Annotated in this window: 31 protein-coding genes, 1 tRNA gene, 3 pseudogenes and 2 CRISPR repeat arrays; of the genes and pseudogenes, 8 read left to right on the top strand and 27 right to left on the bottom strand. The window is 68.1% G+C overall.

What is annotated here, in order from left to right; translation table 11 throughout:
• The 3 genes and pseudogenes from E1211_RS09760 to E1211_RS09750 form a co-directional block, all read right to left on the bottom strand.
• A pseudogene (locus tag E1211_RS09760) lies at window positions 1-1,287 on the bottom strand (hypothetical protein); the annotation flags it as partial.
• A gap of 1 nt (window position 1,288) precedes the next feature.
• Window positions 1,289-3,190 (bottom strand): Hsp70 family protein, encoded by a 1,902-nt coding sequence (locus E1211_RS09755; protein ID WP_132347618.1) that lies wholly within the window; start codon window positions 3,188-3,190, stop codon window positions 1,289-1,291.
• Window positions 3,191-3,270: 80 nt separating this feature from the next.
• Complete coding sequence (locus tag E1211_RS09750; RefSeq protein WP_132347616.1) at window positions 3,271-3,600, bottom strand: hypothetical protein; 330 nt, start codon at window positions 3,598-3,600, stop codon at window positions 3,271-3,273.
• Between the two features lie 463 nt (window positions 3,601-4,063).
• On the opposite strand from E1211_RS09750, the gene E1211_RS09745 reads away from it, so the two are divergent.
• Window positions 4,064-4,282, top strand: a complete 219-nt coding sequence (locus tag E1211_RS09745) for a hypothetical protein (RefSeq protein ID WP_132347614.1) — start codon at window positions 4,064-4,066, stop codon at window positions 4,280-4,282.
• Window positions 4,283-4,353: 71 nt separating this feature from the next.
• On the opposite strand, the gene E1211_RS09740 is transcribed toward E1211_RS09745, so the two are convergent.
• The 12 genes and pseudogenes from E1211_RS09740 to E1211_RS09685 all read right to left on the bottom strand — a co-directional run bounded on the left by E1211_RS09740 (window position 4,354) and on the right by E1211_RS09685 (window position 17,864).
• Window positions 4,354-5,367, bottom strand: coding sequence for a CU044_5270 family protein (locus E1211_RS09740; protein ID WP_207915316.1), 1,014 nt, complete (start codon window positions 5,365-5,367; stop codon window positions 4,354-4,356).
• On the bottom strand, window positions 5,364-5,915 hold the full coding sequence (locus E1211_RS09735; RefSeq protein ID WP_132347610.1) for an RNA polymerase sigma factor: 552 nt from the start codon (window positions 5,913-5,915) through the stop codon (window positions 5,364-5,366). The genes E1211_RS09740 and E1211_RS09735 overlap by 4 nt, the downstream gene beginning before the upstream one ends.
• Before the next feature lie 124 nt (window positions 5,916-6,039).
• Window positions 6,040-7,110, bottom strand: coding sequence for a hypothetical protein (locus E1211_RS09730; RefSeq protein ID WP_132347608.1), 1,071 nt, complete (start codon window positions 7,108-7,110; stop codon window positions 6,040-6,042).
• Window positions 7,077-7,925: a thiopeptide-type bacteriocin biosynthesis protein gene (locus E1211_RS09725; protein ID WP_132347606.1), complete on the bottom strand. Its 849-nt coding sequence runs from the start codon at window positions 7,923-7,925 to the stop codon at window positions 7,077-7,079. The genes E1211_RS09730 and E1211_RS09725 overlap by 34 nt, the downstream gene beginning before the upstream one ends.
• A gap of 16 nt (window positions 7,926-7,941) precedes the next feature.
• Window positions 7,942-9,156 carry a lanthionine synthetase C family protein gene (locus tag E1211_RS09720; protein ID WP_132347604.1) on the bottom strand — a complete coding sequence of 405 codons (1,215 nt, stop codon included), beginning with the start codon at window positions 9,154-9,156 and terminating at the stop codon, window positions 7,942-7,944.
• Window positions 9,153-12,158: a lantibiotic dehydratase gene (locus tag E1211_RS09715; RefSeq protein ID WP_165947217.1), complete on the bottom strand. Its 3,006-nt coding sequence runs from the start codon at window positions 12,156-12,158 to the stop codon at window positions 9,153-9,155. Before E1211_RS09715 ends, E1211_RS09720 begins: the two co-directional genes overlap by 4 nt.
• A 181-nt stretch (window positions 12,159-12,339) precedes the next feature.
• The gene (locus E1211_RS09710; RefSeq protein WP_132347600.1) at window positions 12,340-12,504 is read right to left on the bottom strand and encodes an FxLD family lanthipeptide; all 165 of its coding nucleotides are present in this window, start codon (window positions 12,502-12,504) and stop codon (window positions 12,340-12,342) included.
• 80 nt (window positions 12,505-12,584) lie between these two features.
• Window positions 12,585-13,793, bottom strand: a complete 1,209-nt coding sequence (fxlM, locus tag E1211_RS09705) for a methyltransferase, FxLD system (RefSeq protein ID WP_165947216.1) — start codon at window positions 13,791-13,793, stop codon at window positions 12,585-12,587.
• Between the two features lie 282 nt (window positions 13,794-14,075).
• Window positions 14,076-14,783: a GNAT family N-acetyltransferase gene (locus tag E1211_RS09700; protein ID WP_243709465.1), complete on the bottom strand. Its 708-nt coding sequence runs from the start codon at window positions 14,781-14,783 to the stop codon at window positions 14,076-14,078.
• Window positions 14,755-15,432, bottom strand: a complete 678-nt coding sequence (locus tag E1211_RS09695; RefSeq protein ID WP_132347596.1) for a GPP34 family phosphoprotein — start codon at window positions 15,430-15,432, stop codon at window positions 14,755-14,757. Before E1211_RS09695 ends, E1211_RS09700 begins: the two co-directional genes overlap by 29 nt.
• Window positions 15,429-16,457: an acetamidase/formamidase family protein gene (locus E1211_RS09690; protein ID WP_132347594.1), complete on the bottom strand. Its 1,029-nt coding sequence runs from the start codon at window positions 16,455-16,457 to the stop codon at window positions 15,429-15,431. The genes E1211_RS09695 and E1211_RS09690 overlap by 4 nt, the downstream gene beginning before the upstream one ends.
• A pseudogene (locus E1211_RS09685) lies at window positions 16,454-17,864 on the bottom strand (APC family permease). The gene E1211_RS09690 and the pseudogene E1211_RS09685 overlap by 4 nt, the downstream one beginning before the upstream one ends.
• Before the next feature lie 394 nt (window positions 17,865-18,258).
• On the opposite strand from E1211_RS09685, the gene E1211_RS09680 reads away from it, so the two are divergent.
• Together E1211_RS09680 and E1211_RS09675 are read left to right on the top strand one after the other, a co-directional pair.
• Window positions 18,259-19,743 (top strand): helix-turn-helix domain-containing protein, encoded by a 1,485-nt coding sequence (locus tag E1211_RS09680; protein ID WP_132347592.1) that lies wholly within the window; start codon window positions 18,259-18,261, stop codon window positions 19,741-19,743.
• A 15-nt stretch (window positions 19,744-19,758) separates the two neighbouring features.
• Window positions 19,759-20,391: a 2'-5' RNA ligase family protein gene (locus tag E1211_RS09675; protein ID WP_132347590.1), complete on the top strand. Its 633-nt coding sequence runs from the start codon at window positions 19,759-19,761 to the stop codon at window positions 20,389-20,391.
• 252 nt (window positions 20,392-20,643) lie between these two features.
• Window positions 20,644-21,794: a CRISPR direct-repeat array (repeat unit 37 nt; unit sequence GTTGCGATCCTCGCCCGGCGCTGGGGCCGGGCGCAGC).
• Window positions 21,795-21,920: 126 nt separating this feature from the next.
• Here the strand turns inward: E1211_RS09675 and cas2 are convergent.
• The 8 genes from cas2 to E1211_RS09635 all read right to left on the bottom strand — a co-directional run bounded on the left by cas2 (window position 21,921) and on the right by E1211_RS09635 (window position 33,206).
• Window positions 21,921-22,211, bottom strand: a complete 291-nt coding sequence (gene cas2 / locus E1211_RS09670) for a CRISPR-associated endonuclease Cas2 (protein ID WP_132347588.1) — start codon at window positions 22,209-22,211, stop codon at window positions 21,921-21,923.
• A 3-nt stretch (window positions 22,212-22,214) separates the two neighbouring features.
• Entirely contained in the window at window positions 22,215-23,243 is a 1,029-nt protein-coding gene (cas1c, locus tag E1211_RS09665; RefSeq protein WP_132347586.1) for a type I-C CRISPR-associated endonuclease Cas1c, read from the bottom strand.
• The gene (gene cas4 / locus E1211_RS09660; protein WP_132347584.1) at window positions 23,236-23,886 is read right to left on the bottom strand and encodes a CRISPR-associated protein Cas4; all 651 of its coding nucleotides are present in this window, start codon (window positions 23,884-23,886) and stop codon (window positions 23,236-23,238) included. The genes cas1c and cas4 overlap by 8 nt, the downstream gene beginning before the upstream one ends.
• Complete coding sequence (gene cas7c, locus E1211_RS09655) at window positions 23,883-24,746, bottom strand: type I-C CRISPR-associated protein Cas7/Csd2 (protein ID WP_132347582.1); 864 nt, start codon at window positions 24,744-24,746, stop codon at window positions 23,883-23,885. Before cas7c ends, cas4 begins: the two co-directional genes overlap by 4 nt.
• Window positions 24,743-26,569 (bottom strand): type I-C CRISPR-associated protein Cas8c/Csd1, encoded by a 1,827-nt coding sequence (gene cas8c / locus E1211_RS09650; protein ID WP_132347580.1) that lies wholly within the window; start codon window positions 26,567-26,569, stop codon window positions 24,743-24,745. The genes cas7c and cas8c overlap by 4 nt, the downstream gene beginning before the upstream one ends.
• On the bottom strand, window positions 26,569-27,258 hold the full coding sequence (gene cas5c, locus E1211_RS09645; RefSeq protein ID WP_132347622.1) for a type I-C CRISPR-associated protein Cas5c: 690 nt from the start codon (window positions 27,256-27,258) through the stop codon (window positions 26,569-26,571). The genes cas8c and cas5c overlap by 1 nt, the downstream gene beginning before the upstream one ends.
• Window positions 27,259-28,009: 751 nt before the next feature.
• Window positions 28,010-30,277, bottom strand: coding sequence for a CRISPR-associated helicase Cas3' (gene cas3 / locus E1211_RS09640; RefSeq protein WP_243709463.1), 2,268 nt, complete (start codon window positions 30,275-30,277; stop codon window positions 28,010-28,012).
• Between the two features lie 363 nt (window positions 30,278-30,640).
• Window positions 30,641-32,396: a CRISPR direct-repeat array (repeat unit 37 nt; unit sequence GTTGCGATCCTCGCCCAGCCCGTGGGCCGAGCGCAGC).
• Window positions 32,397-32,549: 153 nt separating this feature from the next.
• The gene (locus E1211_RS09635) at window positions 32,550-33,206 is read right to left on the bottom strand and encodes a hypothetical protein (protein WP_243709462.1); all 657 of its coding nucleotides are present in this window, start codon (window positions 33,204-33,206) and stop codon (window positions 32,550-32,552) included.
• Between the two features lie 54 nt (window positions 33,207-33,260).
• Between E1211_RS09635 and E1211_RS09630 the strand changes: the two are divergent.
• A pseudogene (locus E1211_RS09630) lies at window positions 33,261-34,226 on the top strand (XRE family transcriptional regulator); the annotation flags it as partial.
• On the opposite strand, the gene E1211_RS33350 reads toward E1211_RS09630, so the two are convergent.
• The 3 genes from E1211_RS33350 to E1211_RS09610 all read right to left on the bottom strand — a co-directional run bounded on the left by E1211_RS33350 (window position 34,206) and on the right by E1211_RS09610 (window position 38,232).
• A complete protein-coding gene (locus E1211_RS33350; protein WP_243709461.1) occupies window positions 34,206-36,035 on the bottom strand; it encodes a prolyl oligopeptidase family serine peptidase in 1,830 nt (609 codons plus the stop codon). The pseudogene E1211_RS09630 and the gene E1211_RS33350 overlap by 21 nt on opposite strands.
• Window positions 36,036-36,279: 244 nt before the next feature.
• Window positions 36,280-36,996, bottom strand: a complete 717-nt coding sequence (locus E1211_RS09615) for a creatininase family protein (protein ID WP_132347576.1) — start codon at window positions 36,994-36,996, stop codon at window positions 36,280-36,282.
• A gap of 3 nt (window positions 36,997-36,999) precedes the next feature.
• Window positions 37,000-38,232 (bottom strand): helix-turn-helix transcriptional regulator, encoded by a 1,233-nt coding sequence (locus tag E1211_RS09610; protein WP_132347574.1) that lies wholly within the window; start codon window positions 38,230-38,232, stop codon window positions 37,000-37,002.
• A 516-nt stretch (window positions 38,233-38,748) separates the two neighbouring features.
• On the opposite strand from E1211_RS09610, the gene E1211_RS09600 reads away from it, so the two are divergent.
• The 3 genes from E1211_RS09600 (at window position 38,749) to E1211_RS09590 (ending at window position 40,542) form a co-directional block, all read left to right on the top strand.
• Window positions 38,749-39,084, top strand: a complete 336-nt coding sequence (locus E1211_RS09600; protein ID WP_132347570.1) for a hypothetical protein — start codon at window positions 38,749-38,751, stop codon at window positions 39,082-39,084.
• A gap of 94 nt (window positions 39,085-39,178) precedes the next feature.
• Window positions 39,179-39,745, top strand: coding sequence for a hypothetical protein (locus E1211_RS09595; protein ID WP_243709460.1), 567 nt, complete (start codon window positions 39,179-39,181; stop codon window positions 39,743-39,745).
• A 14-nt stretch (window positions 39,746-39,759) separates the two neighbouring features.
• Window positions 39,760-40,542 (top strand): phosphotransferase, encoded by a 783-nt coding sequence (locus E1211_RS09590; RefSeq protein WP_132347568.1) that lies wholly within the window; start codon window positions 39,760-39,762, stop codon window positions 40,540-40,542.
• A gap of 326 nt (window positions 40,543-40,868) precedes the next feature.
• Here E1211_RS09590 and E1211_RS09585 read toward each other — a convergent pair.
• A tRNA-Leu gene (locus tag E1211_RS09585) sits at window positions 40,869-40,955 on the bottom strand.
• Window positions 40,956-41,175: 220 nt separating this feature from the next.
• On the opposite strand from E1211_RS09585, the gene E1211_RS09580 reads away from it, so the two are divergent.
• Window positions 41,176-41,639, top strand: a 464-nt coding sequence (locus tag E1211_RS09580; protein WP_132347566.1) for a tetratricopeptide repeat protein, incomplete at its 3' end; no start/stop codon positions are given.

Raw genomic sequence — 41,639 nt, 5'->3', positions numbered from 1 at the left:
GGCCTCGAGCGGTGGTGGGTCGGCGTGGGCGATCACGATGAGCAGGTCAGTAGCCGCCACCGGGTTCAGGACGCACATTCGTGGACCGGGCTGTTCGGGGCGCTGCGTGTCGTGCGTGTGGCCCTCCGGGTCGACCTGCCATGTCTGACCGTCCGGCCATCGGCCCAGCACGACCATGCTGCCGGCGTCGGCAGCGTTCGGGACCGTCATACCTTGCACATCGGCTGCTGTCGCAGCGCTCTCGACGATCAGGGTCGTGGTGGGGTGCGTGGGGTTGGTTGACCCATTGCTGTGCCGCTCGGTGTCGTCTCGTGCCCCGCCGGCGCGACCGGCGGTGCTGCGTTGGAGGTTCCGCGCTGCCTCGGCGGCGCTTTCGACGACCTCCAGGCCCGGCAGACGGCGGCCGAGGGTCTCGGCGGCAGCGCCGAGCAGCATGGTCAGCGCAGTCCGGGTGATGACCAGCGGCAGCGTCGGGTGATGCTGCCGGGCCAAGAGGGTGGTGACCAGTAGACCTCGCCCGGCGGGCAGGGCGCCCGGTCCGGTGAGCCCGATCCCTGCGACCGGAAGAGTGACACCTCCGGTCAACAGCCCGTCCGCGGGCTGCTCAGCAGGGGCAGGATCGGCGGCAGCCGGTGAGGGATGCTCGGCGAGGGCGGCTTGCACCGCAGCCGCGGTCGCGGGCAGCGGGGCCAGGTCCTCGTCCTTGCGGCCTGGTTGGGCGGGTGGGCGTGGCCGGTAGGCGCGGCGTCGGCGTAGCCAGACCAGGGCTGCCGCGGCGCTGACCTGCTCGGCGACGTCCCGGGGAAGCCAACCACCGGACACGACGATCCCGTCGTCGGGGAAAGCCATGCCGTCGTGACCCGGGACGATGGTGTCGCCGTTCGCGTCGAGGCTGCCCGCGGGCACCGGATGTGGTGGTTGCGGCGGTGATGCGGTCACCGCGTTGGCGCTGATTCCCAGAACAGCCGCTCCGGCCATCCCCGTGGCGGTGGCCTGTAGGGGTGTCGGCAGGGGCAGGTGCCTCAGCCAGGCCACGGTCGCGCGGAGGCGGGTCAGGACCCGGATGGTGACCGTGTAGGCGAGTGCGAGCCACACCAGCCAGGCCGTGATGGTCAACGCGATCGTGAGGGTCTGCTCGGTGAGGGGCTGCTCTACCCATACTCGCAGTTGCTCCGCGGTCGGCCAGCCGGGTGCGGGTGGGCCGACCAGTGACAGCAGCAGCAGCGGAGGGCCGGCCAGTAGCGCGAGGACGAACAGCAGCGACATCAGCCGTCGCGGCCGCCGCACCTCATCCACCCCCATCCGGGGGCATGACGCCGGTCGCGAGTACCCGTGCCTCACCCGGTGCGGGTTGGGCGGGGCGGATGACCCGGCTCCACAAGCGGGCCGCCCACCACACCGCGACGGCGAGGGCGTAGATGACGCCAAGGATTCCGGTGGAACGAGGGCCGACGATCGCTGCCGAGATCACGACGAGGGGAGCAGAGAGGACGAGCCGGAACATCAGCGGCTGCACCAGCGCCATGACCACCCCGACGCCGATCAGCAGCCCACCAAGCCGGCCGGCGACGTCGATCAACAGAGCCGTGTCCGGCCACCGATAAGCGGTCAGCGAGTACTGGACCAGCAACATGCCGAGCGCGGCGGTGACGATCGAGCCGGTCGGCGCGGCCAGCAACGCCGACCAGCCGCCGTGCGGGGCGCGCCACTGCCGAGCGGCGACGATCGCCATCGCTACGGCGAGCACAACGATCGGCATGATCGGCCACAGCGCCCAGCTCAGGAACCGGTCGAGGGGCTGGCTGAAAAACTGGCTGCTGACCACCGCGTAGAGACCGGCGATCGCGGCGCCGAGGGACACCGCCGCGAGGATCCCGGTGCTGACCCTGCCACCCTCGGTTCGGGTACCGGGTGTGGGGCTGCGGGCGGCGATCAGAGACCCCAGGACGGTTCCCGCAGCGAGACACGCCAGCAGCGCGAACACGGCCGCCATCGTGAACTCGCCCCAGTTCAGGTCTACCCAGTAATGCACCGTCAGCACATTGTTCCGCTCCGCGGTCATGAGGCACTGCCAGATCAGCGCCAACGACGCGAAGCCGGGCACAGCGATCGCGACGGCCCGCCGCACCGGCGGCACCGGCACCTCCACCGCCCCGAACGAGCCCGGGACGGCGGCGCCGGCGTCCGCGGCGCCCCGCACAGCAGCCAATCCGGGCTCGAAAGGAATCACAGGGGTGATGCCGGTCTGCTCGGCGATGGCCTTGTCCAAGTGCGGCAGGTAGGCGCTACCCCCGACGCAGTACAGGCCCGCGAGGTCGCCGACGGTCAGCTCGGCAGCGGCGACGGCCTCCTGGGTCAGCTGCGCCACCCGCTGCAAGACGAAGCGGGCCGCGTCCTCGAGCATGGCACTGTTCGCGATGACCGGCGGCCGATCGGGAAGAGGCACCGTGACGGCCGGATGGACGCCCAACGCTTCCTTCGCCGCGCGGACGCTCTCCATCATCAACCCGCTCCCCGCGTCACCGCCGGCCACGTTCACATCTCCCAGCAGGGCGCCGACGAGCCGCTGATCGACGGCGACGCCACCAGCGGCAGGTTCAGCGAGGGTCGCGAGGACCTCGAAGCCAGAAGGGCCGCGGCGCAGCACCGTCACCTCCGCGGCCCCGCCGATGTCACACACGACGATGAACGCCCCCACGGGCAGCTGCACACCGATGGCCAGGAGATGCTCCGCGACGGCGACCGGCGCCTCCACCAGACGCGGCTGTGGCAGACCGGCCCGGTGCGCGACCTGCCGCAACCAGGTCCGCCGCTTCGGCCCCCACCCGGCCGGCACGACCAGGCGGACATCCCGCACCGAGGCCCTGGCGACCCGCTCGGCCTCCGCCGCGGCCCTGCGTAGTGGTGCCGCCGCCATATCCAGCGCGTTCACCGCCGTCCCATCGACGGTGACATCGTCGTCGACCGGACGGCGGGGACTCGGGATAAGCCGGCTCGGCGCGGCGACACCAGCCTGCCGGGCCTGCTGTCCCGTCCACACCTCGCCATCGTTCGAGACGTAGACGGCGCTGGATAGGTAGGGCACGCCGTCGAAGGACAGCGGCGTCGAGGTGCCGTCAGGCCAAACCAGGAGCGCCTTGGTACTGCTCGTTCCGCAGTCGATCGCTAGCCGCGTCTCCCCCGCTTGCATAGACATAGTCAAACATGAGGATCACATTCACGTCATCTCCCGATCGCACACAGACAGCCGAACCCCGCGCCCATGTCTGATCAGCGAGACGCCGAGCCGAACCGCCACTGGACTTCCTCGAGGAAGTCCTCATGCTGAGCCGCTTCCCACGCCCGCATACTCGGGTACCGGTCACCGCAGTACCGCCGTTCCAAGCGCTCGACGAACCGCACGCGCTCACGGTCACCCGCCAAGAAGAGCCCCCGATCGTGGCTTCCCGCTCGAAGCAGACAGCTGCCGTCGGAATTGACTGTCATGGTGATCTCGCCGTGGCGCGGCTCGGGGACGCGCGCCGCGAGATAGGCGAAGTAGATGTACCGGTAGTCGAACTCGTCGTGATGCCGGTGAATCCAGTTCAACCACTCGTCCATCCGTTCCAGGCTCCACGGTTCCATCCGTCCCCCTCCCGCGACGTGCATCCGCAGGTCGATTGTTATCAATCCGATCCAGGGAGCCAAGGTTGCCGGTCACGGCGGTACGTAGGCGCTCCTGCGGCTCCACAGGCTCGGCTCGGCTGCCACTACTACAGATGCGCGGCAGCGGCCGCGTTATCCACGGCCGACGAGTTATCCACAGACATGCCTCACAAGTGGCGCGCTCGCCGCGGTTGTTGATGAGGTACCCGTGAGGCGTCACCGGGGCGTCCCACCCGCTCGGAGGTACGGGCATGCCCAAGCGTGGCGCGCGAGGGGCACGTCGAGCGGGGCGGCCGGCCCGTCTGGAACCGTCTGTTCGGGTGGCTGGCGTGATCAGCGCGGTCGCGAGCCTCATCACCGCGATCGCGGGGCTGATGACCGCGATCAGCGCCACGGTGGGAGGCCGATGATGCCCGCAGTGGAGGTCTGGTTCCTCGGGGGCCCGGTCGACGGCCGCCTCGCCCCGGTCGAGGTCGACGAAACAGCCAACCTGCCTCAGGTCGTGCGGCTTCTCCAGGCAGGCTTCTACCTCGGCACCGCCGACAATCCCAGTCAGCCGATCGAGCACCAATACGTCCACGACGAGGCGGAGACTAGCCCGGCGGTATACCGTTATGTCGGGCCTGCCCAGACATGAGGGCGACCTGAACTACTGGGGCGGAGGCGACGTCTTGACCCTGTGATTGACGAAGACGCTCCATGTCGGCATCACGATGTGTTGTCACGCCGGTCTTGGTCGAGGTAGAGGACGTAACCGAACACAGCAGGGATCTTCACCGGAAGCTGTTCGGGCCGTCGTAGGAACATCGACTCGTGCGCCAGGAGCAGGCCGGTGCGCCGGTCGATGACCAGCAGGTCGCGGGTGCCTTTGTCTGGGTCGTCCACGCTCACTCCGAGGCCCGGGCGGCCGAGCCGGTCGGTGACCGTGCCACGCAGAAAAACGCCGTCGGCGCGGGCGAGGAACCGCAGCGCAGCGACCCGGACATCTTGGTCGACCGTGTTGTTGCGGTACAGGTCCGCGACGGCGCGGACTGCTGACTGTGGTCCATTGCTACGTGGTTGGTGGGCGTACAGGGCGCGCTCGAGGGCGTCAACGTCAGTGGGGACAGGTTCGGCGACCACCGCTCCCATTTGTCCAGGCGCGTAGGCGTCAACCTCCGCCTCACCGCGGGCCGCAGCATCAACCAGGCCCTGGACGTCAGGCGCGTCGGCCACACCGGCGCGGTCCAGGGTGACCGTCGCGACTTTGCCTGATCCGTCGGCGGCCCGCCAGGTCGAGATGAGCTGCGGCACCATCCCAACCTCGGTACGGCCTCTGCCGGAGGAAAAGTCCAGCGACCACTGGCCGACCCGCACAAAGCTGAAACGGCCTGTTGGCCGCGCTCCGGCCGGTGTTGACTCGATGGCCGCCGCCAACCGAAGTAACTCGTCACGGGCCGGCGGGGCGGCGTCCGCGTACTGCAGTTGCAGCGGTGGCGGGGTTGCCGCGTACACCGGCGCCGACGGGCCGGTGACCTGCACGATGATCAGGCCACCGGCCACCGCAGCGGCGCTGGTCACCACCGCGCCGACCAACGCCCGACGCCTCCATCGTGACGATCTCGCTCCCGTTGCAGGGGCAGGTCCACTGGCTAGCGTTGCCCAATCCAGACGCGAAGCCGAGGGCCACTGCCGCACCTCCCGCGCCGGGTCCAGAGCCTTCAACAACTCGTCGACGCTCATCGCGCACCTCCTCCGCGCACCACTGCTGTCGCCGCCGACGACACCGACGTGACCGGAGAGTCGAGCAGACGGGCCAGACGTTGCCGCGCCCGGAACAACCGGACGGCCGCTGCCGGTCGCCGGCAGCCGAGGACCCGAGCCACTCCCGCCAAATCCAGGTTTTCCCACGTCACGAGACGCAGCACCTCACGGTCAGACTCCGACAACGAACGGAACGCGCGACGTAAGTCCTGCACCAGCCCGATCGCCTCGAACGCCCCGTCGACCTCGCCCACGTCGGGCATTTCTGCCAGCGGCACAGTGACAGGCCTCGCCCGCCCCGCCCGCCAATGATCAGCCAGGACCCGGCGGGCGATCCCGTACAGCCACGGCACCGTCTGACCTGGCGCGTCCTGACGGCGACGCCACGCAACGACGAAGGTCTCCTGAGTCAGCTCCCGGGCGCGCTCCATGTCCCCCGTCCGCCGGTAGCAGTAGCGCAGCACCAGGTGGTAGCTCGATTCGAACACCCGCTCAAACGCGGCATGCTCCTCTAGCTCTGCGCTCACCCGACCTCCTCCGGCCTCCCACCTCACTACTACTCATGGCGCCAACCGGGCCGGCGTTACAGCCGGGCCTGTGTCGAAGTCGGTCACAGCCACTCGTTGATGACGGCGAGGTGGATGGGGTCTGTCAAACGAACGGTGTTCGCGCTATGACCGATTCGGCGATGTCGAGCGTGCGGAGAAGGGCTTTCAGGTGCGCCGCCGGCAGGGTGCCTGCGTCCAAACCGCATGCTGATACGAGCGCCTCGAGCTGATCGACCTGTTCATGGCGGGCGGCGGCGAGGCAGGTGGGGTGAGTCAGCAGATCGCGTGCAACGTACCCGTCACCAGCGGCGTGTTGGATCAGTTCGACGGCGATCTGCTCGGCCGGTGGGTAATTTTTGCCGAGGGCGTCTAGCAGGGTGAAGCCGAGCCGGGTGTGGAAGACGGTGAGTCCGGGCTTGGCGGGTCCGAGGGCCCAGTACGCAGTCAACGCCCTGCCCGCCTGCTCCTCCATAAAATCGGGGCCTGCCGTCAGCAAGCGTAGGCAGGCGGTGACGCCGTTCTCCCATGGTTCGCCGGGTTGGGTGGCATCGAACATCGCGCGTGCCTGGCGGTGGCGGCCTGCTGTGGCGTGGGCGATGATGGTGATTTGCCTGCCGTCGAGCATGCGTGCGCCGATGCCGTTGTATTGGGTGAGGCGGTGGCTGGCTTCGTCCCATCGGCCGGCGATGGCGAGTGCGTGGGCGCCGGCGCCGAGCAGGACGGTCCATAGCCAGGTTCGTGTCTTGGTGTGGGCGCCGGGTGTATCGGTGAGGCGGGCGACGGGGATGGTGAGGCCGTCGATCATGATGTCGGTGCGGGTGTTGATGGCCTGGAAGAGGGTTTCCAGCAGGGACCAGGCGGTGGGGCCGTCGCCCGCGCGGATGTGGAGGCGGGCGAGGTTCACGATGGGTTCGAGTGCGTGCTGGGGGTCGCTGCCGTGGGCGATCGCGAGGGTGGCGAGTCGGTGGCACCAGGTGCGCGCGAGGTCGGGCATGCCGCAGTCGGATGCCAGGAGCGCGGCGAGGTTGAACACCGCGGTCGCGGCGGCCACGTCACCGCTGACCTCGGCGAGATCGGCGCGTTCCTGAAGGTCGACGATGCGCTTGGGCAGGGGTGTGCAGACGGGCCGGGTTCGGGCGATCAGCGGGAATCTGCGGGCAACGGCCGGGTCCATGAGTCACCGCCAGGGGTGAGCGGGTGGAACGCGGGGTCGGGGCCAAAGATGATGGTCTTCGCGGCGGTAGCGAGGGCCGCCTGGTGTAGACCGGGGATACCGCGCCGGTTCCACGTGAAGATTACGTGGTGTGCGAGGGTGGCTCGCAGGCCGCGATGCAACTGCCCAGCCTGGTTGAGCCGGCAGAGGATGTCACCGGCGGACATGTAAGCCTCGAACAAGGTGTTGTGGCAGCCGGCTAGCGGTGCTCCTTGTCGGGTGAGGCTGGCCGGGTCCACCGTGAGAAGCCTTCTCACGGCATTGCGCAGGGCATCGAAACGAGCGGGTTCGGGCGGGTCTCGGTGGTCGGTGACGCGTGCCCATACGTCGCCTTGTTCGTACCAGTCGAGGCCCGCCGCTCGCATCATCGCCGCCGAGAGCATGATCGACAGTTCGCGTTGGCGGGCAAATGTGTGGTTGGTGCTGTGGGTGAGTAGGTGGCGGCTGTCGTGGTGCCACAGATGGTGGGCGGTGTCCATGGCGTCGGGGCCGCCGAAGGCGTGGGTCTCGGGCTCGTAGATGCCGGGGACGGCGGCGCTGAGGCGCCGGTCGTGCTGCAGGCGGGCCATCTGGCTACTCAGGTATCGGTCGGCCTCGTCGGAGGCGGGGAGGTAGCGCAGCCGCCAGTTGCCTTTGCGTACGTAGAACCAGGTGGTGATGAGGTGGCGGGCCTCGGCTTCGGCCAGGATCGGCGCGAGATGTGTCCTGGCTGCTTGCTCTGCGGTGTGGGGATCAGGAAAGGCGATCGTGGTCTGCCGCCATTCGGCTGCCGTCATCAGCCCGTTTCCTCGTTCAGGTGAGGGCGAGGAAGGCGTCCCAGCCGGTGGCCGAGGTGCCGGAGGCGGCGGTGTGGAGGGCGAGCGCGGCTCCGGCCACGCCATCCATCAACTCTGCGTCGCTGTGGGTTTCGGCGGCGAGCTGCCTGGCGAGCTCTGCGGCAAGGCCAGGTAGCTCGGCGGTGAGCTGGGCCGAGCGGTGCGGATCGTTGCTGGTGGTGGCCACGCGGCAGGCGGACTGGAGGAGTCCAGCTTTGCCGTGACACAGTCCGATCTCGGGAAGTCGGCTGCGCTGGGTGGTGTCGCTTAGTACGGCGAGCATCGCATCCTCTGCCCGTTGCTGGCGGGCTTCGTCGTGCAGAGCGAGCCCGGCGAGTTGTTGGGCGCGGGCGGTGCCAGGGGTGCCGTAGCACCAGGAGGGCCGGTGCCGCCGTGGGGTGGTGTCGGGGGTGATGTAGCCGGGCCACCATGTTCCGGTCGGGTCGTCGTAGCGGTGGTGGTCGGTCCAGTCGCAGAGGGCGGCGAGGGCGTCGCGGGCTGCGGGGGTGTCGTGGCCGTGAAGGATGGCGTAGGCCAGGAGGGCGATGACGGCGCTGATGCCGTGAGCCATGCCGATGTTGCCGTGGCCGTGGGGGAAGTCGGGGTGTGGTGTGCCGGCGAGCCCGGAGGGCAGCCACCACGGCGGTTGAGCTGCTTTGTCGCCGAGGGGTTGGGTGATGCGGGCGAGATAGCCGACCAGGTCGTGGCTGACGGGGTGATCGGGATGGGAGTGCAGGTGGTAGAGCCCGAGCCCGGTCAGCCCGTGGACGAGGTCGAACTCGTACATCGTCAGCGGGTCGCGGCGGACGATGCGGGCATGGGCCGCGGCCAGCCGTTGACGTGTGAGTGTGATCGTGGCGTCGTTGAGCTTGGCGAAGGCGCGCTGATAGCCGCTCAAGGGACGGGCGGTGTGCAGCATGAACGCCAGCGCGGGGGCGCCGTGGAAGGGGTCGGCGTTGCGGCCGATGCTAACCGGCTCGCTGGCTGCGGCGCGTATCCAGTGGTGGGCGGGGGCTTCGTCGCCGTGTCCGGAGATGGCCCGCTCGATGTGCAGCAGGGCAATGCCCACTGCGCCCCCGGCCAGCGATTGCGGCCGGGTCCGCCCGTCCGGTGACGGGCCGACGATGGCGGGGCTGGCGCAGACCGCCGCGAGCAGGTCCAGATGGTTGGTGGTGAGGGTTGGGGTTGTCACGGGATGCTCCTTGTCGTCCAGCTCAGTGCGGCGGCGCGGGCGAGGTGCAGGCAGGCTCGTTCGCTGTCGAGGTCGAGTCCGGCGACGCGGACGTGGTGCAGGTGCAGCAGGTCGGGCAGCAGCTCGGCCGGCGGGATGGTGCTAATAGTGGGCAGGCTGTCGCGCCAGGCGGCCACGGTGCGACGGCGTTGGGCCCAGCGGTCCGTCAGGTTTTTGCCGTCGGGCAGGGACGCCACAGCGGTGGGGTGGTACGGGTTGGCGAGGCGGATGGCTTGGTCGTAGACGGTTCTTGGAGGTGCTGGCCGGTGCGGGCGGGTATGGGCTATCAGCCATCGCAGGGCGTCGTGTGGGTCGCCGATGACGGCCGTGACGAGGTTGACCATGCTCGCGGCGGTCAACGCATGCCAGCCCAGGGCGGACCGTCGCGTGGTGACGGCCAGCTGGGCGAGCGCGGCTGCTGAGTCCGCCGCGAACACGGCTGTTGTCGCCTGGTACCCGGCCGGACTGCCGAAGCGTCCGGGCTCGCCGAAGTCGGTGTCCCATTGGACTCGCCGGGTCAGGTCGGCGTCGGTCAGCTCTCGTGTCCAGCCGGTGACGGCTTCGATGGGCAGGCCGTTGATGCGCAGCCGCAGGTGCGGCTCGGGGTCGGCGTGGCGCAGGAACCACCACCTGCCCGCAGGCGGGAGTTGCCCGACAAGCCGAGGCAGGTGGGCGGTAAGGATGATGGTCTCTTCCTCGGGCCGGGCGTAGATCCTCAGGTAGTGGTGGTCGCCGCCGGGCAGGCTGCGGTGGGTACGGACGTCGACCAGGGGGCTGGTGAGGCGGGGCGCTGGTGGTCTCGCGGTGGTGGCGGTCAACGGGATGACGATCTCGTGCGGGTGCCCGCCGATCCAGTCGTCGCCTTTGGGGATGACGCGCAGCAGTGCGGTGGGGTTGCGGGTCAGGTGGTCGCGTAGCAGCGCGCGGTGAGCGGGTTCATTCAGGTCGAGGCCGAGGGTCTGGTCGCCGATACCGAGCGAGACGACGGCAGGGCAGCCGGTGGCCTCGAGCCAGACGGACAGGGCCTGGTTCCACTGCTGCCAGCCGGTTGTCCGGTCGGGCAGTTCGGCGGCGGTCAGGTGCCAGCGCGCGGGGCTCAGGAGGGTCCGGCCGTACCGCAGCGCGGGCAGGAACGGCAAGCCCTTGGCCGCGGGCCCCCACTCCACCGGTGTGCATGGGGTGGCGAGGCCGACGGGTGCTTCGGCCAGGAAGCGGGCGAGTGGGTGGGCGTGGCGGATCGGCTCGACCGCGTTGACCGCGATCGGTTGTAGCGCCCGCTGGCGGGAGATCGACACCAGGTACAGGCGGTGCGCGTCGGCGGTCACCGCGATGTCCTCCAAGCCGATCGCGGCCTGCGACGGGGCGTGGTACTCGCCGACGGGGATCAGATGCGGCAGCACCTGAGGGGCGCGGTTGACGTCCAGGCTGATGGTGTAGCGGGTGACCGCAGACAGCTGGGCCAGCAACGCTTCGCCGTTGGCTGCTGGGCTGTCGGTAGCCCGGGAGGCCATCCGATGTCGCTCGGTGTCGCCGAACAAGTCAAGAAAACGGCCTGCGGTGGAGAAGGCTCGCGGGGACGCCCGTACGACCGACAGCTGAAAGTCGCCGCACGCGACGGCCTGGATGGAGCCGGCGTGCACGCGCACGGTGAGCTCGGCGGTCGGAGCGATCTCGGTCGGCGCAGCGCCGGCCAGCCTTTCCAGCATCGGGTCGTCGAGGACGACCTCGTGTTCACGGCGCAGGGCGGCACGCTGCGCCAAGGCAAGCAGCCCCTGGTCTCTGTCGGTCAACACGGCCGAGGCATCGGTTGGCTCGCCGGTAAAGCCGTCCGGGTAGCCAAGGCCCACCTGGGGATCGATCGCATCCAGGAGCGGGACGAGGGCGCGCAGGCCGTACCGGTTCAAGAAACGTTCGTGCCAGTCCCGCCACGCCGCCGATGCCGGCCGGGCGAGGCGGGTCAGCGCGGCGGCGGCGCGGCACGCCTCTGTCGTCACTGTCGTCGGCACCACGAGGTCGCAGTCCAGTCGCAGATCGACCCCGACCACCTGCCCGGCGTGATGGATCGCGGCGGCGGCTTTGCCGAGGTCCCGACGGCAGGCGACACGTGTGGCTTCGTCCGGCGCGCGGTCATGTAGGGCTTTGAGATCGCGAACGCGACGCAGTGGATCAAGGAGCTCGCCCACGTCGCCGCCGTCGGCTGCAACGGTCTCCAATTGATTTACGAGGCGCGTCAGGGGGTCGGTCGCGGTCGACGGCGGGCGCAGGCTGGTCAACAGCAACCGCTGGGTCACCATCTGGCCGATCAGCCGCTCCGCGCCTTCCTGCGGCGCCTCACATTCGGCCGTCAGCTTGCCGGTGAGGTCGGTCCACCGGATCGGCTCGGCCGCCAGCGCCAGGGCTGCGCGGATCATGTCGTTGGCTTTGATGCGCAGATGCGTGGGCGCGCCGTAGGGGTCGGTCATGGCAGGCCGGTACTCCAGCACCACCTTTCCGCTGCGCTCGACCAGCAGGTTGTTGGCGCGCACCATCACATGCGGACGAAGCCGCGGGTCGGATTCCAGGCCATCCAGGACGGCGGCCAGCCAGGGTGCCTGGAGACGAGCGACAGGGCGATGAGCGGTGCCCCAGCGGATGCGTCCGGTGCGGCCCACGGTGGCGGCAGCGACGCCCGCGAACAACCCGTACGGTGTGGCACGGGTCGTGGCGCGCAGCGAGTAGCGCATGACCGCGAGCACCACCCGGCGGGCGTCGGCATCCGACAGGCCGCCGTTGATGGCAGCGGTGGCCCGCTCGGTGAGGTCCGGTGACGCGTGGGCCACCGCTGCCGCGAACCCCGGAATCGTCAACGCCTCGGTGAGCCACGGTCGCCAACTGGCCGCTGCGTCGCTGCTGGTCAGGTCAGGCCATACGCCGAGCTGACCGGGGCGAAGCAGGGCTGCCCGAAGCAGCAAGGCCTCATTCACGCAGCGATACATACCAGCCTCCCACGGGCGTGATCATCTGTTGCGGGTGAGGAGTGCCCGACCTTCGAGAGCAGGTCTCTCCGGACCGGGCGCTCCTGGACCGATGTCGATGGCTCGCCTTACGGTCTGCCCACGTGGACCGGGCTGGCTATCAGAGCGGGCCACCAGCGGATGCGGCTTGTCAGCAGCTGGTGCAGGCAGACGCGCAGGTGCCGCCGCAGTTGTCCTCGGTCATCTTGATGATGTGCTCGACGGTGCCACCGGCCTCGATGAACTCGATGTCGAGATCGAAGTCGTCGAGGGTGCCGCCCTCGACGTCGGGCTGGATCGTGGCGAGCTGTGCCATGACAACCTCCCTTGTTGGGGTGATAGGGGTTCCCCGACGCTCCCCCGGGTGTGGGTCGCTGAGGTGAGCGCCGAAGTCTTCTAGGACCAGGCGACGGCGAGGACGCCGTGTCGCTTGGTGGTGTGCCACCCGGTCAGGCCGCTCGTGTCGTCGGTGTTCGGGTGGTAGGTGATGCGGGCAGCGCCGCGCCGGTAGTAGCAGTCCGCCCAGGTGCGGATCATGCTGAGCAACTCGGCACCGACCTGCTCGGCTTCCGGCCCGTGGGCGATGACACCGGTCTCGTAACCGCTGACCGTTTGCGGACTTTCCCGCTTGATGCGATAGGCGAAGCTGCCGCCGCGCACGAGCGCCGGGGTGCCGTTGCGTACCGTGCGGTTAGCTACGCCCTGGTCGACCGCGGCCTGCGCGGCGTGCAGCATCGGCAGTTCCGGCCCGCTGGTCAGCAGGTACAGCTCGAGCTCGTCCGGCATGTCGAACGGCGTGCCCGACCAGCTCTCCACGGGCTTGGTGTTGAGCGCCTTGCGCAGCGCCGGCACGTCGAACGTGAGAGCGCTGTTCTGATCGAGGCGCAGCCCGACGTCGGGGGTGACCGGGATCAGCTGCTCGCTGGCGGCGCCGTCGCCCTGCATCGGCACGAACGAGCCGAGCCGGTAGTTGCTGGCCGTCAGCACCGACCTGCCGGGGGCGCGGTCGAAGGCGACCAGGCGGGTGATCCCGGCGAAGCGCAGCGGAACGCCGATCCGGCCGTCCGGAGTGAGCTGATCGAGCCAGGCGGGCGGGATGTCCCACGCCCCGACCGTAACGATGATCCGGTCATACGGCGCATGCTGCGCGACGCCGTGCTCGGCGTCTGCATGCACGATGTTGACCTGCTCGTACCCGGCCCGGCGCAGACCCGCTCGGGCACGGTTCACGACGTCGGCGTCGATGTCCACGGTCGTCACCGAACCGGTCGGCCCGACGATCTCCGCGATCAGGGCGGCGTTGTATCCGCCCGAGCCGATCTCCAGCACGTTCATGCCCGGCCACACCTCGGCCTGTTCGAGCTGGATGGCCTGAATGTGCGAGGCCGAGACCACACTGGTCTGACGCCCCTGAGCATCGATCTTCGGCACCAGGGTGGTGTCAGTCTGGTACACCTTCTCCAGCGGTTCGCCCGGGGCGAAGTCGTGCCGGGGCACCGCGTTCATCGCCGCAGCGACGCTGTCGCTGGTGATGAGACCTTCCTCTCGCAGCTTGGTCACCATGGTGTGGCGGAAGGTGGTGGCGCCGTCAACCTGCGATGTCATCGAAATCCTTCGGGTCGGGGCTGTCGGACTGACGTCCCGCATAGCCCTTTGGTCTGGCCGGTGGGGTTGTGGAGAACTGGTCCAGCGAGGCTGGCTGGGGAGAGAATTAGCCGCTCGTGGGCCAGGAGGTTGTCACCACGCCGTGGGTCTTGGTTCATGACCATGGCGTCGGCGGGAGTCTCGGAGCGGTCGCTGTCGGCGGAAGGCGAATGTCGGAGGAATGTCCCGGCCTTTCGGTGATCGATCGCGGGACCGGCGTGTCCGGTGATGAGAGCGCCAGGGCTAGACATGGAAACCCTGCCCGCGGTTGTCGACGGGGCGGGCCAGGTTGATCGGCATGGCGCTGCCGCTGTCACGGCGGGCGTTGCGGCGCATCGGGTGCAGGGTCGGGCCGCCGGGCAGGGCGATCGCTGGTCGGGGTGTGTAGCCGTAGCGGGCGAGCAGATCCTCCCCGCCTATGGGGACGGTGGCCCAGGCGGGCAGGTCGATGCGGTCGAGGCGGCTGCGGTGGTGTGTCAGCAGCGCGGTGCCACGGCCGGCGTTCTGGGCGTCAGGACAGACGGCGAGGAACGCGAGGTGATAGTGCGGCTCGGTTGGCTGTTTCTCGGCCAGGAGCGCGTCCAGCAGATCGAACCGGTCGGCATGTGGTCCGGCAGCCTCGGCCAATCGGGTGCGGTAGTTGGCTGGTGGAGGAATGGGCCGGTAGCGGTGGAAGCCGACAGTGGTGGCGGTGTAGTCGTCGGTGAGGTGGATGTCGCCGAAGAACAGCGAATGCTCCACCCAGATCCCCACGACGTCGGTCAGCACCTGGCGCCGCTGCGCAGGGTCGGGCACGAGCCAGGCGGCGAGCGGGCGAGGGTGTAGGGCGTCAGCGATCAGCGCGGCGACCGCATCCTTGTCCGTCCAGCGAGCAGGACGGATACGCACAGCAGGATTCATCAGACAGCTCTCCATGTCGCGCTCATCGGTAGGCGGCGGTGGCAAGGTCACCGACTGCGGCGTCAACGGTGATGGTGATGTCGCGCACCGACCGGTGGTGCTGCTCCGCGATCGTTTTCAGCCGTTCGGTGAGGGTGGTGGTGTCGTCGTGGAGGTAGAGGTGCTCGGTGAGGCCGAGGGTGGCGACGAAACCGGCGAGTGCGGCGGTGTGGTGGTCGGGTTGCTCACGGCCGTGTGCGAGGTACCGCAGGCGGGCGCGGGCGACGACCGACCATTTGCTGTCGGTGGCGAGGTAGGTGTCGGTGTGGGCGAGCCCACCGAAACGGCGCCGGGTGCTGTGGCGGAGGATGCCGGCGGCGACGAGTCCGGCGCGGGTGCGCTCGTACAGGTCCCCGGAAAACGTACGCAGGAATGCCTTCACGGGTGGGGCGGTGCGGCCGTGGCGGATGGCGGCGATCGCGGTGTCGCTGATCAGGTCGCCGACCGGGCGGTCGGTGTGCAGGCGTAGCCACCGCTCGCCGTTCGGGTGGCTGTCGGTCTGGGGGTCGAGGGTGATCCGTCCGGCGAGGAACAGGTCGATAAGGACCGCGCCGGCCAGACCGAGTGCCAGTGCCTGGCGGTGGATATGGGGGTGGCCGGTGTCGTCGTCGTGTCCGAGCAGGAACAGTTCGTCGCGCAGTGGCAGTCGAGGAACATTCATCGCGCCACTCCCCCACCCGGCTCGGCGCCGAGGTGCCGCAGCCGGCGGTGCACCTCGCCATAGGCCTGTGCGGGCGCGGGAAGCAGGGCTTTGTCGACCGCGGCGAGGACGGTGTAGTTGGGGTCGCAGACGTTGCCGATCGGCGCCCGCCCCGCCTGGGAGACGAGTTGGTAGGCGTCCAGGGTCTCCAGGCCGGTCAGGGACTCGACCCAGCCGACGAGGTCGTGGTGGGCGATGCGGTAGGCGTCCTCCAGCGGGCGGGCGCAGCCGATAGACATCATCGCCGTGTCGGTTTCCAGGCGCGGCCACACCGTCGGCACACCCTTGATCACCTCGATGGCGAGGGTCGTGGTGGTGGCGATCTCCACGCCGACACCGCAGGCTTCGCCTTCGCCTTGGCGAGCGTGTCCGTCGCCGAGTGCGAGCATCGCCCCATGCACCCGGACGCCGAGATACAGGGTGGCGCCAGCCCGGAGTTGCGGGGTGTCGAGGTTCCCGCCGTGGGTGTCCGGGACGATCGTGGAGCGGGCCTCCATCCCGCCGGGGGCGACCCCGATGGTGCCCATCATCGGCTCCAGCGGCAGGTCGACGGTGTGGTCGGTCTCGGTGGCCTCGAACCGCACGATCCCGGCATGGCGGTCGATGCCGTACACCCACACCCGCTCCTCAAGCGGCGGCTGCAAGCTCGCCGTGTGGGAGGTAGAGGTGAGGGCGCCGAAGTGCGGAAACGTGGACGACACACCCCAGTCCCGTGCCGGAACGATCGAGGCGACGTGGATGGCGAGGGTGTCGCCGGGCTCGGCGTCCTCGATAAAGAACGGGCCCGAAACGGGGTTGAGGTACGACATGCGACACACCTGCGACGGCAGATCCGCCGGCCCGCACACAAGCCCGCCGAAGCAATCCTCCGTGAACACCTCAAGCACGTCCCCCGACCGCAGGTGCCCGACCGGCATCCGTCCGCCGAAGGTGTAGGCCAGCTCGTCCCGCGCCGGGCGGTAAGTGATCTTCTCCATGCTGGTCACACCCTCTCCACGTCACGCCGCTGCTGCGGCTGCACAGGAGCCAGACCGGACAGCACCGGCCGGCGGCCCGACAGGTACAGGCCGGCGAGGACGATCACGCCAAGGGCGAGCCAGGCCAGGCCCAAACGCTGGGCGGCGATGTTGGCGTTGACCACCACATAGGCCAAGATCGCGAAGCCAACCGCGGGCATCACCAAATGCGCCCACCAGTTCCCGCTGCGACTGCGGATGAGGTGGTGCACAACCACGGAAACGTGCAGGACTAGAAAAGCGACCATCGCCCCGAAGTTGATCAGCGACGACAACAGGGTGATCCCCTCCGCCCGAGCGGCCATATACAGGCCGAGGGCGAGGGACACGGCGCCGGTGAGCAGGGTTGCGTTAATCGGCACGTTCCAGCGGATCGACACCTTCGCCAGAAAGGCGGGGAGCTGCCGGTCGCGGGCCATCGCATACAACAGGCGGCTGGTGGCGACTTGGGCGACCATCGAGTTCGGCAGGCCCCACGCGACCGCGGTGGCCACCGCACACAGGGTTGCCAGCCAGCTCCCGCCGGCGGCTTGGGCGGCGTCGTAGAAGGCGGTGCCATTCGGGTCACCGTCTACCAGCAGCCCGGACGGGTTGGGGACGAGCATCGCGGCCAGCCACGTCTGCCCGATGAACAACACCCCCGCAAGGAGCAGGACGGCGGCCATGGCACGGCCGATCTGCCGGGCGCCACCCTTGGCCTCCTCGGCCAGCATGCTGATCCCGTCGAAGCCCAGGAAGCTGAGCACGGCGACCGATACCGCCCCCGCCACCACCGACCACGTGAAGGTGCCAGGGGTTGTAGAACGGCTCCCAGCTGAACCGGCCTTTCCCGGAAGCGATCGCCCAGCCGGCGACGGCGAGAAAGACCGCCAGAACGATCAACTCGCCGACCAGCATCACCCGAGTGACCACCGCGGTCATCCGGATGCCGACCGAGTTGACGACCGAGTTGACCGCGACGAAGCGCAACAGCCACAGCCACACCGGCACCGCGGGCACGGTGGCGTGCATCGCCACCGACGCCACCAAGTACAGCAGCCCCGGCACGAGCACGTAGTCGAGCAGGATCACCCAGCCGGCGAGGAACCCGACCGGCGGGCTGATGCCACGGCCGGCGTAGTTGTAGACGCTGCCCGACATCGGAAAGGCTCGGACCATCTGCGCGTACGAAAGCGCCGTGAACACCAACGCCACGACACCGATGGCGTAGGCCAAGGCGACCATGCCGCCGGAGCCGGCGTACACGCTGCCGAAGATCGCCATCGGCGCGATCGGCACCATGTACACCAGGCCGTAGGCCAACAGATCCCGGAACCGCAGCTTCCGGGCCAGTTCCTGCCGGTAGCCGTACTGGGCCAAGTCATCAAAGGTCGTCACCAGGACTCCTCACGAGGGTGAGAGTTGTCGCCATGAACGCACCGCCGTGGCCGCCGAGAGCGTGGCGGCGGCCGTAGCCGCCTACCGCACGGTCAACGCGAAGGAGTTGACGGCAGCAGCCATCCGGCATCGCTTCCGCAGTCACAGATGCATCCATCGGGTGACTACTTCCGGACCGGGAGTGATCCGGCAGAGGAAGCATGACAAGCGCATCCACACCAATGGATTCCCAGCGGTGGCGAGATTTTCCCCCACTCACACACCCGCATTGACCTGCATATACGGTGATCTTTTGGCCGGCAACTACCCGCTGCGACGCCGGCCGTCTCGCCGCCATCCGTACCGGTTCCGACGACAGGGGCGTTACCGTGCGACGGAGGGCCACACGTAGGGGGTGACCGCGACGGCAAGGACAACTGGCACCAAGGCGCAGCGCGATCACGTACGTCAGACGCTGGCTGGCTTCGGAGCAACTCCGGCAACCATCGCTGCTGAGCTACAGCGAAGGTTCGGGCTGCGGCCTCGAGACGCCTTCCGACAGGCCCATGGGTGGACACAGGAGGCGGTAGCGGAGCGTCTAAATAACAGCGGGAACGGTTCAGCGTCGTTCACCGGGGCGCGGATCAGTGACTACGAGCGGTGGCCATTCGGCGGCCGTCGTCCGACCTTGGCCGCCTTGAACGCGCTGGCCCAACTCTTCGGGACCGAACCCAACTCCCTCGTCGACCTAGAAGACCTGGCCGCGATGCCTGAGTCCGACCGCAGGATTCTCGGCAGCGCCAATACGAGCCCTCTGTCAAATAGAACAACAGCAGCCCAGCCAATCCCGCCTAGGAACAACATGACAGAACCGCTTCGGTGGGACCTCGGAGCACTGCTGGACGAGACGGAGTTGGTAATAACCGTGGCGGAACGCACAGCCAGCTTTGGCGCCTGGGCACAGGCCTCCAACGTCGGACCATTCACCCTAGACGATATCGCTGCCTCTACCCGCAGGATCGCCCTCGACTACCTGACCGAGCCACCGGTGGTGGTCTACGCCCGGGCAGGGCTACTCGCCGATCGCGTGTTCCAGCTACTCCAAACCGGCCGCCAGAACCCCGACCAAGCGCGAGACCTGTACACCTGGGCTGGATACCTCTGCGCATTACTCGCCTGGATGGCCGGCGACCTCGGCCACCCCGCCGCGGCGGAATCCCAGGCACGCACAGCGTGGATGTGCGCCGAGATGGTCCGCGACAACACCCTCCGGGCCTGGGTCCTGTCCACCATCAGCAAGATCCACCTGTGGGAACGGCGCTTCGAGGACGCTGCCAACGCCGCCGCACGCGGCTTTAGCCACGCCATCGAAGGAACCGCAGCGGTCATGCTCGCCTGCCAGGAAGCGGACGCATGGGCGGAGATCGGCGCCGCCGAACCTGCTAGACAGGCGCTGCGCCGGGCCGAGGAAGCCCGCCAGGACGCCGGCAACGACTCGGTAGGCGGGCTACTCGCCTGCAGTGTCGTGCGCCAGCACAACTACGCCGGAGCGGTGCTGCTACGCATCGGTGAGGCCGCCAACGCCATCGAACACGCGGATCACGCTCTCGCGGAAGCGGCCGCGGATCCCTCAGTCGCCTACGGCACGCTCGCCCAAATCCGCATCTGGGCCGCCTCGGCGCATCTCAACGCCAACAGCCTCGATGGCGCCATCTCAATGCTCTCTCCCGTTCTCACCCTGCCGCCCGAGCAGCGACTCGATCCGCTCGTCCATCGCCTGCGCGACCTGGGCCGCACCATGGCCAGCACCCCGTCGCTGCGCGCGAGCACCGAGGCCCGCCGCCTCCAAGCAGCGATCACCGACTTCTGCGCCACCGGCGCCGCCCATCAACTCCCCTGACAACCCGGAGCGACCATGGCAGTTCCGCACGCTACCCACATCCGCAATCACTGGTATTGGCGGCCCGGCTGGGGCATTGGTTCCCGCTTCTACACATGGCACATCACCTTCGACGGTCAACCCGAAATCGAACACCTCACCGACCAATACCGGGCCCTACTGTCACAGCAACCAAGCCTCGATGTCATCCCGAACCAGTGGCTTCACCTCACCATGCAAGGCATCGGCTTCGTCCAAGACGTCGCGCCCGAAGACATCGACGCCATCGTGGCCGCCGCACGAACCCGAAGCGCCCAGCTCGCTCCCTTCAAGCTCACCATCGGCGCCCCCCACGTCGACCCCGAATCCATTCAAATCGCCGTCGACCCGGTCGAACCGGTACGCCAACTCCGTACCGCGATCCGCGCAGCCATCGCGGACGTCTGGGGAAGCGATCGAGTGCCCGAACCAGCCGAGCCGTACAACCCCCACCTCAGCCTCGCCTACACCAACACAGAAGGCCCGGCCGCTCCACTTGTCGAAGCCCTGGCATCCGCCCCAGACCTGAACGCGAGCGCCGAAATCAACTCATGCCAGCTCATCATCCTCAACCGCGACTCGGGCATGTACGTATGGGAGCCGTACGCCACAGTGAAACTCGAGTCCTGACCGATCGACGTCCCTGACAGCGACTTCGCCATCGCCGTCGCTCAGGCCGAGGTTGCCGATGCGTCGCGATCAATCGGTCTGCTCTGCCGGGAAGTCGACGGCGAAATTGGCGGCGGCAGACGCCCGTCGGCATGCAGTCGTGTTCGTGAGTCCCACTCAACGTGCAGCACCGCCTCCGCGCTCGCGAGCAGACCGGCACAGGCACCTGAAGCCTCTGCTCAACACTGGCCTTGCGGTGGCCTTGGGCTCGAGGTTGCGATCCTCGCCCGGCGCTGGGGCCGGGCGCAGCTCGCCGCGGACCTGTACCTGCTGGTGCGGGCGTACGCGTTGCGATCCTCGCCCGGCGCCGGGGGCCGGGCGCAGCCCACCACGGCGGTGTCCGGGGTGTACGACTGGTAGCTGTTGCGATCCTCGCCCGGCGCTGGGGCCGGGCGCAGCTGGCAGCCGGCGTCGCCCGGCACGCGCTCCCCATCGTGTTGCGATCCTCGCCCGGCGCAAGGGCCGGGCGCAGCGGCGGGGCGGTGAGGCTCATCGGTAATGCTTCCTACGGTTGCGATCCTCGCCCGGCGCTGGGGCCGGGCGCAGCATCCCGGCAAGGAAGCAGCGGAGCGCCAGACCAGAGAGTTGCGATCCTCGCCCGGCGCTGGGGCCGGGCGCAGCGACCCAGGCACACCCTCACCCTAGGAGACCTCATGGAGTTGCGATCCTCGCCCGGCGCTGGGGCCGGGCGCAGCGCACCCCCATTCCGGCGGGTGCGGATTGCAACGTCCGGTTGCGATCCTCGCCCGGCGCTGGGGCCGGGCGCAGCCCTCGGGGTGGCGTTGGATGCGCTCACCCTGATCGGGGTTGCGATCCTCGCCCGGCGCTGGGGCCGGGCGCAGCAAGACCGGACACAACGCCGCCCGGCAGGGCTGAACGAGTTGCGATCCTCGCCCGGCGCTGGGGCCGGGCGCAGCGTTCGGGCGCCGGCGCAGCAGCCGCTGACCTACGCCCGTTGCGATCCTCGCCCGGCGCTGGGGCCGGGCGCAGCCTGGCTGTTCTACCGCTCCGATGCGCCGCTGCTGGTGGTTGCGATCCTCGCCCGGCGCTGGGGCCGGGCGCAGCTCGGCGTCTACGACGATGGCCCGCCGGCCGCGGTCGGTGTTGCGATCCTCGCCCGGCGCTGGGGCCGGGCGCAGCGTCCCGCCGCCACGAGGTCAGCGTCTCGTCCAGCCAGTCGTTGCGATCCTCGCCCGGCGCTGGGGCCGGGCGCAGCCCCGGGTTGAGACACAACTCGCCGTTGTCGTTGACGTTGTTGCGATCCTCGCCCGGCGCTGGGGCCGGGCGCATCCCCCGCCGTTCTCGCCGCCGCTGGGCTCGACTCCGCGTTGCGATCCTCGCCCGGCGCTGGGGCCGGGCGCAGCAGCTCACGAGCAGCAAAGATAGCTGTCGAGCGATGACCACTCGACTCTTCTAGGTGTCGATTTGCCCACCTTATTCGCTGTTGGTGGTTCGGAACCTTCGGAGCTGTCCGCGTTCACTTGGGGTCCCTAGATCACTAACGGGCCTCGTGGGTCGATCAGCCGTGGCTTGCCAAGATGTTCGATGTCGTCTAGCGCATGGGCGGGCAGTCGATAGATACGGATGCTGTCCTGCAGTGGATCGATGGCTCCCTGAAGCGCAGCGATGAAGCGCACCTTGTCGGCTTCGCGGCAGACCACCTCGAATACCGACTTCTGCACGCGGTGGCCGTACGCTTCACAGACCTTGCCTACCTTTCGTAGTCGCCGTTGCCCTTGCGGGGTTGCCGTCTCTACGTCGTAGGTGACGAGAAGATCCATGGCTTAGTTCACCGTCCATGGCTGGTAGGTGGCCAGGTCTCCGCGGAGGTGGCGTGCGAGCAGCCGGGCTTGGATTAGTGGTGGCAGTGCGGCGGGTACCTCTCGGTCGAGTGAGGCGTGGGGCCACTTGCGCTGTCGGCTCTGCTGCCAGGCGGCCAGCACCGTCTTTCGTCCGCCGTCTGTGAGCCGGTATGCCTTGTTGGGCAGCTCTTCGAAGTCGGTTGGGTTGAGTTCGCGCCTGTTGAGCATGGTGAACGCGAGCCGGTCGGCCAGGAGTGGCCGGAACTCTTCCATCAAGTCCAAGGCGAGCGCGGGCTTACCCGGCCGGACGGCGTGTAGGAAGCCGATGTACGGATCGAGTCCCACCTGGTCGAGTGCGCCGTGTACGGCGATGCGCAGCATGCCGTACAGGAAGGAGAGCAGGCAGTTCAGGGGATCGGTGGGCGGCCGTTTGCTCCGCCCGGTCGCCTTCCAGTCCGTGTTTCCGGCGAGCAGGTAGGGCATGGCGGCGAAGTAGTCGCGGGCAGCGATGCCTTCGACGCCGAGTACCTCGTTGGTGCTGGCGGCGGTGGCGAGCAGTTCAAGCCGCCGGGCCAGAAGTTCGGCGGTCGCCCGCAGCGCGGTCTGTCGGTGTCCGCTCGTGTCCCGGGCGGTGCGTAGTAGCACTTGCCGGGCATTGTGTATCTTGCCGGCGACGATGGCGATCGCGATGGGTAGCTGCCGATCCGGCGAATCGGCGGTCCGGTGTTGAGCTTGACGAAGCAGTGGATTGCCGTGGGTAGGGCCGACCAGACCGGCGCGGAACCGTCCGCTGCCGGTGAGCCAACTGACGGAACGGCCATCGTCGGCACACCGCAGCAGCAGGTCATCGCTGGCTGTCACACCGCTGAACATGACGACGTGATTGAGCCGGACTAGCGGCAGTAGACGGCGTCCGGGTTGGTCGGGGTGGTATATGCGGACGGTGTCGCCGTCGAGGTGCAGGCTGGTGCCGGGGGTCTGCACGTAGAGGGTGTTGAGCAGTTCAGTCACGCCACTGTCCCAAGGGTCGTGGGGTAAACAGGTTCGGTGTGCCTTGGCGCCGACCGTCTGTCAATTCAGGAAGGCAGTCCTCCCGTAGCGAGCATTTCCGGCAGCGGGCATCGTTTCGAGCCGTGGGTAACGCCGGGGTGTCCATCAGTCGGCGTACGGCTATGGCTGCGGTCGTGACGCGGTCGAGCAGGTCGGCGTCGATCGGTACGGCGTGTCGGCGCCGTTCGGCGACTGAGTAGATGTAGCCGGTTGGCACGTCGAAGCCTGCTTCGAGCAGGCATAGCGCTTGGCCGCCGAGTTGCAACTCGGCGGGACCGCCGGCTTTGTGCCGCCCGACTTTGTATTCGACCGGTGTGGCCGTGCTGCCTTCGAATTCGACGACGTCGCAGATGCCGCGGAGCCCGTGGGTCTGGCTCCAGACTGGTAGTGACCGGATCACGGTGAGGCCTCGGCGACGTTGGAGGCCCGGTAGGTCGACGGTGGTGTGGCTGAGGTCGCCGCGTACCGTGTCCACGCTTTCCGACCAAACGCCTTCGACATGGATTAGCGCAGTCTGACGATGGCAGTAGGCGTAGTGCTCGAGCGCGGACAGCGGCACCTCCCGCAGGTCGATGCCGCTGTCCGCCGGGTCGTCGCCGGTCACGGCCAGAGGTCAACCAGCTTCGTCAGCTCGACACCGTCCGGTAGTTCCGCCTCGTCGATGCTGCGGGTGTAGTCGGTGTGGGCGCGCGGCGCCTTGTCAGTGTTGGTCCGGTTGAGGGTGATGCGCTGTGTGAGAGCGGCCGAGGGGGCTACCCCGAGCGCGTCGGGGTGGCTGAACACGTAGAGGCCGCACAGCTTCATCTCGCCTCGGGTGGCGGCACGGTCGTGGTCGAACATCACGGTGATGGCCTGCCAGAGTGCGGCCAGGTCGTCGCTGGTGACGCCGGTTTTCATGGCACGGGGCGCGGAATAGAACGCGTGCGTCCGGTACAGGCCATAGGGCACGGTCCACTTAGAGCCAATCTCCGTACGTTCTCCCTTGTCGATGTCTCCCTGTCTGGTCTGCGTGACGCGGGTGATGGTGTGGTCGGTGGGCAGGATCGGATCGATGCTGCGGGCGAAGGTGAGCTGGAGTGGACCGCGGACCTGGCCGGCACCGCCACCCTTACCGGTGCTGAGCACTCCCCCGAACATTCGAATGTCGAAGTAGTGCTCGCACATCCACTGCTGCGCTTCGTCGGCCTTGCCCGGGTTGGCCTTCAAGGCCGCTTCGATTCGGGTGTTGAGCGCAAAGCCGGCCTCGACGAAGATGCCGTAGCGTGGGTCGTCGCCCCGCAGCAGCGATACCGTGTCGCGGATCTTGCGTTTGATCGCGACATCGGTGACCAGGCCTTGTCCGCTCTCGTCGTCGGTGCGCGGCTGGTTGCCAGCGTCCGGGTCGCCGTTCGGGTTTCCGTCGCTGACGTCGAACAGGAGGACGGCGTCGTGGCGGCGGGTGGGGTCCAGGTGTGCGGTGCTCATGCGTCGTCTCCTTCAGCTTCGGTGGCCGGTGCCGCGTTGTCGGGCTCCAGGGGCAGGTCGGTCTTCTTCTTGTTCGCGGCTGCCGCGAGTCGTTCGGCCCGCAACTCGGCGCGCTGCTGGTGGTAGCCGAGGATGAACTGGGCCTTGTCGGTCAGCACCGCGCCGCTAGGGATCGTGTGGAGCTGGACAAAGAGGTCGTCGAGCCGTCGTTCGTACGCCTCGGACCAGTTCGGCCGGTGCAGGGGGCCACGGAGGCGTTTGAGCCACGCCTGCACGTTGCGGCGGCCGGAGACGATGACGACCTGCGGGTTGTCGATGGCACGGCCGAAGTAGCGTTCGGCGAAGGTGGTGTTCAGCTTCTGGTCGGCGACCCGGAACACGGTCCGTTGCAGGTCGTCCATGACGGCGAAGATGCGGCCGGATACGTAGGCCGGTTGCTTGTGTTCGACGTTCAAGGTTGGCGTCAGCCTCTCTCGTTCATGTTCGGGCAGGTTCGGATGGCGGCGGAGGGCGAGCCGGATTAACGCGGCGCGTGCGGCGTCGAGCCGGCCGTCGATACGGATCCGGTTGAGAACGTGGTTGAGTAGCTTCGGCGGTAGCGGCCGTTTGAGCAGCGCGGTGCCGAGCAGCCGGTGGAACAGGTCGGGCGGCCGGTGCTCCCCGGACGCACCGAACCTGGTCCATGTCCCGGGACCTCCGTTGCGTCCGGCTTCGAACCGCCCGGCCGCCCTGGCCATCTGAGAGGCCTTGACGCGAACGACCTCGCCGGCCCAGGCGTCAACGATCATGTGGTCGTCGAACCACGTCCGGATGTTGTCCTTCACTTGGCGGATTGGCTGTTCGACCCAGTCACGTACCACTACTCGGGCGACGTTGCCGCCTACGGTTACCGAGCAGTACCGGGACAACTCCTCCAACGTCGCTTCCTGACCGTTGGCAGGGCCCACGATCAGGGTTTGGATCTGGGAGGGGTCCAGCTGCTCGACAGTCGCCCAGGGGTCGAAGGTTGATCCGCCCAGCACCCACCAGGCGAGCCGCGCGTTCTGCCCCGACAGAGCGGTGCTGTGCAGCGGATCGGAGAGCAGGCTGGTCAGAGCGGTCATGAACTTCAGGCCGCAGTCGGCGCATATCGGGGTGTTGGTGAGGAATTTCTGCAGTTCGTAGCCGTGTGCGGCCTCGTTCATGCTGACCAGTGACGCGCTCTGGGTGGCGCCGGGTACCGACCGTCGAGGTATCTGCTGCGGAACGGTCTTGAGCAACGGCTGGACCTGGCCGCAGACCAGACACAGGCTGGACCGTCCCGAACCCTTCCGGTCGCCGGCGACGCCGGCCCAGAACCGCCGCGCCGCGTCGGTGTCCGCTGCGTATACCCCGTCGACCCAGAAGCCGATGAGGTCGCCTCTGCTCCAATCGGCCGGTGGTCGCAGCTTGTTGGCGTGCCCGTCCCGGTAGAACGCGGCGATGGCCGGACCGGGGCCATCGGGTTCGGCGGCGACCCAGTCGGTGATCAGAGCACGGAATGCGTCGTGCTGCTTCGCGACCCGCTCTGGCTTGGCGCTCTCCGACAGCCAACCGAAGACGTACTCCCCGTTGTCGACAGCGAGTGTGGGTGAGATCCCTACCGTTCGGGTCACCGCTGGCACGAGCCGGGCCGTCCCGAAGCGGCGTTGCGGGTCGTCCTTGTCTGCGGTGCTGGCAAGGTCGCCCCTAGGTTCACCGGTCCTGGCGATGTCCAAGCTCCAGCGCACGGGCTTGCGGGCGTAAAACGCCGGGATGACGTCCTCGCTGGTGTCGGCGTACTCCACCAGCCGTTGCAGCAGCACTAGGCCACCTGTCCTTTCGAGGGCAGCGCTAGTTCGATCCCGCGTTCGGGCACGTAGAGCACACCGGCAATGACTCGGGCGGCGAACCACTCCATCGTCGGCTGGGCGGACGTCCCGTCTCGATGGATGGAGTGCAGCATGATGCCGATCTCCTCGTTGACATCTGCCCGCCGCGCGTCATCCGGCCAGCCAAACTCCGCGCTGAACTCGCGAGTGCCGAGGTACGGCTGCTGGAAACACGCGCCCTTACGGACCCGTCGACGCAGCTGATCCCGATACGCGGCAACCGGCTTGTCCGCATGCCCAGCCATTTCGATGTGGGCGTGGATGCGGTACGCCACGTCACGCAAACACACAGCGTTGCGTTGGTCGCGGCGCGCCGCCGTGTCGACCCGGCGGACGCCCTTGATCGCTTCGGCGAGCGGTGCCACATCGGAGGTCTCATTGCGCCGGACCGAGAACTGCTTGACCGGCTTGAGCACCTCAATCGCGACAATCTGATACCGCATCTCCGGCTTCCAGAAGATCGACTCCAGAACACCCACCGCGGCGGACGGGGTCATCACTGGATAGCTGACCCGCTCCACCTTGAGCTCCGGCCGCGAGAACAGCGCCGCTTCCCCGCTGACTTGCACAACGACCGGCAGATCTCCCTCCGCGCTACGCCGCAGAGTCAGCCCATTGACCACATCGGTCGTCACAGCACAAACCCCTCCCAAGATCAGAGCCGATCAACGCAAGATCGAAACATGACGGAACCTTGACACCGCGGCCTTCGCGCAACCGGCACGAGCATGCCCCGGCGGTACGACACTTCTCGTCCTGACGCCTGCAGGTAGATCACCTACCTTTCGGATCGACCGCGACAACGGCAGAGCCGTGATCGCGGCGTCTGCCGTCGAGCGAATTAGCATCGACTGTCAGGACGACACCCTGTGCTCGGCACAGCGCATGCCGCGCCCGCAACATTGCGATCCTCAGCGCTTACGAGCGCCGCAGTCCGAAGTGACCGCCCGGGCGACCTAACGTCGACCAACAACCAGATCTAACGCGATTCTTCTTCGGAGTACCGGATTCCGGTCGAGCTCAGATATTCCTGGCCCGATGCTAGCTGACCTTCGTTGCAGAAGCAGCATGCTGCTGCCCAATAGCCGCCCGTAATGGCCAGAGATGCCATCCTTCTAGGCCCATCGACCGAGGGAGATCCGCGAAACGGCCGGTTCGACCAGATTGCAACTGACCGATTCCGAGAGTTCCTCGGCTCTTCCTGATGCGGTCATCAACCGGCCTGGATGCCCGAAGCCGCCGGCATGACAGTGGCCTCCCGCGGCATCGACGTTGGATCGCGTCTTGGCGCAGGCGGCGCTTCGGAATCGCCAGACTGGCGGGTGCGCTACCGCTTGTCCGGCTACTGGTCAAGAGCGCCGATAAGTATGGCTGTCAGATGACGAACTGCTCCAGGTGCGGGTCGAGGTCGATCCCGGTGGCGGCGTCATAGTCACCCACCCACTCGACCAACACGCCCCGTCGTACCTCGTCACCAAAGACCGGCCGCATCAGCGCCATCACACCCGACCTTCGCAGCGTGCTGGGATGGAGGCTCGTCGTGTATGCCTGCAACCGTCGCAGCTCCACGAGGTCCGGGACCGGTGCCTGGCGCAGGCCCTCGACCGTGCGCTCCAGGTCGCGGCGTAGCTCAGGCGTCTCCGCCGCCTGGGGCGTCACCACAGCGATGCCCTCATCGTCGATCATGCGGAATGCCACCTTCCGATCCCGCCGCCTCGTGCTCGCGTCCATCGGCCCCTCGGCGACCGTCTCGAACTCCCACCTTCTCCGGGCCTGCTGGATGCGCTGCCCGACGTGCTGGCCGTCGGCGAGATTCAACAAGTCATACACGTTGCGGTAGTAACGCCCGAGGGCCTCCAGGTCGTCCGGGTCGGCCTTACCCGGTCCGAACTGACGCTCGGTACAGCCCACCAACGTCTTGTACGTCGGCGGCTGGCCGCCGTCCTCGGCAGCGAAGACAACCACCCGTCCGGCGCCCGTCATCCGCCCCTCTCGGTTGGCTCGACCCGCTGCCTGAAGCAGCGAATCTGCCGGCGCCATCGCGCGGAACACCACCGGGAAGTCCACGTCCACCCCCGCCTCGATCAGTTGGGTGGCCACGAGCAGAACCGGCTCGCCGTGGAGCAGCCGCCTACGCACCTGCTCCAACACTCGCCGCCGATGGTCAGGACACATACGGGTGGACAGATGCCACGCCACACCACCCAGCTCGCCGTCCCGCCACCGCTCGTATACCGCCTTCGCATCCGCGGTCGTGTTGACCACAACCAGCGCCGCCCGCTCCGACGCCGCCTGATCCGCGATAGACGCCAGCAAGGGCCTCGGATCAAGCTGCCACTCGTACCGCACTCTCCGCAGATCGCTCACCAGCCGCGGCGCGTCACGGACCAGGTCGACGCAGGGAACGTCCTTGAACTCATCAAGGGCCCAGAACTCGGGTTGCGTCGCTGACGACAGCAGCACCGTCGCCCCGAAGTGCCGTACGAGCAGCCGGAGCCCGTCCAGGATCGGCGCGAGCATGGCATGCGGCAATGCCTGGACCTCGTCCAGCACGATCACCGAGTTGGCCAGCCGATGCACCCGACGCATCGTCGACGGCTTGCGCGCGTACAAGGATTCGAACAGCCTCACGAAAGTGGTGACGACAACCGGGGCGTCCCAGTTCTCGGCCGCCAGCCGCGCCCATCGACCGGCTCTCGGGTCATCGAAGTCGGCCTGGCTGTGGTGCTCGAGCACCGCCGGCTCAGCGCCGCCTTCGTCAAGCAGCCGACGGTAGACGGAGGCGTTCTGCTCAGTGATCGTGAGGAAAGGAACCGCGACGACAACCCTCCGCAGACCGTGCTTCTCAGCATGCCGTAACGCGAACCCCCCGCTCGCCAATGTTTTTCCCGCACCAGTCGGAGCGCCCAGGCGGAACACACCCCTGTCCTGCTCAGCCGCGGCGAGGCAATCGGCGTAGACCTGATCCCGCAGGCCACTGATCGGCGTACAACCGCGACCCGCGAGCTCGCTACGCCTCCGCTGCTCAAACGTCTTGTACAGGCGCGCGAAATCGACATCCGGACGGACACGTGGGCCGCTCAGCCCTTGAAAATGAGCGCTGGTGTCCAAGCTGTCCGCGTCCACCAGCGCGCTGTAACACAGACGCAGCGCCATCTCCCCCACCATGGGATCTAGCCGCCACTCTTCAGGCACGAAGTGGTCGAGCCGATCGGGCAGATCCGGCAGCAGCCCGGCCAACCTCCGCTCAGCAGACGCCGCATTCGCCGGGACCTCATCAAGTCGAAGCCGGAACGCCTCACGCAGCCTAGGTGCATCGATTAATCCGCCATGATGACCGAATATCGCACCGGCGAACCCGCCGAGCCCCCGATCGAACGCAACCCGGGTACCGAGTGCCTTGTGGTCGACGCCAACCGGCCGCCCCGTCTGCGCGACTGCGGCAAGTCTTTCCTGCCAAGCGCAAGCCGCCTTGCCTACGTCATGCAACGCGGCTAGCCAGTACGCCACCTCACCTCCGCCGAACGGAGCAGCAAACCGCCGCGCCAACTCCGCCGTGCCACGGAGATGATCAGCAAGAGAATGCCATCGACCTCCACCAGGAGCAGGACTATGCGCCCACAGCTCACCCTCACCAGACACTCAGCGCCCTCACTGCCCGACGAAGTTGCGACATCACCAGGGCCCATCCAGCCACCAAGACCGCCGTCGGTCAACGCCACCCAGCACGTCCTGTCGGGAAACCGGCTAAGCGGATTGGCCTGGGAAGCCGGCGCATCGCAAGTGGCACAGCTCGATCAGCAATAGAGTCGAGCCGGGTAATGCGACAAAATCAACACGATACGCCCCACCCGACCCATAGACCAACATCCCCGTACGAGTCACTCGGCCGACCGAGCGCAGCCAACGTACGGAACGGCGGTACATCGCCAGTTGGATCCTCACACGCGCGTGGACCGAGACCAACATCGTCCTCATGAAGGCTCGGGGCGACGCGGTTTGGCTGTCGCGACCCTCACCCGGCCATGGGCCGGACGCGGCGGTGCTCAGGTCCGCGGTGGGCATCCTCTTATCCCAGTTGCGATCCTCGCCCAGCCCGTGGGCCGAGCGCAGCAGGTCGAGCGGAAGCTCAGTCCCGACCGGCGAAGTCAAGTTGCGATCCTCGCCTAACCCGTGGGCCGAGCGCAGCCGGCGCAGCACGGCCGACCGGTCGCGCGTCGGAGGGTTGCGATCCTCGCTCAGCCCGTCGGCCGAGCGCAGCCCCTTCCCGACGAGTCCACGGCCAGCCCGACCGTCGAGTTGCGATCCTCGCCCAGCCTGTGGGCCGAGCGCAACCCGGCCCCCTCACCCCTCTGATGCCGGTCCTATCGAGGAGTTGCGATCCTCGCCCAGCCCGTGGGCCGAGCGCAGCTGGAGGGCGCGCTGACCAACGGCGAGCCGGGCTACTGGTTGCGATCCTCGCCCAGCCCGTGGGCCGAGCGCAGCCCGAGGGCGACGCCGCCCGGCAGCGGCAGCGGTACTTGGTTGCGATCCTCGCCCAGCCCGTGGGCCGAGCGCAGCTGCCTGTCGCCGGTCAGGAGTGGCCGCCCCGTAGCGCTGAGTTGCGATCCTCGCCCAGCCCGTGGGCCGAGCGCAGCGACCAAGACGTTCTGGAAGCAGACCTTCGAACGCTCCGTGTTGCGATCCTCGCCCAGCCCGTGGGCCGAGCGCAGCTTGATGACCCGACCGTCGGCCTGCTTGACCTTCTTCTCGTTGCGATCCTCGCCCAGCCCGTGGGCCGAGCGCAGCACCCGTGACTGCGCGGTGACCACCGCGGCCGCGCGCAGGTTGCGATCCTCGCCCAGCCCGTGGGCCGAGCGCAGCGGGCGCGCAGCAGCCGCTCGTTGGCCTCCTCCCAGCCGTTGCGATCCTCGCCCAGCCCGTGGGCCGAGCGCAGCGCGCATAGCCTGCGCCATGGCCGGCCTTTGCGTCCGGCGTTGCGATCCTCGCCCAGCCCGTGGGCCGAGCGCAGCCTCCTTGGTCGGCTCCTGGATGGCCCCGACGATGATGTTGCGATCCTCGCCCAGCCCGTGGGCCGAGCGCAGCGCCGCACCTGCGAGTCGTTCGAGCTGTGCGACGCCGGTTGCGATCCTCGCCCAGCCCGTGGGCCGAGCGCAGCGTGCCGGCCAACCCCGCCGACCTGCGCGGCACCACCGCGTTGCGATCCTCGCCCAGCCCGTGGGCCGAGCGCAGCTCGCTCGATCGGCGTACGTGATCAGCGGTGAGCAACCGGTTGCGATCCTCGCCCAGCCCGTGGGCCGAGCGCAGCGCGCCGTTGCCGCTGACCGTGTTGCCCTGCCCGGCCGTGTTGCGATCCTCGCCCAGCCCGTGGGCCGAGCGCAGCGCGCCGTTGCCGCTGACCGTGTTGCCCTGCCCGGCCGTGTTGCGATCCTCGCCCAGCCCGTGGGCCGAGCGCAGCCTGGCTGTCGACTCCAATACGGGGATTTACCTTCTGAGGGTTGCGATCCTCGCCCAGCCCGTGGGCCGAGCGCAGCCTGACGACCCCGGTTTCCGGCAGCGAGTCCGGCTCGCCCGTTGCGATCCTCGCCCAGCCCGTGGGCCGAGCGCAGCAGCAGCGCGGCGCCCGTGTCGTTGTCCTCGGGTCCGGGTTGCGATCCTCGCCCAGCCCGTGGGCCGAGCGCAGCAGCTCGCCATCCGGCCGCCCTTGAGCAAGTCCGCAACCGTGTTGCGATCCTCGCCCAGCCCGTGGGCCGAGCGCAGCAGCTTCCGAACTGTGGATATGCATACCGCACGATCATCGATAGCACTACCGTCGAGACAGTTTGTAGCCATTTCATCCCATATCCCACTTGGGAACCTCCCTTGTCTGGGTGGACACTAGAGGTTCCTAGATCAGGCAAGCTCCCGTGCAGGGTCAGCTCGAAGAGTGACGGCGCTGCATCTCGAATCCAAACCCGTTGATGTCGCACTCGACCTCCCACAGCAGCGGTACGACCAGCGTTCCGTTCTCGGTCAGTTGCGCGATCCATGCCGGCGGAATGTCCCACGCCCCGACCTCGACGATGATCAAGTCGTAGGAACGGGCGGGTCGATCGGCTGCTCGGCGTCCGCGCAGACGACGGCCACGTCGTCGTAACTCGCCGCTGCGAGGCAGACGGCCGCACGGTCGGTCACCTTCGCGATCGATGTCCACGGTCGTGACCGAGCCCACCGGGGCGACCAGCTCGCGCAGCATCGCTGCGTTGTATCCGCCGGAGCCGATCTCCAGAACATGCCGGCCGGACAATCCACCATCGGTGGCGTCGGCTGCCTGACCGAGCATTTCCGCAATGCGCCACGGCGCCGACACCGAACTACCCGCCTCGTCGCCGATCCGCTTGGTCATCACAGGCCGGTCGGCCCGGTACGCCTCCTTCAGCGCGGCATCCGGAGTGAACAGATGGCGCGGCACGGACCGTAGCGCCGTCTCCACCTCAGGCCGCATGACCAGCCCCTTCTCCGCATGATCAGCGACGAGCTGATCGACCATCGCGGCATGAAGGTCCTCGCCGGTCGCCGTGTCGACACTCATTCGGGTGCTCTCCCCTTCCATATGGCCGCCCGATCGAATGGCCCGCCGTTCCGCTCAGCGGGACCCCGCCTGTCCGTGGCCGGACGGCTCGGCTCGCCTGATCGGGTTGACGATGAGGATCTTCATTCGGCGGAGACCGCGCTGGCGATGTTCCGGCAGTTGGACCACACCCACGGCGCTGGACGAGTCCACCGACAGGTGCAGCGGTACGTCGAAGGGCGACCTGAACCGGCTGTTGGCGAACAGCCCCGCCTCCGAGCCTGTTGGCCGCCATCTCTACACGCTCGCGGCGGGGTTCTTCGAGCTCTGCGGGTACCAGGCGGTCGACACCGGCGCCCATGGCCTCGCCCAGCGCCGCTACCTTCGCGCTCTGCGTCTGACGGAAGCCGCAGACGACCGCCTGTACGGCAGCTACCTGCTCGCCGTGAACATCGGCCACCTCGCGCTACACTGCGGTCACCCAGAGCAGGCGCGCAGGATGCGCTGACGGCGGTGCGAGGAAGCGAGACAGAGGCGACGCCTGCTGTGGCAGCCGCGCTGCACGCGGTGGTGGCGCGCACGCACGCCCGCCTCGGACGCGAGGGCGACTGCCTGACCCACCTCGACATCGCGGAGAGGCATCTGGCCCGAAGCAAGCCCGAGGACGAGCCGCCGTGGATCGGGTATTTCGACGCGGCGTACCTCGCTGACGAGATCGCTCACTGCTTCCACGACCTCGGCCTACCGCGGCAGACCCAACGTCACCTGGGCGACGCCCTCTCCACCCTGAGCCCCACCCATGTCCGGCGACTCGCCATCGACACCGCACTGCTCGCATCGTCGCTGGCCGCCGCCGGGCACATCGACGAGGCCTGCGCCACCGCCCGCGAGGCAGTCGACTACGCCGCACGAACCACGTCGCACCGCTGCCAACAGCGCATCGTCGAGGTACAGGCCGACCTCTAGCCCTATCGGGTTGAGCCGGAGGTCCGCGAGTTCGGCGAGTACGTGCGTCACCGACTACCGCTGGCCGCTGTGTAGCCCCCGTTGATCGTTGGACTCATCCGCCATCACGGAGCGGTAGTGAGCCAGCTCCGCTTCCAGCGCCGCGCTTGCTTGACGGGAGGTCGCCACATAGTGGCCGACGTCAGGAAGAAGTAGCACCTCGGGCGCCGCGCCGAGGGACGTCAACTCCTCGGCGAGATCGTGGACATCCTCGACCATGGCCACCTCGTCGGCGGTGCCATGAATGAGCAACACTGACCGTCGGACAGCGGCGGCACGGACCGGGCCGGCACCCCCGCGCAGCCGCATCGCGTGCGCCCGCTGGAACCGGGGCACCGTCTCGGCCCACCGGTCAGGATCCACGATCGCCGACACAGCGGTGGCAGCGGCGAACGGGCCGTCCTGTGCCACCGCGTGCAACGCGGTGTATCCGCCAGCGCTGGCACCGCGGATGAACACCTGCCCCCGCACCGCCCGCCCTGTCGCCAGCAGGTGAACCGCCACCGCCGCGCAGTCATCGACATCGTCCAGACCCCACCGGCCGTACAGCGATTCCCGGAACACTCGGCCGTACCCGGTGCTACCCAGGTAGTCGACATCAACGACGGCGAATCCGCGACTGGTGAAGAACTGCGCCTGCCAGTCCAGGCGCAGCAGGCAGGAGGCGGTAGGCCCGGGATGCGCCCGGACGATCACCGGTGCCCGCCAGTCCGCAGCCGAGCCCGTCGGCGGGTAGACCAGCGTAAGCACCTCCCGGCCACTGGCCACTCGAACGCACAGCTCCGTCGGCGTCGACACTCGCGCCCCGTCGAGTGCGGCGTGCTCCGGCCTGGCAAGCACCTCCACATGGGGATCGGCCTCAGCCAGGTCAATCAACGCGACCTGCGGGGCTGCGGTGGGTGACGATCCGATCAAGGCCACCGTCGTCCCTTGCACGGCTAGGTACGGCTTGATCGACGTGTACGGGAGGTCAACCGGGCGGACAGTGCCGTCAGGCTCGACGACGACGAGGCGATGTCGCGGCCCCTCCTGCACCGCCACGATGATTCGACCGTCGCCCAGGAAGCCGTACGACGCGTAACCCAGCTCCCATGGCTCCGCGGCGCACTCACCCGCCATCGGTGCTACCGGCTCCCCCTGGTGGCCGTTCCACCGGTAGAGGTTCCACCAACCACTGCGGTCCGACACGAAGTACAAGACCCCGTCTGGTCCCCACCGCGGCTCAACCGCAGACTCCTTTGGACCGCCGGCGATCCTTGCTGGGCCCTCGACCGAACCACGCGGTGAGTAGGAGGCGACCCACACCTCACACGCATCCCAGGGCATGTCGCGCTCGCTCCACGCGGTCCAGGCCAACCAACCCGGGCCCGGCCGAGGCGCGCCGAGGAACCCCCGGGACGCGACGAGAGTTCGCATCTGCGGAGCCCCGGTGAGCGACACTGCAATGAGTTCGTCACCCTGCGCCGACTCCCGCACGGCCAGCAACTCGCCGTCGCCGATCGTCAGGTCACCGAAGGACCCATGGATGACCAATTCGAGTTCGCCGCCGTGACGACGGCTCCGGTAGAGGCCATCCCCGCCGACGCACCACAAGGTTCCCTCGGCGACAGCGAACGCTCCGCCCCCGTACGCGTGCACGCTGCTGCTGACGTTGAAGCCCTCGGGACTGACATCCTGCTTGCCGTTGCCGGCCCGCCATCCTGTCACCGTCGCAATTCCGTCGGCGTCGGGCCGAGTTTCCAGCCAGTACAGGCCGTCATGACCGGTACGCAGCTGGTCATAGCTCACCGAGGCGCGGACCGCGTTTTCCACCGACACTTCAGCGATGTCCTCCGCCAGCCTCACGGGTCCTCCTCGAACAGCTTCCAGACGGCCGGACGACGGCGGGCTCGTCAACCGGTCGCGGGGGCACCGGCGCGGCCGGCAGGGCTCGATCCCCCGGGCCAGCGTGAGTGCCTAGACGTGGCCGACTCTACGCCCGAGCACCTTGCCCCTACCGCTGGACAGCCTCACAAACCGCCGCTGCCCGTTCGCTTTCCCGGGGCAATGTCGATGCGGAGATCAGCGCTTGTCCAGCACTACTTCCTGATCATGCCTTGGCCCTCGATAGCAGGCCGTAATGGCCGGCGAAGGAGCGAACAAGGTCTTCGAGTACGGCCTTGCCTTTGACTGCGGTGGCGTGGGACGGCAGACCGATGACGCCGCTGGTGGTGTAGCCACTCATACCCTGTGTGAGGAGGTGACGTCGATCGTCCGCTACGTGGTCAGCATGCTGGAAGCCATCACGCACTACCTCGGGCGCAACGTGCAGCAGCAGCGAAACCTCGAGCTCGCCCGCGTGCATGTCCTGGTGGGCTGTGCTGTGCAGGCCGGCGGCCACCCGAGCGTCGTCCCAGTCGGCCCGCGCGGGAAACAAAGTCATCCGCGGTCCGCCGACGTTGACTTCCTGAACGACGTTGGCGAGCGCGTAGTTCCCGCCGTGTCCGTTGATCACAACGAGCCGGTCGATGCCCGATTCACGCAGAGAGCTGGCAATGTCAGTGACGACAGCGGCGAGGGTGGTGGCGCTGATACTGACGGTTCCACGCCACGCCGCATGCTCGTGCGAGCAAGAGATCGTCACAGGCGGCAACAGAAAGAGGTCGTAGCGCTCGGCGACCGCCTTTGCAATCGCGCAAGCCACGATGGTGTCGGTCAGCAGCGGGAGGTGGGCGCCGTGCTGTTCGAAACTCCCGACTGGGAGGACTGCGACGGACGCCGCTCGCTCGGACTCGTCGGTGCTCGTCGCCGTGGTGATCAGATCCACGGGCTAATGGTTGCACGCTTTGAGGGTCGTCTGCCGATAGGCGAACACGAAGGCCGCAGCCTCGGGAACGGCTGTCTGCTGTCGAAGGGCTACCGCCGTCGGGTTCAACCAGCGCAGCGCCCGTGCGGACGAGGTGGCAGTGGCCAGGGCAAGGGCATTGGTGGCCTCGGTCGCCGCGCGCTCGACGTCGCCACTGTGCACGTAGGCGGTGGACAGGGCCGATCGACAAAGGGCCTCGTCGACACGCCACTGAGCAGGCCAGTGGCGCAGGAGTTGCTCGTAGAGATCGGCTGCAGCCGCCGGCTGGCCGAGGAGCAGACGGCAATGCGCTTCGTGCGCAGTCACATACACCGGGTCGCAGTGGCCGCCAACATCGACCGGAAGTTCCGACTCCCAGTCGGCGCTGCCAGCGATTTTATGCGCCTTGTCGATGCTGGCTGCCCAGGCGTCTTCGTCACCTCCCATCGCATATGCCTGGGCCTGACGGACCAGCAGCAGAGCGCGGATACGGCCTGGTAACAGATCCTCCTCCAGCGCCCGCTGCGCCAATGCGGCCGCATTACCCGGGTCGTAGCGCTCGATGGCGCGTTGGCTCTGCCTCATCAGGACGTAGCTCGTTAGCACTGGCACGTTGGCTTCGACGGCGTGCTGCTGAGCACGTCGCAACCATGCGTCCGCCTCAGCAGCGTCGCTCTGCTCGTCAATCCAGCTGAGGAACTCAGCCCACAGTGCCTGCGCGATCAGTACCTCTCGACGGTCAGCTGCGCTGCCGCGCCGCCCGATAGTGGCTGCGGCACTGATCTTCGCTTGGGCGGTGGACGCCATCCCTGCGTATCCGGTGCGGTTCCCAGAAATGGCGAGAACGGCGAGCTGCTCGTGCCACGAGCGGAGCAGGTCAGGCTCGCCGGGATGATCCATGACAGCCCGGAGTTGGCCATCCACACTGTCGACCCAGCGGTAGCCGACGCCGGTCAGCCGACGCTCACGTTCGAGAACTGACAGGAAGCGGACCAGCTCACCACCCGTCTGCAGCGCAGCCTCACACGACTCGACGAGGCGCGCGGACGGCCAACGTTCGGCCTTCTCCACCTTGCCGATGAGGTCTCCACTGACATGCACCAGGCCGCCCAAAGCACGCTGGGACAGCCCGCGGCACACACGCCACTGTCGCAGCGCCGCGCCGAACCCATGCAGCACTGATCGATTCGGGGTCAGCCGTCGTGGAGTTTGAGCCACCCGTACTCCTGAATGCCGTTCACCCGCCGCTGCCGCAGCCGGACGGACCTGACCATACGCGGCCGAACGCTACATCGACAGTTGCATGCGGACAACATCGCCTGTCCGCATCGACGCTATCGACTCATCTGGCCCGGTGCGCAATTCTCGTTGCTGAGATACCCGTCCGCATGCCGGGCGAAATCATTAGCGGCGGTCCGAAAACGAGCAGCCGCCTCCGCTGACCGGTCAGCTGCGAAGTCGTGAGCTTAGCCAGGACTCGAATATCTGAGGGGGTCGGATGAGTATCCAGAATGACATCTCGCGACGACCCCTTCCCAACGAGGAGGAGGTCAACGTGCGTATTGCGTTCTTCCGTTGTCGGCCGGCGGAGAAGCCGAAGCTGAATCGCCGAGTGCGCGGGGCCAACATGCCAGCGTGGATGTACCAGCCGACGACCGTCTTCCCAACCCTTCAGCCCGGCCGTGCCGGCAACCTGACGCCGGCTCAGCGGTACCGCGCGAACGGGGGCCGCTGGTGATCTCGGAGCTACTTCCCACACCGCGCCTCGGACCACATCCTGACCGGCCGCGGCATCGCACGTTAACCAGCCCGCCACACACTCCGCTGCGCCCAGTCTGGGCCTGCCGGGCATGCGGCCATCCATGGCCCTGCGCCTCCGCCCGGCTCAATTTGAAGGCCGAGTTCGCGCGTCAAGAGGCAACCCTGACGATCTACCTCGCCGGCCTGATGTACGAGGCGATGCACGACCTGTACCACCTGAACCCCAACGACGGACCAGGCCCACGCGACCTGTTCACGCGCTTCGTCGCATGGGGTCCGTTCCGGCGATCGATCGCCGAGGAGCAGTGATGGTGCGCCACCCTCGGCCGAGGAAGAGGGGTCCTCCACCTCGGCCCCGCCGCGACCCACCGGCACCTCATGATCGCTTCACCGATGGACAGGCATGGGCGCGGAGGCCCCTACCTCCGCATTCGGCGCAAAGTCAGCGCCACCAACCGCAATAGCTTCAAGGAGAAGTCGTGACTATCACCGCAGACAGGTCGAGCATGATCGCCAGCGACCCCCGAACCCTCGTCGGCCCGAGACGTTCGGGAAGCTGGTCGACTACTTCGCCGCCGACCGGCAAGTCACCCGCAGCTACGCCGAACAGGCCGTCGAGCAGTTCCTCGTGTTCCTGAAGGCACACGCCGACAACGTCGACAACCCGAACTTCGGGATGCCATTGCCGGACGGGTCGATCGGCCGCGTCGTGCCGACCCTCCCGGTGGACGCGGTGTGGCACTCGGTGTTGCAGCACACGGTGCCCTACGCCGCCGCCTGCGAACAGATCGCCGGAGGCTTCGTCCACCACATCCCCATCCTCACCGAGGGGATGATGGACGGCACCGCTGTGACCTTCACGCTCGCGGCGCTGCACGCCACCGGCTACCGGGTGGACATGCGATTCTGGCGCGGCGAGGCGGAGTCCTGCTGCCCGCCGAACCCGCCACAGCCCGGCGGCGGCAACTGACAGGAAGGTGACCCATGCGCAGTGATTGGGCCGCTCTGCCCCAGGCCGTCACCGCGGAGATCGCCGCGCGAGTCGGCGGCATCATCGACGTGTACCCGGCCCCGAGTGCCAACCACGCGGAGATCGCGTCGACCGTCACCGGCTCAGCCGACAAGGTCTTCGTCAAGGCCGCGTCAACGGACCTGAGCCTCCGGTCACTGCGCTACGAAATGGCAGCAACCAGCGCCGTCGACTGCTACCCGCCGGCCGTCCGGTGGCACTTCCAGCGCGACGGATGGTTGGTGGTGGGGGCCGAGCTTCTCGACGGTCCCCACCCCGACCTCTCCCCGGACAGCACGGACCTCGACCTGCTCGGCGTAGCACTCAAGGGCCTCCAGGCGACGCCAGCTCCAACCGGACGGTGGTTCACGCCGGAAGGACGACTTGGCTTCGCGGTCCCACGGATGGACGGCGGCACTCTCATCCACTCCGACCTGAACCCGGCCAACCTGATCCTCACCACGAACGGCCTGCGAATCGTCGACTGGGCCTACGCGACCAAGGCAGCCCCATGGGTCGAACTCGCCCTGCTCGTCCAATGGCTCATCGGCAGCGGCCACACCGCCGCACAAGCCGAACAGTGGCTGGCGCAGTTCCCGGCCTGGGCCACGACCGACCCCGCCGCCCTGGACCAATTCGCATCACACAACGCCTCCAAGTGGTCGGCCAAATCCCAACACAGCACCGAGAAGTGGGTGCACGACCTCGCCGCCTGGACCAGCGAATGGACGGCTCACAGGCAAGGTCGACAAGTGTGAGCCGGTGAGCCGCGGTTGGTCGTGCCGCGCCGTCGGCCCGCACCCACGGCCACGCCAGTTCCTGGAACGCCCAGACCCAAGCCGAACGCGCCCACGCCGAAGTAGATCTCCACGCGACAGCAGGCAACAGCACGCGCCAGATGAGCGGAACAGAAATCCCGAGCCTCGTCGCGACACTCAGCGACATCGCCACCACGCCCCGCGACGCCGACCCCGCCGACAAAGCCGAGGCCTACCGACAACTCGGGCTCCGGCTCACCTACCAGCCCAAAACGCGAACGGTGCGCGCTGCGAATGATCTCAGCGCACACCGTTGGGTAAGTGTTTGGTGTCCGAGGGGGGACTTGAACCCCCACGCCCTATACGGGCACTAGCACCTCAAGCTAGCGCGTCTGCCATTCCGCCACCCGGACTTACTCGTTCAGCCTACCGCGTCGACCAGGATGATCTCGCACCCCTATGGCCGCCCCGGCGGGCCGCACGGGGAGTTACTGTACACGGCCGTCGTGGATCATGCACATCGTGTTCCCCCGCCCCGCCGGGCGCGGCGTCTGCCCAGGTCACGGCGGGCACCTCGGCGACACGGTCGGGTGCGGGTAGCGTGCGGAGGCTTTCTCCGGGCAGCATGACCATGTGTCCCATCCCTCCCCTCTGGCCGCCGTTCAGCACCGGGCGCTCGCTCTGCGCGCCGCGGGCGACTTGTCCGCCGCCCGTCAGGTGCTGACCGAGGCCGTCGATTCGGCGCGCCCGCCGTACGGGAAAGACCACCCGGACGTGCTCAACACCGCACATCTGCTGGCCCGGCTGCACCGGGAGGCCGACGACCCGCTCGCCGCGCGGCGGGTGCTGGAGGAGGCGTACACCGCCGGTGAGCGTCGCTGGCATCCGAACGATCCCCTGATGCTGGCCCTCATCTACGACCTGGCCGGCGTCTCGGAGGAGCTCGGCAACCGGCACGAGGCTCGCCGCAACTACAGCCGGATCGCCGCAGCGGGGCCGGCGGTGCTCGGTGAGGACCACCCGGCGGTACGCGCCGCGCGCCAGTACCTCGCGCAGCACGCCGGCGCCGTTCCGCCTGCCGCCCCGGCCGCTTCGAC

It is taken from the genome of Micromonospora sp. 15K316 (assembly GCF_004348525.1).
GTDB lineage: Bacteria > Actinomycetota > Actinomycetes > Mycobacteriales > Micromonosporaceae > Micromonospora.
Note: the sequence above shows the minus strand (reverse complement) of the source record. Positions and strands in the feature narration are given on the sequence as shown.

Coding starts and splice junctions, on each gene's coding strand:
- E1211_RS09695 (WP_132347596.1), bottom strand. CDS start 15,432: ATGAATGTTCCTCGACTGCCACTGCGCGACGAACTGTTCCTGCTCGGA.
- cas2 (WP_132347588.1), bottom strand. CDS start 22,211: ATGGATCTTCTCGTCACCTACGACGTAGAGACGGCAACCCCGCAAGGG.
- E1211_RS09725 (WP_132347606.1), bottom strand. CDS start 7,925: ATGACGGCAGCCGAATGGCGGCAGACCACGATCGCCTTTCCTGATCCC.
- E1211_RS09635 (WP_243709462.1), bottom strand. CDS start 33,206: ATGAGTGTCGACACGGCGACCGGCGAGGACCTTCATGCCGCGATGGTC.
- fxlM (WP_165947216.1), bottom strand. CDS start 13,793: ATGACATCGCAGGTTGACGGCGCCACCACCTTCCGCCACACCATGGTG.
- E1211_RS09675 (WP_132347590.1), top strand. CDS start 19,759: ATGGCAGTTCCGCACGCTACCCACATCCGCAATCACTGGTATTGGCGG.
- E1211_RS09750 (WP_132347616.1), bottom strand. CDS start 3,600: ATGGACGAGTGGTTGAACTGGATTCACCGGCATCACGACGAGTTCGAC.
- E1211_RS09595 (WP_243709460.1), top strand. CDS start 39,179: ATGGGCGCGGAGGCCCCTACCTCCGCATTCGGCGCAAAGTCAGCGCCA.
- E1211_RS09755 (WP_132347618.1), bottom strand. CDS start 3,190: ATGCAAGCGGGGGAGACGCGGCTAGCGATCGACTGCGGAACGAGCAGT.
- E1211_RS09730 (WP_132347608.1), bottom strand. CDS start 7,110: ATGGACCCGGCCGTTGCCCGCAGATTCCCGCTGATCGCCCGAACCCGG.
- E1211_RS09590 (WP_132347568.1), top strand. CDS start 39,760: ATGCGCAGTGATTGGGCCGCTCTGCCCCAGGCCGTCACCGCGGAGATC.
- E1211_RS09710 (WP_132347600.1), bottom strand. CDS start 12,504: ATGGCACAGCTCGCCACGATCCAGCCCGACGTCGAGGGCGGCACCCTC.
- E1211_RS09740 (WP_207915316.1), bottom strand. CDS start 5,367: ATGAGCGTCGACGAGTTGTTGAAGGCTCTGGACCCGGCGCGGGAGGTG.
- cas7c (WP_132347582.1), bottom strand. CDS start 24,746: ATGAGCACCGCACACCTGGACCCCACCCGCCGCCACGACGCCGTCCTC.